The 54,239-nt window shown below is 67.1% G+C and carries 53 protein-coding genes and 1 riboswitch (1 of these 54 running past the window's edge); of the genes, 19 read left to right on the forward strand and 34 right to left on the reverse strand.

Going from position 1 to position 54,239, the window contains the following annotated elements:
- Positions 1-14: 14 nt before the first annotated feature.
- Entirely contained in the window at positions 15-260 is a 246-nt protein-coding gene (locus ACF8ML_RS12660; protein WP_203399410.1) for a helix-turn-helix domain-containing protein, read from the reverse strand.
- A 157-nt stretch (positions 261-417) separates the two neighbouring features.
- Between ACF8ML_RS12660 and ACF8ML_RS12665 the strand changes: the two genes are divergently transcribed.
- Positions 418-795: a hypothetical protein gene (locus ACF8ML_RS12665; RefSeq protein ID WP_392407212.1), complete on the forward strand. Its 378-nt coding sequence runs from the start codon at positions 418-420 to the stop codon at positions 793-795.
- 108 nt (positions 796-903) lie between these two features.
- Here ACF8ML_RS12665 and ACF8ML_RS12670 read toward each other — a convergent pair whose 3' ends face one another.
- From ACF8ML_RS12670 to ACF8ML_RS12710, 9 genes are all read right to left on the reverse strand, one after another.
- A complete protein-coding gene (locus tag ACF8ML_RS12670) occupies positions 904-1,449 on the reverse strand; it encodes a PepSY domain-containing protein (protein WP_180317117.1) in 546 nt (181 codons plus the stop codon).
- Between the two features lie 142 nt (positions 1,450-1,591).
- On the reverse strand, positions 1,592-2,803 hold the full coding sequence (gene trpB, locus ACF8ML_RS12675; RefSeq protein ID WP_047327801.1) for a tryptophan synthase subunit beta: 1,212 nt from the start codon (positions 2,801-2,803) through the stop codon (positions 1,592-1,594).
- Between the two features lie 470 nt (positions 2,804-3,273).
- Positions 3,274-4,170 (reverse strand): 3-hydroxyisobutyrate dehydrogenase, encoded by an 897-nt coding sequence (gene mmsB, locus ACF8ML_RS12680; protein ID WP_047327802.1) that lies wholly within the window; start codon positions 4,168-4,170, stop codon positions 3,274-3,276.
- A gap of 37 nt (positions 4,171-4,207) precedes the next feature.
- Positions 4,208-4,687, reverse strand: coding sequence for a DUF488 domain-containing protein (locus ACF8ML_RS12685; protein WP_392407145.1), 480 nt, complete (start codon positions 4,685-4,687; stop codon positions 4,208-4,210).
- Positions 4,688-4,709: 22 nt separating this feature from the next.
- A complete protein-coding gene (locus ACF8ML_RS12690) occupies positions 4,710-5,174 on the reverse strand; it encodes a TfoX/Sxy family protein (protein WP_034393410.1) in 465 nt (154 codons plus the stop codon).
- Positions 5,175-5,197: 23 nt separating this feature from the next.
- The gene (locus ACF8ML_RS12695; protein WP_016446004.1) at positions 5,198-6,364 is read right to left on the reverse strand and encodes an acyl-CoA dehydrogenase family protein; all 1,167 of its coding nucleotides are present in this window, start codon (positions 6,362-6,364) and stop codon (positions 5,198-5,200) included.
- 82 nt (positions 6,365-6,446) lie between these two features.
- A complete protein-coding gene (locus ACF8ML_RS12700; protein ID WP_392407148.1) occupies positions 6,447-6,848 on the reverse strand; it encodes a lysozyme inhibitor LprI family protein in 402 nt (133 codons plus the stop codon).
- Positions 6,849-6,909: 61 nt separating this feature from the next.
- On the reverse strand, positions 6,910-8,433 hold the full coding sequence (locus tag ACF8ML_RS12705; RefSeq protein ID WP_012205523.1) for a CoA-acylating methylmalonate-semialdehyde dehydrogenase: 1,524 nt from the start codon (positions 8,431-8,433) through the stop codon (positions 6,910-6,912).
- 202 nt (positions 8,434-8,635) lie between these two features.
- Positions 8,636-9,175 carry a MarR family winged helix-turn-helix transcriptional regulator gene (locus tag ACF8ML_RS12710; RefSeq protein WP_223275353.1) on the reverse strand — a complete coding sequence of 180 codons (540 nt, stop codon included), beginning with the start codon at positions 9,173-9,175 and terminating at the stop codon, positions 8,636-8,638.
- A 122-nt stretch (positions 9,176-9,297) separates the two neighbouring features.
- On the opposite strand from ACF8ML_RS12710, the gene ACF8ML_RS12715 reads away from it, so the two are divergent.
- The 3 genes from ACF8ML_RS12715 to ACF8ML_RS12725 all read left to right on the forward strand — a co-directional run bounded on the left by ACF8ML_RS12715 (position 9,298) and on the right by ACF8ML_RS12725 (position 12,963).
- Positions 9,298-10,278 carry a tripartite tricarboxylate transporter substrate binding protein gene (locus ACF8ML_RS12715; RefSeq protein ID WP_016446007.1) on the forward strand — a complete coding sequence of 327 codons (981 nt, stop codon included), beginning with the start codon at positions 9,298-9,300 and terminating at the stop codon, positions 10,276-10,278.
- Between the two features lie 50 nt (positions 10,279-10,328).
- Positions 10,329-11,567, forward strand: a complete 1,239-nt coding sequence (locus tag ACF8ML_RS12720; protein WP_043791955.1) for a flavin-dependent oxidoreductase — start codon at positions 10,329-10,331, stop codon at positions 11,565-11,567.
- A gap of 256 nt (positions 11,568-11,823) precedes the next feature.
- A complete protein-coding gene (locus ACF8ML_RS12725) occupies positions 11,824-12,963 on the forward strand; it encodes an IS481 family transposase (RefSeq protein WP_392407149.1) in 1,140 nt (379 codons plus the stop codon).
- 340 nt (positions 12,964-13,303) lie between these two features.
- Here ACF8ML_RS12725 and ACF8ML_RS12730 read toward each other — a convergent pair whose 3' ends face one another.
- From ACF8ML_RS12730 to ACF8ML_RS12750, 5 genes are all read right to left on the reverse strand, one after another.
- Complete coding sequence (locus tag ACF8ML_RS12730) at positions 13,304-14,341, reverse strand: Bug family tripartite tricarboxylate transporter substrate binding protein (protein ID WP_392407150.1); 1,038 nt, start codon at positions 14,339-14,341, stop codon at positions 13,304-13,306.
- A gap of 116 nt (positions 14,342-14,457) precedes the next feature.
- On the reverse strand, positions 14,458-15,099 hold the full coding sequence (gene maiA / locus ACF8ML_RS12735; RefSeq protein ID WP_392407151.1) for a maleylacetoacetate isomerase: 642 nt from the start codon (positions 15,097-15,099) through the stop codon (positions 14,458-14,460).
- Positions 15,100-15,118: 19 nt separating this feature from the next.
- A complete protein-coding gene (locus ACF8ML_RS12740) occupies positions 15,119-15,826 on the reverse strand; it encodes a fumarylacetoacetate hydrolase family protein (protein WP_034393430.1) in 708 nt (235 codons plus the stop codon).
- A gap of 38 nt (positions 15,827-15,864) precedes the next feature.
- Positions 15,865-16,902 (reverse strand): cupin domain-containing protein, encoded by a 1,038-nt coding sequence (locus tag ACF8ML_RS12745; RefSeq protein ID WP_392407153.1) that lies wholly within the window; start codon positions 16,900-16,902, stop codon positions 15,865-15,867.
- Between the two features lie 16 nt (positions 16,903-16,918).
- A complete protein-coding gene (locus ACF8ML_RS12750) occupies positions 16,919-18,127 on the reverse strand; it encodes a 3-hydroxybenzoate 6-monooxygenase (RefSeq protein ID WP_074922187.1) in 1,209 nt (402 codons plus the stop codon).
- A gap of 204 nt (positions 18,128-18,331) precedes the next feature.
- On the opposite strand from ACF8ML_RS12750, the gene ACF8ML_RS12755 reads away from it, so the two are divergent.
- From ACF8ML_RS12755 to ACF8ML_RS12765, 3 genes are all read left to right on the forward strand, one after another.
- Positions 18,332-18,868: a MarR family winged helix-turn-helix transcriptional regulator gene (locus ACF8ML_RS12755; RefSeq protein WP_034367535.1), complete on the forward strand. Its 537-nt coding sequence runs from the start codon at positions 18,332-18,334 to the stop codon at positions 18,866-18,868.
- A 14-nt stretch (positions 18,869-18,882) separates the two neighbouring features.
- Complete coding sequence (locus tag ACF8ML_RS12760; RefSeq protein WP_016446014.1) at positions 18,883-19,785, forward strand: LysR family transcriptional regulator; 903 nt, start codon at positions 18,883-18,885, stop codon at positions 19,783-19,785.
- Between the two features lie 75 nt (positions 19,786-19,860).
- Positions 19,861-20,907 (forward strand): patatin-like phospholipase family protein, encoded by a 1,047-nt coding sequence (locus tag ACF8ML_RS12765; RefSeq protein WP_392407154.1) that lies wholly within the window; start codon positions 19,861-19,863, stop codon positions 20,905-20,907.
- A 21-nt stretch (positions 20,908-20,928) separates the two neighbouring features.
- Here the strand turns inward: ACF8ML_RS12765 and glyA are convergent, their stop codons facing one another.
- From glyA to ACF8ML_RS12785, 4 genes are all read right to left on the reverse strand, one after another.
- Entirely contained in the window at positions 20,929-22,203 is a 1,275-nt protein-coding gene (glyA, locus tag ACF8ML_RS12770; RefSeq protein WP_046238943.1) for a serine hydroxymethyltransferase, read from the reverse strand.
- A 46-nt stretch (positions 22,204-22,249) separates the two neighbouring features.
- Entirely contained in the window at positions 22,250-23,476 is a 1,227-nt protein-coding gene (locus tag ACF8ML_RS12775) for an aspartate aminotransferase family protein (RefSeq protein WP_046238953.1), read from the reverse strand.
- A gap of 69 nt (positions 23,477-23,545) precedes the next feature.
- Entirely contained in the window at positions 23,546-24,397 is an 852-nt protein-coding gene (locus tag ACF8ML_RS12780; protein ID WP_338495867.1) for a YggS family pyridoxal phosphate-dependent enzyme, read from the reverse strand.
- A gap of 4 nt (positions 24,398-24,401) precedes the next feature.
- On the reverse strand, positions 24,402-25,658 hold the full coding sequence (locus tag ACF8ML_RS12785; RefSeq protein WP_209669346.1) for a benzoate/H(+) symporter BenE family transporter: 1,257 nt from the start codon (positions 25,656-25,658) through the stop codon (positions 24,402-24,404).
- A gap of 191 nt (positions 25,659-25,849) precedes the next feature.
- Between ACF8ML_RS12785 and ACF8ML_RS12790 the strand changes: the two genes are divergently transcribed.
- The gene (locus ACF8ML_RS12790) at positions 25,850-27,400 is read left to right on the forward strand and encodes a PLP-dependent aminotransferase family protein (protein ID WP_392407155.1); all 1,551 of its coding nucleotides are present in this window, start codon (positions 25,850-25,852) and stop codon (positions 27,398-27,400) included.
- A gap of 30 nt (positions 27,401-27,430) precedes the next feature.
- Here the strand turns inward: ACF8ML_RS12790 and ACF8ML_RS12795 are convergent, their stop codons facing one another.
- Complete coding sequence (locus ACF8ML_RS12795) at positions 27,431-28,711, reverse strand: serine hydroxymethyltransferase (protein ID WP_191625561.1); 1,281 nt, start codon at positions 28,709-28,711, stop codon at positions 27,431-27,433.
- A 495-nt stretch (positions 28,712-29,206) separates the two neighbouring features.
- Between ACF8ML_RS12795 and ACF8ML_RS12800 the strand changes: the two genes are divergently transcribed.
- The 4 genes from ACF8ML_RS12800 (at position 29,207) to ACF8ML_RS12815 (ending at position 32,463) form a co-directional block, all read left to right on the forward strand.
- Positions 29,207-30,169, forward strand: coding sequence for a diiron oxygenase (locus ACF8ML_RS12800; protein ID WP_012205541.1), 963 nt, complete (start codon positions 29,207-29,209; stop codon positions 30,167-30,169).
- The gene (locus ACF8ML_RS12805; protein ID WP_392407156.1) at positions 30,166-31,245 is read left to right on the forward strand and encodes a 2Fe-2S iron-sulfur cluster-binding protein; all 1,080 of its coding nucleotides are present in this window, start codon (positions 30,166-30,168) and stop codon (positions 31,243-31,245) included. The genes ACF8ML_RS12800 and ACF8ML_RS12805 overlap by 4 nt, the downstream gene beginning before the upstream one ends.
- Before the next feature lie 51 nt (positions 31,246-31,296).
- Positions 31,297-32,001 (forward strand): glutamine amidotransferase, encoded by a 705-nt coding sequence (locus tag ACF8ML_RS12810; RefSeq protein WP_034367554.1) that lies wholly within the window; start codon positions 31,297-31,299, stop codon positions 31,999-32,001.
- 93 nt (positions 32,002-32,094) lie between these two features.
- Positions 32,095-32,463, forward strand: a complete 369-nt coding sequence (locus tag ACF8ML_RS12815; protein WP_012205544.1) for an antibiotic biosynthesis monooxygenase — start codon at positions 32,095-32,097, stop codon at positions 32,461-32,463.
- Positions 32,464-32,675: 212 nt separating this feature from the next.
- Here the strand turns inward: ACF8ML_RS12815 and ACF8ML_RS12820 are convergent, their stop codons facing one another.
- Positions 32,676-33,017, reverse strand: coding sequence for an H-NS family nucleoid-associated regulatory protein (locus ACF8ML_RS12820; protein WP_016446025.1), 342 nt, complete (start codon positions 33,015-33,017; stop codon positions 32,676-32,678).
- A gap of 241 nt (positions 33,018-33,258) precedes the next feature.
- Complete coding sequence (locus tag ACF8ML_RS12825; RefSeq protein WP_392407157.1) at positions 33,259-33,729, reverse strand: hypothetical protein; 471 nt, start codon at positions 33,727-33,729, stop codon at positions 33,259-33,261.
- Between the two features lie 326 nt (positions 33,730-34,055).
- Here ACF8ML_RS12825 and ACF8ML_RS12830 point away from each other — a divergent pair, with 326 nt between their 5' ends.
- A complete protein-coding gene (locus ACF8ML_RS12830; RefSeq protein ID WP_012205554.1) occupies positions 34,056-34,376 on the forward strand; it encodes a heavy metal-binding domain-containing protein in 321 nt (106 codons plus the stop codon).
- Positions 34,377-34,416: 40 nt separating this feature from the next.
- Here ACF8ML_RS12830 and ACF8ML_RS12835 read toward each other — a convergent pair whose 3' ends face one another.
- Together ACF8ML_RS12835 and ACF8ML_RS12840 are read right to left on the reverse strand one after the other, a co-directional pair.
- The gene (locus ACF8ML_RS12835) at positions 34,417-35,367 is read right to left on the reverse strand and encodes an ABC transporter substrate-binding protein (protein ID WP_392407159.1); all 951 of its coding nucleotides are present in this window, start codon (positions 35,365-35,367) and stop codon (positions 34,417-34,419) included.
- Between the two features lie 5 nt (positions 35,368-35,372).
- Positions 35,373-37,286 (reverse strand): TonB-dependent receptor domain-containing protein, encoded by a 1,914-nt coding sequence (locus ACF8ML_RS12840; RefSeq protein WP_392407160.1) that lies wholly within the window; start codon positions 37,284-37,286, stop codon positions 35,373-35,375.
- A 69-nt stretch (positions 37,287-37,355) separates the two neighbouring features.
- Positions 37,356-37,583, reverse strand: a riboswitch (cobalamin riboswitch).
- A gap of 95 nt (positions 37,584-37,678) precedes the next feature.
- On the opposite strand from ACF8ML_RS12840, the gene ACF8ML_RS12845 reads away from it, so the two are divergent.
- Together ACF8ML_RS12845 and ACF8ML_RS12850 are read left to right on the forward strand one after the other, a co-directional pair.
- Positions 37,679-38,068: a hypothetical protein gene (locus ACF8ML_RS12845; protein ID WP_012205557.1), complete on the forward strand. Its 390-nt coding sequence runs from the start codon at positions 37,679-37,681 to the stop codon at positions 38,066-38,068.
- A gap of 25 nt (positions 38,069-38,093) precedes the next feature.
- Positions 38,094-38,285 carry a helix-turn-helix transcriptional regulator gene (locus tag ACF8ML_RS12850; protein ID WP_013802457.1) on the forward strand — a complete coding sequence of 64 codons (192 nt, stop codon included), beginning with the start codon at positions 38,094-38,096 and terminating at the stop codon, positions 38,283-38,285.
- A 9-nt stretch (positions 38,286-38,294) separates the two neighbouring features.
- Here the strand turns inward: ACF8ML_RS12850 and ACF8ML_RS12855 are convergent, their stop codons facing one another.
- Positions 38,295-39,101: a sulfite exporter TauE/SafE family protein gene (locus tag ACF8ML_RS12855; protein ID WP_034367565.1), complete on the reverse strand. Its 807-nt coding sequence runs from the start codon at positions 39,099-39,101 to the stop codon at positions 38,295-38,297.
- 127 nt (positions 39,102-39,228) lie between these two features.
- Between ACF8ML_RS12855 and ACF8ML_RS12860 the strand changes: the two genes are divergently transcribed.
- Both ACF8ML_RS12860 and ACF8ML_RS12865 read left to right on the forward strand, forming a co-directional pair.
- Positions 39,229-40,008: an AraC family transcriptional regulator gene (locus ACF8ML_RS12860; RefSeq protein ID WP_392407161.1), complete on the forward strand. Its 780-nt coding sequence runs from the start codon at positions 39,229-39,231 to the stop codon at positions 40,006-40,008.
- A gap of 80 nt (positions 40,009-40,088) precedes the next feature.
- Positions 40,089-41,162, forward strand: coding sequence for a hypothetical protein (locus ACF8ML_RS12865; protein WP_392407162.1), 1,074 nt, complete (start codon positions 40,089-40,091; stop codon positions 41,160-41,162).
- A gap of 21 nt (positions 41,163-41,183) precedes the next feature.
- Here the strand turns inward: ACF8ML_RS12865 and ACF8ML_RS12870 are convergent, their stop codons facing one another.
- The gene (locus ACF8ML_RS12870) at positions 41,184-42,407 is read right to left on the reverse strand and encodes an MFS transporter (RefSeq protein WP_392407163.1); all 1,224 of its coding nucleotides are present in this window, start codon (positions 42,405-42,407) and stop codon (positions 41,184-41,186) included.
- A 76-nt stretch (positions 42,408-42,483) separates the two neighbouring features.
- Between ACF8ML_RS12870 and ACF8ML_RS12875 the strand changes: the two genes are divergently transcribed.
- Together ACF8ML_RS12875 and ACF8ML_RS12880 are read left to right on the forward strand one after the other, a co-directional pair.
- On the forward strand, positions 42,484-42,933 hold the full coding sequence (locus ACF8ML_RS12875; RefSeq protein ID WP_392407164.1) for a winged helix-turn-helix transcriptional regulator: 450 nt from the start codon (positions 42,484-42,486) through the stop codon (positions 42,931-42,933).
- 3 nt (positions 42,934-42,936) lie between these two features.
- Positions 42,937-43,428, forward strand: a complete 492-nt coding sequence (locus ACF8ML_RS12880) for a rod shape-determining protein (RefSeq protein WP_237426769.1) — start codon at positions 42,937-42,939, stop codon at positions 43,426-43,428.
- A gap of 81 nt (positions 43,429-43,509) precedes the next feature.
- Here ACF8ML_RS12880 and ACF8ML_RS12885 read toward each other — a convergent pair whose 3' ends face one another.
- The 8 genes from ACF8ML_RS12885 to ACF8ML_RS12920 all read right to left on the reverse strand — a co-directional run.
- Positions 43,510-45,504, reverse strand: a complete 1,995-nt coding sequence (locus tag ACF8ML_RS12885; RefSeq protein ID WP_392407165.1) for a TonB-dependent receptor domain-containing protein — start codon at positions 45,502-45,504, stop codon at positions 43,510-43,512.
- Positions 45,505-45,815: 311 nt separating this feature from the next.
- Positions 45,816-47,276, reverse strand: a complete 1,461-nt coding sequence (gene cycA / locus ACF8ML_RS12890) for a D-serine/D-alanine/glycine transporter (RefSeq protein WP_047218651.1) — start codon at positions 47,274-47,276, stop codon at positions 45,816-45,818.
- 215 nt (positions 47,277-47,491) lie between these two features.
- Entirely contained in the window at positions 47,492-47,902 is a 411-nt protein-coding gene (locus tag ACF8ML_RS12895) for a polyhydroxyalkanoate granule-associated phasin (protein ID WP_016453442.1), read from the reverse strand.
- A gap of 123 nt (positions 47,903-48,025) precedes the next feature.
- Positions 48,026-49,117 (reverse strand): MBL fold metallo-hydrolase, encoded by a 1,092-nt coding sequence (locus ACF8ML_RS12900; RefSeq protein ID WP_016446038.1) that lies wholly within the window; start codon positions 49,115-49,117, stop codon positions 48,026-48,028.
- A 169-nt stretch (positions 49,118-49,286) separates the two neighbouring features.
- Positions 49,287-50,897 carry a DHA2 family efflux MFS transporter permease subunit gene (locus tag ACF8ML_RS12905; RefSeq protein ID WP_016453441.1) on the reverse strand — a complete coding sequence of 537 codons (1,611 nt, stop codon included), beginning with the start codon at positions 50,895-50,897 and terminating at the stop codon, positions 49,287-49,289.
- Positions 50,898-50,942: 45 nt separating this feature from the next.
- On the reverse strand, positions 50,943-52,304 hold the full coding sequence (locus tag ACF8ML_RS12910) for an efflux RND transporter periplasmic adaptor subunit (RefSeq protein WP_392407166.1): 1,362 nt from the start codon (positions 52,302-52,304) through the stop codon (positions 50,943-50,945).
- 132 nt (positions 52,305-52,436) lie between these two features.
- Positions 52,437-53,912: an efflux transporter outer membrane subunit gene (locus ACF8ML_RS12915; RefSeq protein WP_392407167.1), complete on the reverse strand. Its 1,476-nt coding sequence runs from the start codon at positions 53,910-53,912 to the stop codon at positions 52,437-52,439.
- A gap of 70 nt (positions 53,913-53,982) precedes the next feature.
- Positions 53,983-54,239 carry the 3' portion of a MarR family winged helix-turn-helix transcriptional regulator gene (locus ACF8ML_RS12920; protein ID WP_070080409.1) on the reverse strand. The gene runs 280 nt beyond the window's last position, so the window shows 257 of its 537 coding nt (coding positions 281-537); its start codon lies beyond the right edge, outside the window — the gene reads right to left on this strand; its stop codon occupies positions 53,983-53,985.

The raw sequence follows: 54,239 nt of genomic DNA on the forward strand, positions 1-54,239 counted from the left end.
GCAACAGTCCTTCACTAGATACCGCTTTCACTTCTTTCTACTCGTCTACCAACCTCACCCACCACATCCCCCGGCGCAACCCCCAACACCTTGCATAGCTTGAAAACAGACCGAAGGCTCGGACATTTGCTACCAAGCTCCAACTGGCTGATGTAGTTGCGCGCCAGCCCGGCTTCCGCGGCAAGGGCTTCCTGGGACAGTGCACGCTCATTGCGTAGCTCACGCAACAAGCTTCCAAAGGCTTTATCAAGTTCTGTCATATCTGCTCACTAAAGTGAGCAAAGCTTCCGGGTTTGCGTGCAGACAGTCTTCCACCTATAGTTGGAGTTTTGTAAAGCAGCGATGGCGCTTCCAGCAGATGGGCGTCGCATTTGCCCAGTGATCTTGGGCGCTGAGCAACTCTCGACAGGAGCGCAGATGGAGCAGCAAGCCTTAGCCACCACACCCCCACCCAAACTCGAAGACCTCGCCATAGACGCCGTCCTGCACATGGGCGCCGCGCTGGATGTGCTGGACCTGCACGCTCGCCACAACATCACGGCCATCAATTGCGTGTGCCGCGATCTGCTGCGCATCTACTACGTGAAGGCCGACCAGGCGCAGTCGCTGGAGCCGGAGGACAGGGAACTGGTGGGCCTGCTGCACGACACGGCGGTGAACCTGGGCTATGCCATTGAGGTGGTGGAGCATCTCAATGGCGATGAGGCCGACGACCCCATTCTTTATGCCGTGAGCTATCTGCTCAGGGCGGCGAAGCGGTTTGCGGATGAGGGGGTGTCGGTGGCGTTGGCCTGAAGAGTGCTGCAGGCGCGGATGGCCTGCGGACATGGCGGGAGCGAGGCAAAAAATGGGCGAAAAAAGCGCGCCTCATGTTGAAGCGCGCTGCCGGGTTGGGGCGGTGTGTCAGTCCTTCTTGGCCCGGATGACTTCGCCGCCCACGGCGTCGATCTTGACTTCCATGAGCGTGCCGTTGGCCTGCAGCACTTCGACCTGGTAGCTGGTCTGGCCCCAGTGGGAGTCCAGTTCCGCGCTGACGGGCGTGCCCGGAGTGTGGCGGGTGGCGGCCTGTATGGCCTGCTCTATGGTGGATTTGGCCTTTTCCAGGCGCTGGCGGTCCTTGCGCTTGGCGGTGCCGTCGTTCTTGTGCTGGGCGGCCTGGCCGGTGATGGCGTTGACCCAGACTTCCACGCTGTCGCCGGCCGGGGTGATGACTTCGATTTCGTAGCGCGGGCCCATGCCGTCGCCGTCGTCCAGCTGGGCTTCGATGGCCTTGCCGGGCACGGCCTGGGTGGCGCGGGTGATGGCCTGTTCCAGCGGGATCTTGGCCTGGCTGGTGATGGTCTGCCATTCGGCCACCGATTTGGCTGCGGCGGGCAAGGCGGCGGTGGCGCAGGTCAGGGCCAGGGCGATGGAGAGGGCGGCGGTGCGTGCGAACGGGGCAGGCTTCATGGGTGTGGCTCCTTCCGGGAATGGGGTTGGACAAGGCTATGGTCGGGGCCATTGTCTCTACCGTCCCGGAGAGCGGTTGTCGGAGAGGGCGCCCTTTGCCCCCTCCGGTGTGCTGCGGTTTGATCCAGCGCAAGCTCTGCGTTCAGAGGCCCAGCACCTTGGCCACGTAGTCGGCGTCCTTGTCGCCACGGCCCGAGAGGTTGATGAGGATGTGCTGGTCCTTGGGCAGGCCGGGCGCCACGCGCATGGCCCAGGCCACGGCGTGGGCGCTTTCCAGCGCGGGGATGATGCCTTCCACGCGCGACAGCTGCATGAAGGCGTCCAGGCATTCCTTGTCGGTGACGGATTCGTACTGCACGCGGCCCAGGTCCTTGAGGTAGCTGTGCTGCGGGCCCACGCCCGGATAGTCCAGGCCCGAGGCAATGCTGTGCACGGCAGCCGGCGTGCCGTCTGCGTTTTCCAGCACGTAGCACTTCATGCCGTGGATTTCGCCGGGCTTGCCCATGCTGAGGGTGGCTGCGTGGCGGCCGGGCTTGTCCGTGCCTTCGCCCGAGGGCTCCACGCCGACGAGCTTGACCGAGGCATCGCCCAGGAAGGCCGTGAAGATGCCCATGGCGTTGGAGCCGCCGCCCACGCAGGCGGCCACATGGTCGGGCAGCTTGCCGTGTTTGGCCTGGAATTGCTCGCGCGCCTCGCGGCCGATGATGCTCTGGAAGTCGCGCACCATCATCGGGAACGGGTGGGGGCCGACCACGGAGCCGATGGCGTAGATGTAGTCGGTGGGGTTGGTGAGGTATTCCTCGAAGGCGCTGTCCACGGCCTCCTTGAGCGTGGCCGCGCCGCGCGTGACGGGCACGAGCTTGCAGCCCAGGATGCGCATCTTGGTGACGTTGGGGTGTTCCTTCTCGATGTCCACCTGGCCCATGTGGATCTCGCAGGGAATGCCCACCAGCGCGCAGGCCGTGGCCAGGGCCACGCCGTGCTGGCCGGCGCCGGTTTCTGCGATGACCTTCTTCTTGCCCATGAACTTGGCCAGCAGGGCCTCGCCCAGGCAGTGGTTGATCTTGTGGGCGCCGGTGTGGTTGAGGTCTTCGCGCTTGAGGTGGATCTGTGCGCCGCCGAGCTGCTCCGACAGGCGCCGCGCGTGGAAGATGGGGCTGGGGCGGCCCACGTAGTCGGCGAAGAGCTGGGCCAGTTCCTGCTGGAAGTCTTGGCGTTTGGTGATTTCGGCGTAGGCGGTGTTGATGTCGTCCATGGCCTGCTTGAGGTGGGGCGGGACCAACTGGCCGCCGTAGGGGCCGAAGTAGCCTTCTGCTGTGGGCATGGGGGAGAAGGTGGGGGGTGTAGTGGTCATGGTTGCTTGTGTTCGTTGTGATGGATGACGCGCTGACGATTCAGGGTAGCCGTGGCAGCTTACGCAGGGCTGTTGGGGTAGCCGAGAGAGAAAACCCCGGTTGGATTGACCGGGGTTTCTTGCTTTTTGACCCTGCCGGGTGGTTGTTTTTCGAGGCCGGGTCTCGGCCCGGCGGCCGACCTACCTTTCTTTGATTCGTCACCGGTACGCCGGCCGAAGAAACGTAGGCCAAAGAAAGACGACCCGAATGCCCGCGACCCCTTCGCTGCGCTGCGGGGCAACCTGCGTCGGGCCGCCTGCGGGGTTCGCCGCAGAACTCACTGCGCGCTGCGCGCTCCGTTCAGACAACTGCGGCGAGTCAGTTGACGAGGCAGTCCTGTCCTGCGGCAGGACTGCAACCCCGCAGGCGGCCCGACGCAGGCGCGGGCATACGGGATTGGGGGCGGGGAGATGGGGCGGGGCCGGGGGCGTCAGCCGTTCTTTTGCAGGGAGCGGATGACGCTGGAGAAGTCCAGGGCGCCGTTGCCGGCGATGGAGTGCATGGCGTACATGGCGCGCGCCATGCCGCCCAGGGGCGTGGAGGCCTTGACGGCCATGGCGTTTTCCTGGGCCAGGCCCAGGTCCTTGAGCATGAGGTCGGTGCCGAAGCCGCCTGCGTAGTTCTTGGAGGCGGGGGCGTTTTCGTGGACGCCGGGGAAGGGGTTGTATTTTTCCAGGGCCCAGTTGCCGCCCGAGCTGCGGCGCATGATTTCGCTGAGGACCTTGGGGTCCAGGCCGTTGGCCACGCCCAGGGCGATGGCTTCGCTGGTGCCGATCATGAGGATGCCCAGCAGCATGTTGTTGCAGATCTTGGCGGTCTGGCCCGCGCCCACGGCGCCGGCGTGGAAGATGTTGGCGCCCATTTTTTCGAGCAGGGGGCGGGCGCGCTCCAGGTCGGCGTCGCTGCCGCCCACCATGAAGGTGAGGGTGCCTGCAATGGCGCCGCCCGTGCCGCCGGAGACGGGGGCGTCGATGAAGGCAATGCCTGCGGCCTGTGCGGCCTTGGCGACCTTTTGGCTGGTGGCGGCGGCGATGGTGGAGCTGTCGATGATGAGCGCGCCCTTGGCAATGCGCTGCAGCAGGCTGGCTGCGCCGTCACGGCCGAGGAAGAGGCCTTCCACATGCTGGCTGGCGGGCAGCATGGAGACCACGGCTTCGGCGCCCTGCACGGCGTCCTCGGCGCTGGCGGCAATGCTCACGCCCTCTGCAGCGACCTTGGCGCAGGCGTCTTTGGAGAGGTCGAAGGCCTTGACCGTGTGGCCGGCCTTGTGCAGGTTGATGGCCATGGGGCCGCCCATGTTGCCGAGTCCGATGAATGCGATCTGCATGTGCTTGTCTCCTGTGTTGTGAAGCTTGTGGTGTGTCTCAGTGGACCGTGTCGTCGGTGTACTTTTCGCCGGTGTCCATGTCGCCGGTGTCCTTGTCACCGTTCGCAATGTCGGCGCCGCGTTCCTTGAGCAGGGAGCGCAGGATGCCGCGGTGGCAGCGTGCCTCCTGCTCGCAGTAGCAGCCGATGGCGAAGGCGCTGTGCTGCGAGAGGGCGGCCAGCAGGTCCAGGGTGCGGCTGGCGGCGGGCTCGGCCATTTCCTTGCGGAATTTGCGCACGAATTGCTGCCAGAGCTTGTCGGCCTCGGCCTGCTGGCCGTGGTCCTGCAGGCGGTGCGATTCGAGCGCGGTGTGCATGGTGTCGGGCTGGGGCGAGAGTTCGGGGTACCAGACGTCGTAGTAGTCGCGGCTGGCGAATTCGGCCTTGGGCACGCCGCGCGGCGGGCGGCGCACGGTGCCTATGCGCAGGCCTTCATCGGCGTGGCGGGGGCTGCCTAGCTGGACGATGCGGATGGGCATGGGGCTCTCCTGCAAAGGGGGCTTATTCGTCGCCGAAGATGGGGTGCTTGCGTGTGCGGCGCCCGGCCGGGGCGGGGGGCGCCGGCGGTGTCTTTGCGTCGGCGGGCGCGGGTTCGCTGGCCTGGGCCTTGCGCTTTTTCGGGGGCGTGGCCTTGGCGTGGGGGTTGAAGGCCAGGGCCTGGGCAATCCAGTGCTGCCACTGCTGGCGCGTGGCGTAGGCGGCGGGGCCGATGAAGAAGTAGCCGTCCATCTGGCCCTTGGACGAGAGCGGGCGCAGGCCCGGCGTCTCTGCCACGGCCGCGTGCTGCGAAGGCGGCAGGCGCACCAGCAGTTCGTCGTCTTCCACGCCCAGGCACAGCTTGCCGTTGACCATGAAGACATGGCAGCCGAACATGCGCTTTTCCTGCACGTCGTCGCAGCCGGCCAAGGCTTCGCGCACGGCGTCTATGAGGTGCAGCGTGGTGTCGGAGAGCGGGCGGGCGGGCATGGCGCGGGCTGGATGTGGATGAGTCAGCGGATCATGTCCGGCGCATCGCCTTCCAGCATGCGCCGCGCGATGATGACGCGCATGATTTCGTTCGTGCCTTCGAGGATCTGGTGCACACGGGCATCGCGCATGAGGCGCTCCAGCGGATATTCGCGGATGTAGCCGTAGCCGCCGTGCAGTTGCAGGGCTTCGTTGCAGACCATGAAGCCGGCATCGGTGGCAAAGCGCTTGGCCATGGCGCAGTAGGTGGAAGCGTCGCGCGCGCCGGCATCGAGCTTGGAGGCGGCCAGGCGCACCATCTGGCGCGCGGCCACGAGTTCGGTGGCCATGTCGGCCAGCTTGAACTGCAGGGCCTGGAAGCTGGCAATGGGCTTGCCGAACTGCTTGCGCTCGTGCATGTACTGCTGGGCCTGGGTCAGCGCGCCCTGGGCGGCGCCCACGGAGCAGGTGGCGATGTTGATGCGCCCGCCGTCCAGACCCTTCATGGCGATCTTGAAGCCTTCGCCCTCGCGGCCCAGCAGGTTCTGGGCAGGAATGCGCACGTTGTCGAAGCTGATGACGCGCGTGGGCTGGCTGTTCCAGCCCATTTTTTCTTCCTTCTTGCCGTAGCTGATGCCGGGCAGGTCGGCGGGCACGGCAAAGGCGGAGATGCCGCTGGCGCCCGAGCCTGCGTCGCCCGTTCTGGCCATCAGCACCAGCATGTCGGTGCTGCCCGCGCCGCTGATGAAGGCCTTGGCGCCGTTGATGATGTATTCATGGCCCGCCAGTTCGGCCCGGGTCTTGAGCGAGCCGGCGTCCGAGCCCGCGCCGGGCTCGGTCAGGCAGTAGCTGGCCAGCTTGCGGCCGCTGGTCAGGGCCTCGCCCCATTCGGCGCGCACGGCGTCGGTGGCCCAGGTGCCCAGCATCCAGGTGGCCATGTTGTGGATGGTGATGAAGGCGGTGGTGGAGGGATCGACGGCAGCCAGCTCCTCGAAGACCATGGTGGCATCCAGGCGCGGCAGTTGCAGGCCGCCGGCGTTCTCGGGCGCGTACAGGCCGCAGAAACCCAGTTCGCCCGCCTTGGCGATGGCCTCGCGCGGGAAGATGGATTCACGGTCCCAGTGCGCGGCATGGGGCGCGAGTTCGGCCTGGGCAAAGGCGCGGGCCGATTCGGCAAAGGCGCGCTGGTCGTCGTTGAGTTCGAAGTCCATGGCTGGCTTGTCTCCTGCGTTGGGCTCTGGGGCCCTTGTTGTTCTGGGGGGGCTGTCGGTGGCTGTGGGGGGCGTGCGGCGGTCAGTGCTGCAGCCAACGCTCCAGCGCCTGCATGCGCTCCTGTGTCGCGGCCGTGAGGCATTCGTGGTACAGGCGCGGGCCTTCAGGCTGGGTTTCGCTGTCGCGCGTGGCGGCCTTGCAGCGTGCCGTGCGGCCCTTGATCCAGCCGTTCTGGTCGTGGCGCAGGCCCGTGCGCTTGCCCTGGGGCAGTTGCTGCATGACGTCCAGGTAGCGGATGTTGAGCGTGGTGTCGGCCTCCTGGAAGGCCTGGACCGCGCAGGCATTGCGGCTGGCGGCGGCGGTGGAGGCCGGGTCGCAGGCTGCACCGGCCTGCGCGTGAAGGGTCAGGGGCAGGGTGGCCAGGGCGGTCAGCAAGGCGGCACCCAGGCCCCGGGAGAGGGAGGCGGTCATTGGAAAACGCATGCCGCCATCATCCCAGAGCCAGGGCCTGCCCCGGATCAATCCAGGCCCGCCCACCCATGCATCAGCGCAGGCTGATGGTGGTGTTCACGCCCTGGCTGGTGGTGCTGTCGTCGAACCAGCGCGCCGTGACGGTCTTGGTCTGCGTGTAGAACAGCACGACCTGCTTGCCGTAGGGGCCCAGGTCGCCCAGCTTGGAGGCGCGGCTGCCCGTGAAGGAGAACAGCGGAACCGGCACGGGAATCGGCACGTTGATGCCGACCTGACCCACGTCGATGTCTTCCTGGAACTTGCGCGCCGCAGCGCCCGACTGCGTGAAGATGGCCGTGCCGTTGCCGTTGGGGTTGGCGTTGATGAACTCGATGGCCTCGTCCAGGCTGTCGGCAGCCGCCAGGCACAGCACGGGGCCGAAGATTTCCTGGTCATATACGCTCATGCCGGGCTTGACGCCGCTGAACACGGTGGGGCCGACGAAGTTGCCCTTGTCGTAGCCGGCCACCTGGGGCTTGCGGCCGTCCAGCTCCAGCTTGGCGCCGTCGGCCAGGCCGCGTTCGATCAGGCTTTCCACGCGCGACAGCGCCGCGCAGGACACCAGCGGGCCCACGTCGGTGCCGGGCTCGGTGCCGCCGCTGACCTTGAGGGTCTTGGACTTTTCCACCAGCTCGGGAATCCACTTCTGCGCATCGCCCACCAGCACGGCCACCGACAGCGCCATGCAGCGCTGGCCTGCCGCACCGAAGGCTGCGCCCAGCAGGGCGTTGAGCGTTTGCTCCTTGTTGGCGTCGGGCATGACGATGGCGTGGTTCTTGGCGCCCATCATGCATTGCACGCGCTTGCCGGCCAGGCTGGCGCGGTTGTAGACATGGGTGCCGACCTTGGTGGAGCCCACGAAGCTGATGGCCTTGATGTCGGGGTGGTCGCAGATGGCGTTGACCACGTCCTCGCCGCCGTGCACCACGTTGAGCACGCCGGGCGGAATGCCGGCTTCCAGGGCCAGTTCGCACAGGCGCATGGTGACCATGGGGTCCTGCTCGGAGGGCTTGAGCACGAAGGTGTTGCCCGTGGCAATGGCCATGGGGAACATCCACAGCGGAATCATGGCCGGGAAGTTGAAGGGGGTGATGCCCGCGCACACGCCCAGGGGCTGCAGCACGGAATAGGTGTCCACGCCGTTGGCCACGTTGTTGGCCAGCTCGCCCAGCTGCAGCGAGCCGATGTTGGCCGCATGCTCCACCACTTCCAGGCCGCGGAAGACATCGCCCTCCGCGTCAGGCAGGGTCTTGCCCTGTTCGGCGGTCAGCAGCGCGGCCAGCTCCTTCATGTTCTCGCGGATCAGCTGCTGCAGCTTCAGGAAGATGCGGGCGCGCTGGCCAATGGGCGTCTTGCGCCAGGTCTTGAAGGCTTCCTTGGCGTTGGCGACGGCGGCGTTGACCTCGTCGGGCGTGGCAAAGGGCACGCGGGCCAGTACTTCCTGCGTGGCCGGGTTGACCACATCGCGCCATTGGGTGCTTTGGGATTCGACCAGCTTGCCGTTGATCAGCAGCTTGACCGTGGGCGCCAAAACCTTGGCGGACGTGGATGCATTCATGGCTTGTCTCCTGTTGCGGTGGTGTCGGCCCGGCATGCCGTGCGCCGGGCGTTCATCGCATGGTAGCTGTGCGGTTTTTCGCAAGCAATGGAGATGTTTGCAGTATGCATGTGCGTTTTTGCACATCGGCATGCCAACTCGGCCACGCCAAAAAGCATGGCCTGCGGTGTTCGCAGGCCATGCGGGTTCAGGGCTTGAAGGCTCAGTCCGTACCGGTGGCCGGCAGGCGGTCGTCTGCAGCGGGGCTGGAGTGGTGTACGGCGCGGGCGGCGGGCTTGTGCAGCGGCTCCAGCTTCACGCGGGCGCTGGCGCCCAGGCCGGACTCCAGCTTGGTCAGCAGGCGCAAAAGCTCCTGCAGTTCCTCGTCTTCCAGCGGAGAGACCAGGCGGTGATAGGCCTGGTCCACCAGCGGCACGCTGGCGGCCAGCAGGGCCCGGCCCTTTTCGGTGAGCGTGAGCTGGTGCTGGCGGCGGTCACGCGTGCTCAGCGCGCGGTGCACGTACTCGCGCTCTTCCAGCCCGCGCACCAGGCGCAGCGTGGTCACCTTGTCGAAGCCCATGGCGCGCGCCAGGGAGCTTTGGTCGGAGCCGGGGGAGGCGTCGATCAGGACCAGGGCGCCGTACTGTGGCGGCGTCAGTCCCAGGGGGCGGCATTGCTCTTCAAAAATGCCGACCGAAATCTGGTGGGCGCGCCGCAGCAAAAAGCCAGGGCGCTGATATAGCGGCAGTGGTGCAGGCGTCATCGTGTCCATATGCGTCTAGTATTCTTGCAGAGATGTCCAGTATTCATTCGATTTCCACCAATTGTGCCCATTCTGGTGCATGATTACCATGCGTTTGCATGCTAACTACAAAAGAGGTCTACATGCGAAATTTTGTTGGCAGACGGCAATTTTTGAAGACAAGCGGATTGGGAGTATTGGGTTTACCCGTAGCAGGCGCCATCGCCAGCACCGAGAGTGTGCCTCTGAAATTGATTGTGCCTTTCACTCCGGGGACTGGAATCGACACGATTGCGCGAACGATCGGGCCTTTGCTGGCCAAGCGCCAGGGCCGGCCCGTGGTGGTGGAGAACAAGCCGGGCGCCTCTGGAAATATCGGAACCGAGGCCGTTGTGCGCTCGCCCGCCAATGGCCAGACGCTTTTGGTGACAGTGAATACCCTGGTGATGAACGCATCGCTGTATCCCAAATTGCCATTCAATCCGCTGACGGACCTCGAGCCTGTAACGTTGACCAGCTGGGGACAGCTGATTTTGGTGACGCCCACGGCCTCCGCCTATCAGACGGCGGCCGATCTGGTGAAGGCCGCCAAGGCCTCGCCGGGTCGCATCAATTACGCATCGCCGGGAGTGGGCACTCCGCACCATATGGCGATGGAGCTTTTCAAGAGCACGGCGGGCGTATCGATCACGCACATCCCTTATCGCGGAACAGGGCCGGCGCTGACGGACCTGCTGGGCGGCCAGGTGGAATGCATGTTCCTGCCCATTCATGTGGCATTGACGCATGTGAAGGCCGGCAAGCTGCGCGCGCTGGGCATTGGCAGCCAGCGGCGCCACCCGCTGCTGCCCGATGTGCCCACGCTCAAGGAGGCCAAGGCGGGCGATGTGAACGTGGATATGTGGTACGGCGTGTTTGCGCCGGCCGGCATGCCGGCGGACCAGGTCGATGCCCTCAATCGCGAGATCCGCGCGATTTTGGCGTCGGAGGAAGTCCGGCATGCCTTCGCGCCCCAGGGCATGGATCCGGCCGGCAGCACGCCGGCCGAGTTCAAGGCCCTGGTGCAAAAGGACGCCCGGCGCTGGGCCGATCTGGTCAAGGCGCGGGGGATTACCGCCGAGTAGGCGGGGCGGGCGCCAACAGCGCCCCTGGAGAAAGCATGGAGAGTCAGCGGATGAAAGTAGCGATCGTGGGGGGCGGCATCGGAGGCCTGTGCCTGGCATTGGCCCTGCATCAAAGAGGCATTGCCTGCGAAGTCTTCGAGGCCGTGCCCGAGGTCCGCGAGATCGGCGCGGGCATTACCCTGCTGCCGCATGCCATGCGCGAACTCAGCGACCTGGGCCTGCAGCCGCAGCTGGAGGCCCTGGCGATCGAGAACCTGGAGAGCGTGTTCTTCAACCGCTACGGCCAGTTCGTCTACCGCGAGCCGCGCGGCCGCCATGCGGGCTACGAGCTGCCCGAGCTGGGCATACACCGGGGCCGCCTGCACCGCGTTCTCTTCGAGGCCGCCGTGCAGCGCCTGGGCCCGGGCGCAGTGCACACGGGCCACCGCTGCGTGCGTGTGGACCAGTCGGCCCATGGCGCCACCGTGCATTTCGCGCCGGATGCCCAGGGCCATGTGCCGCCGTCGGCCACGGCCGACATCGTCGTGGCCTGCGATGGCGTCAACTCCGCCGTGCGGCGCCAGTTCTATCCGCAGGAGGAGCTGGCCTTCGGCGGCATCAACACCTGGCGCGGCGTCTCGCGCTTCAAGCCCATCCTCACGGGCAAGAGCTATCTGCGCATCGGCTCGGTCGATACCGGCAAGATGGTGATCTATCCCATCGAGGACAACGTCGATGGCCAGGGCATGCAGCGCATCAACTGGGTGGCCGAGATCCGCGACCCGCAGATGCGCATGAACGACTGGAATCGCGCCGGGCGCATGGAGGATGTGCTGGAGATTTTCGGCGGCTGGACCTTCGACTGGCTGGATGTGCCGGCCCTGATCCGCTCGGCCGAGACCATCTTCGAGTACCCCATGGTGGACAAGGACCCCGTGGACCAGTGGAGCTTCGGCCGCGTGACCCTGCTGGGCGATGCCGCCCACCCCATGTATCCGCGCGGCTCCAACGGCTCTGCCCAGGCCATGCGCGATGCGCGCGTGCTGGCCGACCTGCTGGCCGCCGACCCGCAAGGCGACCCGCTGGCGCTGCTGGCCGCCTATGAGGCCAGCCGCCTGCCCGCCACCAGCCAGGTGGTGCTGACCAACCGCTCCACGCCGCCCGACTTCATCATCATGAAGGCCGACGAGCTCAGCGGCGGCCAGCCCTTCGGCCATATCGACGAGCTGATCAGCCAGGACGAGCTGCGTGCCATTGCCCGCCATTACGAGCAGGTGGCGGGATTTGCGAATCCGCAGTCGCAAGGGTGAAGTGATTGGGCAATGAGCTGGCTTGGCAGGTATTCAGTATTGCATCCCGACTTTTTTTGGGTCCCTGCCGGGCGGTTGTTTTTCGAGGCCGGGTTTCGGCCCGGCGGCCGACCTCCTTTCTTGTCGCGCGACAAGAAAGGAGGCAAAGAAACGCGCCGGTACGACTCACACTCATAGGTGACACATCAGTACAAGGACATGGGTAACAGATCCAAGCTTGGCAGCTGGAGCCAACAGCAGCCAAGGAGCGATCACCATGCCCTGGAAGGAGTGCGCACCCATGGACGAGAAACTGCTCTTCATAGCCGACCACCTGCGCGGTGGTGCGCCGCTGAGCGAGCTGTGCAGGCGCTACGGCATCAGCCGCAAGACGGCCTACAAGTGGGTTGAGCGTTACCGCCAACTGGGCATGGATGGATTGCAAGAACGCAGTCGCAGGCCCCACGGGAACAATCAGGCGATCAGCTATGCACAGCGCCGGGCCATCATTGAGCTGCGCACGCAGCAAAGGTCACAGATGGGGCCCAAGAAGCTGCACGCTTTGCTCCTGCAGCGTTGGGGCCCACAGGAGACACCCAGCAAAACCACCATCTACAACGTGCTGAAGGCAGAGGGGCTTGTTTGCAGCAGGCGTGTACGCAGACGCTCGGTGCCTACGGCCCAGCCCTTGCGAACGAGCAAGCAGCCCAATGGGGTGTGGAGTGCAGACTACAAAGGCCAGTTCAAGACAGCCGATGGTCACTGGTGCTATCCATTGACCATCATGGACCACGCCAGCCGTTATTTGCTGGCCGTGCATGTCTACGACAGCCCCAACTACGAGGATGCCAAACGCAGCTTCGAACAGGTGTTTCGGCAATACGGACTGCCCGAGCGCATACGCAGTGACAACGGTCCGCCGTTCGCGACTACTGGCGTGGCGGGCCTGTCACGCCTGGCGATATGGTGGATAAGGCTGGGCATCAGGCCAGAGCGCATCGAGAGGGGCAAGCCACAGCAAAACGGTCGCCACGAGCGGATGCACCGCACGCTCAAGCATGCCCTGGGCAAAGAGCCTGCGGCGGACAAAGCGGCATTGCAGATGCAGCTCGATGCCTTTGTGGAGCACTACAACCAGCAGCGCCCGCATGAGGCCTTGCAGCAAAGCATGCCGGCCCAGCATTACAGCGACTCGGCCAGGCCATACCCCTCAAAGCTACCGGAGCTGCAGTACCCGAAGCATTGGGAACGAGTTCGAGTCAGCCACAACGGCCTGATTTACTGGCGAGCGCTGCGGGTCTACATCGGCTACCTGCTGGCGGGGCAGTGGATCGGGATGCAGGAGGTGGCCGCTGGCCAGTGGGATGTGTATCTGGGGCCGGTGCGACTGGGCTGCTTCAACGAAGAGGATGTGTGAGGACCCCAGAAGGACTATGTGAGCTTGAAGTGTTACCCATGTCTGTGAGCTGAGTTGTTACCCATGTCCTTGACACGTACAGCCCAAATGCCCGCGTCCCCTTCGCTTCGCTACGGGGCAACCTGCGTCGTGGCGGTCGCGGGGTTCGCCGTGAAACTCACTTCGCGCTGCGCGCTACGTTCAGACAATCACGGCGAGTCAGTTGACGAAGCAGTCCTGTCCTTCGGCAGGACTGCAACCCCGCAACCGCCACGACGCAGGCACGGGCATATGGGGAGGAGGGGCCGGGGTACGGGGGCGACAGGGCGCTACGCCCCGTTGCCTTGTCTATTCGGTGCTCTCAATCCAGGCTGATATTCGCCTTCTGGATCAGCAGCTTGTACTGGTCCGCCTTGGTCCTGGCGAATTTCTCCATCTCCGGCACTTCCCAGGTGATGGGCTGGAAGGCGAAGGTGGCGAATTTCTCGCGCACCTGCGGGTCCTGCAGCACGGCGACCACGTCGGCATGGATCCTGTCGCGCAGAGCGGTGTCCACGCCCTTGGGCGCCAGCAGGGAGACGAAGGAGTTCACGATCAGTTCGGCGGGGCCGCCCGATTCGGCCACGGTGGGCACGTCGGGCATCTGGGCGATGCGCTGGGGCGCGGCCACGGCCAGGTAGCGGATCTTGCCGGATTTGTAGATGCCCTGGCTGGAAGGAAGGCTGGCAAAGCTCCAGGCCGGATCGCCATTGGCCACCGAGGTGTAGAGCTGGCTGACCTCGCGGTAGGGCACATGGGTCATCTTGCTGCCGGTCAGGAAGTCCAGCCATTCGCCGCCCAGGTGGCCGGGGCTGCCCACGCCCCAGGAGCCGTAGCTGACCTTGCCGGGCTCGGACTTGGCCGCCTTGATCAGGTCGCCCATGCTCTTCCACGGCGAGTTCGTGGGCACGGCCACGAAGAAGGGCGTGAGGAACAGCGGCGCCACCGGGTCGAAGTGCTGCAGCGGATGGAAGTTGCGCTGCTTGTAGAGGTAGGGCAGGGCGGAGACATGTTCGCTGTCGAGCTGCAGCAGGGTGTAGCCGTCGGGCTTGGCGCGGCGTGCGGCTTCGATGGCGACAAAGCCGCCGCCGCCTGGGCGGTTGTCCACGGTCACGCCCTGCTTCCAGCGCGCGGCCAGTTTTTCGCCCACGATGCGCAGCACGGCGTCAGGGCCGCTGCCCACGGCAAAGGCCGTGATCACGGTGACGGGGCGCGTGGGAAAGCTGGCGGCGCTGCTGGAGCCTGCCTGCGCCCAGGCGCAATGCAGCGGGGCGATGGAGGCCAGCAGCAGGGCTGCGCCTGCAAGGGCCTTGCGGCGGGAGGGGGTTGTGCCGAGGCGGCTGGATGGGGATGCTTTCACAGTCTGTCTCCTGTTGGATCTGCTTTTTTCACTGCTTGCAATGCCCCGGTCCTTCTGGCGAGGACTCGGGGCGGGGTAGGGCTGCCGGCAAAGGTGCGGCGGGGTTCCGGCGAGGTTCAGCCGGCGTCAGGCTGGGCCAGGGGCGCGGCCTGCGCAAAGGCGGGCAGGGCCGCGCAGGCCCTGTCCACTGCGCTGATCAGCGGCCAGCGGTTCAGGTCCACGCCAAAGCGGCGTGCGCTTTCGATCTGGGGCACCAGGTAGACATCGGCCAGCGTGGGTGCGTGGCCGAAGCAGAAGTCGCCGCGCCGCGTGTCCTGCGCCAGCAGGGCCTCGATGGCGTCGAAGCCGTCGGCAATCCAGGTGGCGCACCAGGCATTGATGGCGGCTTCGTCTGCACCGAACTGGCGGCGCAGGGTCTGCAGGATGCGGCGGTTGTTGATGGGATGCACGTCGCAGCCCACGATGGCGGCCAGCGCGCGCACCTGGGCGCGGTCCTCGGGGTCGGCGGGCAGCAGCGGCGGCTCGGGGTGGCGCTCCTCCAGCCATTCGATGATGGCCGGCGACTGGATCAGCGTGCGGCCATCGTCCAGCGTCAGCGCCGGCACCAGGCCCTGCGGGTTGACCTGCTTGAACGGCGCCTGGGCCTGCTCGTCCACGCGCAGGTCCACGGGGAAATAGTCAGGGCGTAGGCCTTTGAGGTTGAGCGCGATGCGCAGGCGGTGCGAGGTGCCGCTGCGGAAAAAGCTGTAGAGCTTCATGGTGATGGTCTCCCCGGTCTTATTCAGGCTGGCCCACGGTGAGCGCGATCTCGCCCACGCCCTGCACATGGCCGGTGATGCGGTCGCCCGGCAGCACGGCGCCCACGCCCTCGGGCGTGCCCGTGTAGATGAGGTCGCCGGGCTGCAGGTGATAGAACAGCGAGAGGTCGGCAATGATTTCGCGGATGTTCCAGATCAGCTTGTCCACGTCGGACTGCTGCCTGGTCTCGCCATTGACGGCCAGTGCAATGGCGCCGGATTCGATCACCTGGCCCGGCATGGGCACGATCTCGCTGGCCACCGAGGACTGCTCCACATCCTTGCCCAGGTCCCAGGGCCGGCCCTTGTCGCGCGCCACCAGCTGCAGGTCGCGGCGCGTCATGTCCAGGCCACAGGCGTAGCCGTAGATATGTTCATGCGCCTGGTCCGCCGCAATGCGAAAGCCCGCCTTGCCGATGGCCACCACCAGTTCCATCTCGAAGTGGTAGTTGTTCGTCTCGGGCGGGTAGGCCACGGTGGCACCTGATTCGGTCAGGGTGGAGGGGGCCTTGGTGAAGTAGAAGGGGCGCTCCACGCTCTTGTCCACCGGGCGGCCCATCTCGACGGCATGGGCGTGGTAGTTGCGGCCCACGAAGAACAGGCGGTTCACGGGCAGGCGCTGCGTGCTGCCGCGCACGGGCAGGGATTGGACGGGGGGCGGGGTCCAGAGGTATTGGGGGGCGGTCATGGTGTTGGCGATGGGGGAGTAAAGAGACATCGGAGGATTCAAGGCCGGACTTCGTAGAGGCCCAGCTTTCGGTGCAAAGGCGCCTCGTCGGCCAGGAAGAGGAAGGCGGGCTCGCTGGCGCTGGCATTGGCCAGCGTGGCGGGCGCCCAGCCGGGCACGCAGCAGGTGTCGGCCGGGGCCAGGTCGAAATGGCGGTCCACGGCGGCCACGCTGGCGCCGCCCTCGATGACATGGAACACGCAGGCCGGCGAGCGCGCGGGCAACTGCAGCGTCTGGCCCGGGCGCAGCATCAGCGCGTAGAAGCCCAGGATGTTTTCGCAGTCGGCCCCGGTTTCGGGGTTGGTGTAGGCCAGCTGCACGCAGTCCAGGTCCGGCCGGTCGGCGCCCAGTTCCAGCAGGGCGGCGCGCGCGTCCTTCCACGGGTAGCGCAGCATGGGGTAGGCCTTGGCGCTGCGGGCGAACACCTGCGTGGGTGCCAGGCCGCCGCGCGCATACGCCCGGTCGCCACGGCCGGGCAGGGCGGCCTGGCGCGGGCCGTCCACGTGGTAGGTGACTTCCAGGTAGTAGGCCAGGGGCAGGTCCAGCACATCGAGCCAGACCACGGGCTCGTCGCCGTCATGGCCATGCTCGTGCCACAGGCCCGTGGGCGTGAGGATGAGGTCGCCGCGCTCCATGGGGCATTTCTCGCCGTCGACCAGGCTCCATGCGCCCTGGCCTTCCACCACCATGCGCACGGCATTGGGCGTGTGGCGGTGCGAGGGAGCCCACTCGCCGGGCAGCAGCAGCTGCATGCCCAGGTAGATGGAGGAGCTGGCCTGCATCTTCTCCAGCCCATGGCCGGGGTTGGCCAGCACCAGCACGCGGCGCTCGGCCTTTTCGATGGGCGTCAGCTCGCCGGCCTGCATCAGCAGCGGGCGGATGGCCTGGTAGGGCCAGGCAATGGGCTGGGTGCGCGGGCGCGGCGTGTGCGGCGGCATCACGTTGCGCAGGCTGGGCCACAGCGGCACCAGGTTGTTGCGCGTGAGTTCGTCGCGGTAGTCCTGGGGCAGGTCTTCCAGGCGGCCAAGTTCTTGCATGGCGGTCTCCTTGTGTTCAGTCTTCGGCGAGGCAGGTTTCGGCCTTCCAGCCGTACAGCCATTCCATGGCGTCGTAGAAACGCTGGGGCGTGCGGCCCTTCCAGAGGTCGTTGCGCACCAGGCGCTCCACGCCGCTGGCGTGGAAGATGCGGCCCATCTCGCGCGCGGACAGCACCACGCGCGCCGTGCGGGCGATGCGCGAGCGCTCGTACAGCCGCAGCGCCTGCGGCCAGTCGTTGCCGCAGCGCTTCAGCGCCTGGCCCAGCGTCACCGCGTCTTCCAGCGCCATGCAGGCGCCCTGGGCGATGTATTGCAGCGTGGGGTGTGCGGCATCGCCCAGCAGCGTGGCGCGGCCGAAGCTCCACTGGCCAATGGGCTCGCGGTCGGCCGTGGCCCAGCGCTTCCAGCTTTTGGGCAGGTCTATGAGCTGGCGGGCGCGCGGGCAGCAGTCGCTGTAGTAGCTTTGCACCTCTTGGCGGCTGCCTTCGCGCACGCCCCATTCCTCCTGCTCGCGGCTGTGGAAGGTGACGACCACGTTGTACTGCTCGCCGCCACGCAGCGGGTAGTGCACCAGGTGGTAGTTGGGGCCGACCCAGATGCTGGCCGCGTTCCAGCGCAGGTCTTCGGGGAAGTCGTTCTTCTCCACCACGGCGCGGTACACCACGTGGCCGGAGACACGCGCCGCATCGCCCACGTACTGCTGGCGCACCACGGACTTCACGCCATCGGCGCCGATCAGGGCCTGGCCCACATGGACCTGGCCGTGCTGGTCGCGCACGGTGACGGTGTCACCCTCCTGCTGCACGGCTTCGATGCGCGTGCCCGTCAGCGTCTCGATTTGACCGTGGGTGCGCGCGCCTTCGAGCAGCGAGGTGTGGATGTCGGCGCGGTGGATCACCGCATACGGGTTGCCGAAGCGGGCGCGAAACGCCTCGCCCGTGGGAATGCGGCCGACCAGCCGCTCATCGAGCGCGTCGTGCATCACCATCTCGTCGGTATAGACCGCGCGGCCACGGGCCAGCTCGCCAATGCCCAGCGCGTCGAAGGCCGCGAATGCGTTGGGCCCCAGTTGTATGCCGGCGCCGATCTCGCCCAGCTGCGGCGCCTGCTCCAGCACCTTGACGGCGAATCCCTGGCGTGCCAGGGCCAGCGCGGCCGCCACGCCGCCAATGCCGCCGCCTGCCACAAGAACGGGCAGCGCCCGGGAAGAAATGCTGGTGCTCATGGATGTCCTGTGCTTCGTGGTGCGTGTCGCTCGCCTGGGGGTCAGATGCGTCGCGACTAATTAAACAGTATGCTGACGATGAGTGTAGTGTTGATTTGCATCAGGCCAGCCTGGGGTTTCCCTGGATGCAGGCCAAACGGTGGTGGACAGCATGTCCGGGTGAATCACCTGTCCGCCAGCCAACGCCAACGGAGGGCGCGGTTCATGCGAACATCTGCGCTTGCCCGCAGGGACCCGGAAAAGAGCGCAATGGCCATGGACTACCAACCCGCAGAACTAGAAAACTACCCCGGCTACCACATCCGCCGCCTGCAGCAGATCGCGGTAGCCGTCTTCATGGAAGAGACCCAGGAATTCGGCGTGACCCCCGTGCAGTACGCGGCGCTGTCTGCCGTGCTGCGCCAGCCCGGCGTGGACCAGCGCACGCTGGCGCGGATGATCGGTTTCGACACCTCCACCATTGGCAGCGTCATCGACCGGCTGGAGGCGCGCGGCCTCATGGTGCGCAACACCAGCCCGGCCGACCGGCGCGTGCGCCTGCTGTCGGTCACCGCGGAAGGCGCTGCGCTGCTGGCCGCTGCCGAGCCCTCGGTGCTGCGGGCCCAGCAGCGCATGCTGGAGCCGCTGCCGCAGGAGCAGCGGGGCCTGTTCATGGAAATGATGGCCGTCCTGGTGCGGCAAAACGACGAGCTGGCGCGTGCGCCCAGCACGCTGGCCGCGCGCCGCGCCGCAGCCGACTGAGGCGACCTCGACCCATGGACTGGGACCATCTGAGATTCTTTGGCGAGCTGGCACGCAGCGGCAGCATGGCCGCCGCCGCGCGCCAACTGGGCGTGGAGCACACCACGGTGTCGCGCCGCATCCAGGCCCTGGAAAAGCAGCTGGGGGCCGTGCTCTTCGAGCGCGAAGCGGGCCAATGGCGGCCCACGGAGGCCGGCCGACAGCTGCTGGGCGTGGCAGACGCCATGCAGCGCGCCGCAGCCGGGCTGGAGCGCATGCCGCTGGCGGCCGAATCCACCAGCCAGGGACCGTCCGGCCTGGTGCGCGTGGGCGCCACCGAGGGCTTCGGCACCCAGCTGCTGGCTCCGCAGCTGGCCGCGCTGACGCAGCGCCATCCGCTGCTGAGCATCGACCTGCTGGCCCTGCCGCGCCTGCTGCACCTGTCGCGGCGCGAGGCGGACATCGTCATCTCGCTGGAGCGCCCCACGCGCGGCTCGGCCGTGGTCACCAAGCTCACGGACTACCGGCTGTTCCTCTACGGCCAGCGCGAATACCTTGCGCGCCGCCCGCTGGTGGCGCGCACGGAGGACCTGCGCCACCACAGCTTCATCCACTATGTGGACGACCTGCTGTTCACGCGTGAGCTGCAGCTGCTGTCCACCCTGTTCCAGCCCGAGCGCTTTGCCTTTCGCAGCACCAGCATCACCGCCCAGTACGAGGCCGTGCGCGCCGGTGCCGGCCTGGCCGTGCTGCCCGCCTTCATCGCCGACCGCGACCCCGTGCTCAGCCGCGTGCTGCCCGCCGAGGCCTGCTTCACCCGCACCTTCTGGATGAGCATGCCCTCGGATGCCCGGCAGGTTCAGCGCATCGAGGCGGTCTGGGGGTTTTTGCGGGAGGCTGTGCAGGGCATGGGCGGCTTGCTGAAGCCCAGAGCCTGAGGGCCTGCGGCGGTCAGGCCCCTGCCGCTATACTGCCCGCCCCGAATCTCGTCATCCGACAGCAGGATCCCTGGCATGCGCCTGAAAGCCCTTTTGCGTCCACTGGTGTACCTGAGCCTGGCGGGGCTGGCCGCTTGCGGCAGCAACCCGCCCAGCCCCTCGGCGGCCACGCCCGAGTCCACGCCCACCGCGCCAGGCACGCCCGTGGCGCCCATCAGGATCGGTCTGGCCCTGGGCGGCGGGGCCGTGAAGGGCTTTGCCCACATCGGCGTCATCAAGATGCTGGAAGCCAATGGCCTTGCGCCCGCTGTGGTGTCCGGCACCAGCGCGGGCAGCGTGGTGGGTGCGCTGTATGCGGGCGGCATGAACGCCTTCGAGCTGCAGGAAAAGGCCGTGGCGCTGGATGAGACCAGGATCCGCGACCTGCAGCTGTCCTCGGGCGGCCTGCTGGTGGGCCAGAAGCTGGAAGACTATGTGAACGAACAGGTGGGCCGCAAGCCGCTGGAGCAGCTGGCCAAGCCCTTCGTGGCCGTGTCCACGCGGCTGGAGGACGGCGAGCGCACCGTGTTCGCGCGCGGCAATACGGGGCAGGCGGTGCGTGCCTCCAGCAGCATTCCGGGTGTGTTCCAGCCCGTGGCCATCGGCAAGTTCCACTTCGTCGATGGCGGCATCACCAGCCCCGTGCCCGTGGACGCCGCGCGCCAACTGGGCGCAGATCTGGTGATCGCCGTGGACATCTCCAACAAGGCCCGTGGCAAGGCGCCCGAGAACATGCTGGGCGCCCTGGGCCAGTCCATTGCCATCATGGGCCAGAAGCTGGGCCAGGCCGAGCTGGCCCGCGCCGACATCACCATCCGCCCCAAGGTGCTGGACATCGGCCCGGCCGACTTCACCCAGCGCGCCAGCGCCATTCTTGAAGGCGAAAAGGCCGCCGTGGCCGCCATGCCCCAGATCCGCGAGCGCATCGCCCAGCTGCAGGCCGAGCGCGCCAAGGCCGCGAAGCTGGCGCAGCAAAAGGCGGCCGAAGCCCAGCACCAGGCCTGCCTGGAGCAGCGCTCGCGCATGCAGAAGCTGGCGGAGATGGCTGGGATGGACGGCGCCTGCGCCAACCCCAACCCCTGATCCACCACGGCTGCGCGCGGGCTATCCGTACACCGGATAGCGGCTGCACAGCTCCGTCACCTGATCGCGCACCTGCGCCGCCACCTTGGCAAAGCGGGCGCCTTCCTGCGCGTCCAGCGCATCGAGCACATCGCACAGCCAGCCGGCCAACTGTTCGCACTGCGCCTGGCCGAAGCCGCGCGTGGTGACGGCGGGCGTGCCTATGCGCAGGCCCGAGGTCACGAAGGGCGAGCGCGGGTCGTTGGGCACGGTGTTCTTGTTGGTGGTGATGTGCGCCTCGCTGAGCGCGGCGTCGGCGTCCTTGCCGGTGTAGCTGCGGTCGGACAGGTCGATCAGCATCAGGTGGTTGTCCGTGCCGCCCGAGACGATGCGGTAGCCGCGCTGCTGGATCACGGCGGCCATGGCGCGGGCGTTGGCCAGCACCTGGCGCTGATAGGCCTTGAACCCGGGCTGCAGCGCCTCCTTGAAGGCGACGGCCTTGGCGGCGATCACATGCATCAGCGGCCCACCCTGCACGCCGGGGAACACGGCCGAGCTCAGGCGGCGGTTGAAGGTTTCGTCCTGTCCCTTGGACAGGATCAGGCCGCCGCGCGGGCCGCGCAGCGTCTTGTGCGTGGTGCTGGTGACCACATGCGCGTGGGGCAGTGGGCTGGGGTATTCGCCCGCAGCCACCAGGCCTGCGACATGGGCCATGTCCACCCAGAACACGGCACCCACCTTGTCGGCAATGGCGCGCATGCGGGCCCAGTCCTTGTGGCGCGAGTAGGCAGAGAAGCCGCCGATGAGCATGCGGGGCCGGTGCTCCAGGGCGATGCGCTCCATCTCGTCGTAGTCGATCAGGCCCGTGGCGGGGTCCAGGCCGTAGGGGACGATGCGGTAGTGGCGGCCCGAGAAGTTGGACGGGTTGCCATGCGTCAGGTGGCCGCCCTGGGCCAGGTTCATGCCCATGACGGTGTCGCCGGGCTGGGCCAGCGCCAGGAACACGGCGGCATTGGCCTGGGCGCCGGCATGGGGCTGCACGTTGGCGTAGTCGCAGTCGAACAGCGCCATGGCGCGTTCCACGGCCAGGCGCTCGGCCACGTCCACGTTCTCGCAGCCGCTGTAGTAGCGCTTGCCGGGGTAGCCCTCGGCGTACTTGTTGGTGAAGACCGAGTTCTGCACCGCCATCACCAGCGGGCTGGCGTAGTTTTCGGAGGCGATGAGTTCCACATGGTCTTCCTGGCGGCGTTTTTCGCTCTGGATGGCCTTGGCCAGCTGCAGGTCGAAGTCGGCCAGGGTCAGGGATGCGTCGTACATGGGTGAATGGTTCCTGTATTGGGGCAAGGGCTGTAGGGAGCGATGGTCATGCAGCCGCCAGCTGGCCTGCGGCGGGTGCGCCTGCCTGCGCGGCGCTGGCCGACTCCAGCAGGCAGGCCAGGCGGGCGACGATGTCGTCGATCTGGCGCTCGTCGCAGATCAGCGGCGGCAGCAGGCGGATGGTGGATTCGCGCGTCACCGTGATCAGCAGGCGCTGCTGGGCCAGCGCGCGGCCCACCAGGTCCTGGCAGTTGCGGTTCAGCTCGATGCCCACCATCAGGCCCTGGCCGCGCACGGCCAGCACGTCGGGGTGGCCGTGCAGCGCCTGCTGCAGGCCGTTGAGCAGGCGCCGGCCCAGTTGCCTGGCGCGGCCGGGGATGTCCTCGGTCTCCATGATGTCCAGCACCGTGCAGCCCACGCGGCAGGCCAGCGGGTTGCCGCCAAAGGTGGAGCCATGCTGGCCGGGCGAGATCAGGTCGGCCGCAGGCCCGCGTGCCAGGCAGGCGCCGATCGGAATGCCGTTGCCCAGGGCCTTGGCCAGGGTCATCACATCGGGGGCGATGCCCGCATGCTGGTGGCCGAACCAGGCGCCGGTGCGTCCCAGGCCGGTCTGGATCTCGTCGAGCATCAGCAGCCAGCCATGCCGGTCGCACAGGCTGCGCAGCTGGCGCAGGTAGTCGGGGCTTGCCAGGCGGATGCCGCCTTCGCCCTGCACGGGCTCGATCAGCACGGCCACGATGTCGCCATGCTGGGCGGCGGCGTGGTGCACGGCCGCGATGTCGTCATAGGGCACGCGCACGAAGCCCGGCATCAGCGGCTCGAAGCCGCGCTGCTTGGCCGGGTTGCCCGTGGCCGACAGCGTGGCCAGCGTGCGGCCGTGAAAGCCGTTGTCCATCACCAGGATCTGCGGCCGCGCCACCTGCCTGCGGTGGCCGTGCAGGCGCGCCAGCTTGAGCGCGGCCTCGTTGGCCTCGGCGCCGGAGTTGCAGAAAAAGGCCGTCTCCATGCCGGCCAGGGCGCACAGGCGCTGGCCCAGGCGTTCCTGCCAGTCGATGCGGAACACGTTGGAGGTGTGCAGCAGCAGGCCGGCCTGCTCGGCGATCACGGCGGCGATCTCCGGGTGCGCGTGGCCCAGGGCGGTCACGGCCACGCCCGCAATGGCGTCCAGGTATTCGGTGCCGTGCTCGTCCCAGAGCCGGGCCCCACGGCCACGGACGAAGGAGACGGGCTGGCGGGCATAGGCCTTCATCAGGCGGGAATCAAGGGGTTGCATGGCTTTTTGCATGTCAAGGTCCTCAAGCGGGGTCAGGGTTGAATCGAAAAGGGTGGCGAGGGGGCGCGTTCAGGGCAGCGCCAGGGCGGCGGGATCAGGGCCGCCGGCGGGCCAGTAGAAGCTGTCCGGCTGGGCGCGGGCGCCGAAGATGGCCTGGCCCACGCGCACCACGGTGGCGCCTTCCTCGATGGCGATCTCGAAGTCGCCGGACATGCCCATGGACAGTTCATCCAGCGAGATGCCCGCCGGCGCGCCCTGGCGCAGCTGGTCGCGCAGGCTGCGCAGCAGCACGAAGCACTGGCGCACGCGCTCGGCCTCGCTGGAGAACAGGGCCAGCGTCATCAGGCCGCGCACGCGCAACGCACTGAAGGCGGGCAGGGCCTGGACAAATCCCTGCACCTCGTCGGGCGGCAGGCCGTACTTGCTGGCCTCGCCCGAGGTGTTGACCTGCACGAACACGTCCAGCGCCCGGCCTTCGGCCTGCAGACGGCGGTCCAGCGCCTCGGCCACGCGCAGGTTGTCCAGCGCCTGGAACTCGCTGGCAAAGCGTGCCACGAGCTTTGCCTTGTTGGTCTGCAGGTGGCCGATGACGGACCACTGCAGATCGGCCAGGTCCTGCATGGCCTCCCATTTGCCGAAGGCTTCCTGCACCTTGTTCTCGCCCAGCATGCGGCAGCCCGCCGCGTGGGCCAGGCGCAGGCTGGATTCGGGCTTGGTCTTGCTCACGGGCAGCAGGCGCACGCTGGCCGGGTCGCGCCCTGCGCGGCGGCACGCAGCGGCCATGCGCGCCTGCACGGTGGCCAGGTTGTGCCGGAAATCGTCCACCGTCTCGGCCTGGGGGTAGCGGCCGTGCTGGTCGTGGCGCGTCAGGGTGTCGGCGGCTCGGGCGGTGCCGCCGGTGGTGTCTTGTGTCGCAAGCATGGTTTCAGCTCCTTTTGATGGCGGCATCGGCGGCGGGCACGTTGCCGGTGCCCGCCTCGCTGCGGGCGGTCCGGCGCGGCCACTGGCCGTTGAGCACGGCATGGGCGACCAGACCGATGACCAGGCCCCAGAAGGCGCCGCCTATGCCCAGCATGGAAATGTTGGCGGCGGCGGCCAGGAAGGTGATCAGCGAGGCCTCGCGGGTTTTGGCGTCGGCCAGCGCATTTGCCAGGCTGCCGCCGATGGTGCCCAGCAGCGCCAGGCCCGCCAGCGTGGTGATGAAGGTGGCCGGGAACGCCATGAACACGGCCGCCAGCGTGACGCCGAACACGCCCACCAGGATGTAGAACACGCCCGCAGCGATGCCCGCGATCCAGCGCCTGGACGGCTCTTCATGCGCCTCCTTGCCCGTGCAGATGGCGGCCGTGATGGCGGCGATGTTGAAGGCGTGCGAGCCGAACGGCGCCATCAGCAGCGAGCCCAGGCCCGTCAGCGTGACGATGGGGTTGGCGCTGGTCTTGAAGCCGTCGTTGCGCAGCACCAGCATGCCGGGCATGTACTGGCCGGTCAGCGTGATCAGGAACAGCGGCAGGGCCACGCTCAGCAGGGCGTTGAGCGTGAACTCGGGCCGCGTGAACACGGGCGCGGCAAAGCGCAGCTGCAGCCCGGACAGGTCCACACGGTCCTGCGCCAGCAGGAACGCCAGGCCCAGCGCCAGGATGCCGACCACCGCATAGCGCGCCGTGAGCCGCTTGAGCAGAACGTAGGCCACGATCAGCAGGCCGGCCAGCACCGGGTCCACGCTCATGCCGCCAAAGGCCTTGATGCCGAACTGCAGCAGGATGCCCGCCAGCAGGCCCGAGGCCACGCCGGGCGGAATCAGCCGGATCACGCGCTCGAACCAGCCCGACAGTCCCAGCACCACGAAGGCCGCGGCCGACACCACATAGGCGCCCACGGCCTCGGCATACGGCGTGGTGGCCAGGGCCGTCACCAGGAAGGCGGCGGCCGGCGTGGACCAGGCCGTGATGATGGGCTCGCGCGAGAGCCAGCTGAGCACCAGCCCGGTGACGCCCACGCCAATCGAAATAGACCACACCCACGAAGCCGTGAGTTCCGGGCTCAGGCCGGCCACCTTGGCGGCCTGGAACACCAGGATGAAGGTGCCGCCGTAGTTGACGATGACCGAGATCAGCCCGGCCACCACGGGGTGGATGAGGTCGCTGAAGCGAAGGGGTGAGTGTGTGTCTGATGAAGGCATGGTCTTCTCGTTTTCCTTGGGGGTTGGATTCCTGGCTGTCTGGTGAAAGGGGTATTTGAGCGCTGAAGTGGACTGAATGATCCATACACTTCGCTCTCTTGTTGCAGACCACTTTGCAATGGGTGCGCAGCATTTGCGTCAGTACAATGGCCTGCCAAAGAGGTGCAATGAGATGAAAGGCGGCAGACCGCATGAGCAAGACCTTCGAGCTTGAGACCCTGAAGATCCGCATGGGAGATGCCGACCTGCGCCAGCTGGACCTGCACCAGCGGGTGCAGCGCGCCATGCGTGCGCTGATCCTGGATGGGGCGCTGCTGCCGGGCCTGAAGCTGCCGGCCACGCGCTCGCTGGCCGACTCGCTGGGCATTGCCCGCGACACGGTGGAGAACGCCTACACCCAGCTGCACCGCGACGGCTTCATCGTGCGGCGCCAGGGATCGGGCAGCTATGTCTCCGAGACCATCGGCACCGAGCTGCGGGGCCGGGCGGCGCGGCGCGGCCGCTTGCCCGAGCACGAGCGCAGCGCCCATGCGGCCCATGCGGCCCATGCTGCCGGTGCTGCCGGTGCTGCCGGTGCCATAAGGGCCGGTGCCGGCCTGAGCCGGCGCGGCCAGGCCATCGTCGATGGCGGCGGCATCGCCGACCAGCAGACCATTCGGGCCTTTGCCACCGGCCTGCCCGAGACGCGCACTTTTCCCACCGATGTCTGGGAGCGGCTGCAGCGGCAGGCGCTCAAGGACTACCGTGCCAGCGTCCTGCTGCACGGCGACCCGCAGGGCGCCGAGCCGCTGCGCAAAGCCATTGCCACCTACCTCAACCTGGAGCGCGGCGCCAAGGTGGAGGCCGGGCAGATCTTGGTGCTCAGCAGCACGCGGCAGGCGCTGTTCCTGTGCGCGCAGCTGCTGGTGGATGCGGGCCGGCCCATCCTGCTGGAGAACCCGGGCTACTTCGGCGCCCGCAAGGCCTTTGAGTCGGCCGAGGCCAAGGTCCTGCCCATCGACGTGGACGCGCAAGGCATTCGCACCGACCTGCTGCACGCCGACCGCAGCGGCGCCACCTGCGTGTATGTCACGCCATCGCACCAGTACCCCACGGGCGTCACCATGCAGCTGGAGCGGCGGCTGGACCTGATCCGCTGGGCATTCGAGCGCGGGCGCTGGATCATCGAGGACGACTACGACAGCGAATTCCACTACGACGGCATGCCCACCGCCTGCGTGCAAGGCCTGGACAAGCACGCGCGCACCATCTACATCGGCACCTTCGGCAAGACCCTGTACCCGGGCCTGCGCATGGGCTACATGGCCTTGCCGCAGGAGCTGGTGCGCGCCTTTGTCCAGGCGCGCAGCATCATGGACGGGCACACGCCCCAGATCCAGCAGCTGACGCTGGCGCGCTTCATGGAAGACGGCCACTACAACTCCCACGTGCGGGCCATGCGCAAGCTGTACGCGGGGCGGCGCGAGGTCATCCTCGAATCCATAGGCAGGCACCTGGCCGGCATCGTCACCGCGCCACGGCCCCAGGGCGGCATGCAGGTGCCCTGCCTGCTGGAGCCCGGCTGGTCCGAGGAAGACACCATCCGCCGCGCCGCCGCGGCGGGCGTGCTGCTGCAGGGGCTCAGCCGCCTGTACGCGGGCGAGCAGCGGCAGCCGGGCTGGCTGCTGGGCTATGCCTCGCTCACGGCCTACGAGATCGAGGCCGCCGTGCTGCGCCTGGCCAACGCGCTGCGAAAACCCTGACAGGTTGGGAGAAGCCGGACGCTGCATGCCTCAGTAGGGCAGGGGAAAGCGCGCGGTCAGGTCGGACACGCCTTCGTGGATGGACTTGAGCGTGCGCGCGTTCATGGTGCCGCTGCGTATGCCGCCCAGCGTGGCAAGAATCATGTCGCCGATCTCGCGGAACTCGTCGGCGCCCATGCCGCGCGTGGTGCAGGCCGCGCTGCCCACGCGGATACCCGAGGTCACCAGCGGCCGCGCGCCATCGCCGGGCACGGCGTTCTTGTTGACCGTGATGCCGATCTGCTCCAGCGCCGTCTCGGCGGCCTTGCCCGTCAGCTCCCAGGGGCGCAGGTCGATCACGCCCAGATGGCAGTCCGTGCCTGCGGACACCACGGACAGCCCGCCCTGCGACAGCCGGTCGCACAGCACGCGGGCGTTGTCCACCACGGCCCGCGCATAGGTACGGAAGGCGGGCTTGAGCGCCTCGCCCAGCGCCACCGCCTTGGCCGCCACCACATGCATCAGCGGCCCGGACTGCAGGCCCGGAAACACGGCGGCGTCTATGCGCCTGGCGATCTCGGCGTCGGCCGAGAGGATCATGCCGCCGCGCGGCCCGCGCAGCGTCTTGTGCGTGGTGGTCGTGGTCACATGGGCGTGCTCCACGGGCGAGGGGAACACGCCCGCGGCCACCAGCCCCGCCACGTGCGCGATGTCGGCCATGAAGATGGCGCCCACCCGGTCGGCAATGCGCCGGAACTCGGCCCAGTCCATCTGCCGTGAATAGGCCGAGCCTCCGGCAATGATGAGTCTGGGCCGCTCCTTCAGCGCAATGCGCCGCACCTGGTCCATGTCGATGAGTTGGGAACGGGCGTCCACCTCGTAGCTGATGGACTGGAACCACTTGCCCGACACGCTCACGCTGGAGCCATGCGTCAGGTGCCCGCCCGAGCGCAGGTCCAGCCCCATGATCTTGTCGCCGGGCTCCAGGAACGCCAGGTACACGCCCTGGTTGGCCTGGCTGCCCGAGTGCGGCTGCACGTTGGCGTGCGCGCAGCCGAACAGCGCCTTGGCACGCGCAATGGCCAGGTTCTCCACGGCATCGGCATTGGCGCAGCCGCCGTAGTAGCGCACGCCGGGATAGCCCTCGGCGTATTTGTTGGTCAGCACCGAGCCCTGCGCCTCCATCACCGCGCGGCTCACGAAGTTTTCAGAGGCAATCAATTCAATCGAACGCGCCTGCCGTGTCCGCTCGGCCGCTATGGCGTCCCAGGCCTCGCTGTCCGCGTGTTGGAGTTCCAGGGAATTGATTCTGGGGAGCGATAAATCGTCCATGTCGCATTGGCTGTCTTGGAGGCGCTGAAGCACGGGAATCGGCAGCGCCCGGGTTATGGAAGGATTTGGAAACCAGGGCGCATCGGTAATGGGCAGTCTACAAAGTGCAGCGGCCTTGATTCCGACCATGTTTCAGCGGGTGAGCAGACCAATTAAGGTGGCATGCCAATGTAAGCCGTTGAAAAAAGCGGTCTGGTTCATTGGCGAAAATAGGTCTGTTTGAATCCGCGCTCTCTCCATAGAATTCGCCGCCAGACGTTGAAAGTCATGAGATCCAATATCGCCAGGAATCATCCGCAATCTGCAGTCGGGGAGATTGATTCAAGGTGGAATATGACAGAGTGAAGAAATCCATGACAACGTATCTGCCATCTGCAGCGTCAATTGCAGTGCCATTTGCGGTGCCATTGGTGATTGCGGCGGATGGAGAAAGCGGGGGGAGGGAATAGGCGATTTGACTCAGATCAATCAAGTTCAATCACACGGAGTTGAAAAATGAATCTCGATATCTCTCGGACAGATGACGCCGTGCGCGATGCGCTCAAAAAGCTGTCCCTGCTCTGGAAGTCAAGAGCGGCCGTGAATCAGGACCTGCCTGATTACTGCGGCTTGGCGTTCGACCCCGCCCGGCAGGACTTCACCGCCTCGCTGCTGCCGTTTCGCGATCACCAGGCATGGGTGGAGGCGCCACAGCACCTGCGCGACCAATGCCTGTCCTACGCCTGGGGCATCTACAACCTCAAGACCATCTACATCGAGTGCAACGTGGTCACGCCGGCCTGCGAGGACATCATCAAGACCCCGCCGCCCAGCGCCAACCGTGCGCTGCTGCAGGACGTCATGTCCCAGGCCCTGCTGGACGAGGCCCTGCACACCCGCATGTCCATCATGGCCTGCAACTACATCTACGAGATGCGCGGCCTGGCGCCGCTGGACTACGCGGACTTCAACCTCGTCGGCTGGCGCAACGGCGTGCTGGCGCAGTGCGGCGCGGAATGGGAGCGCCGCCTGGCGCGCTTCGCCATTGCCTGCGCCAGCGAGACCCTGATCACCGACTACCTCAAGACCATGGCCGAGGACCGCAGCATCCAGCCCATCTGCCACGAGGTCACGCGCACCCACGCCGTGGACGAATGGAGCCACTCCAGCGTTTTCAGCTCGGTGGCCACCGACATCGTCCAGGGCCTGAGCAACCGCGAGCGCAGCTACCTGCGCTCCATCATCCTCAAGACCGTGCAGATGTTCGCCAACAACGAACTGGGCGCCTGGTCCACCGTCTTCACCATGGTCGGCATGCCGCATGCGCGCGACATCCTGCACGATGTGGGCGACAGCAACGAGATCGGCGTCTACACCGACTCGGTGCAAAGCCTGATCGACCGCATCGGCCTGGCGGGCCGCAACCTGGGCGGCAGCGTGGCGCTGGTGTCGTCGGTCCTCGAGGAGATGCAGGCATGAGCGCCGCCCTCCAGGCAGGCAGCATGCTCGCGCGCTGCGCCGCTGCACGGGCAGAGGCGGGCGGCGTCATGGTCTACACCCTGCGCGTGCAGGGCGCCTCGGCGCAATTCCTCGGCGGCCTGCAGCCCGGCCGGCATGTGGCCATCGAGCATGCCGACGCCAGTGGCACCATGCAGCAGCGGCTGTACTCCATCACCCGCTACGAGCCCTGCAGCGAGCACGACGGTGCCGGCCAGTTCGACATTGCCGTCAAAAGCTCGGGCCGGGGCAGCGTCTCCGACCACATGCATGCGGTGCTGCGCGCAGGCTCCACGCTGCCGCTGGGCGGCGTGGCCGGCGACATCACGGCCGACCTGGTGCTGGGCCTGGACTCCCTGGTCATGCTGGCCGGCGGCATCGGCCTGACCCTGCCGCTGGCGCTGCTGCGCGAACTGGACCGGCTGCGCCAGCAGGGCCGGCGCGTGCCCCGCACCACGCTGCTGCTGTGCTTTGCGCGCATGGCCGACATTCCGTTCCTGCAGGAGCTGCAGCAGCTGTGCGAAACGGCCCCCTGGTTCGACCTGCGTATCCACATCACGCGTGAAGACATTGCCGCCCACGGGCCCTTCGTGCCGGGCCGCCCCTCGCAGCAGTCCCTGCTGGCGCTGGGCCAGCCCCAGGCCGTCGTCATCTGTGGCGGCCACGCCTTTGCGCAGACCTTTCGCGAGCATGCGCGGGCCTGCTTTCCCGGTGCCATACAGCATATCGAGGCCTTCACGCCGCCTGCCGCATCCACCGCCCAGCCAGGCGAGACCGCGCAGGCATGCCAGCTGCAGATCGCGCACAGCGGGCAGGTTGTCGAAGCCGCGTCCGGCAAAAGCCTGCTGGAGATCCTGGAAGGCGTGGGCATTGCCATCCGCAGCCAGTGCCGGGCCGGCATCTGCGGCAGCTGCCGCATCCGCATCACGGGAGGCAGTTCACGGCTGGAGGCGGACTTTTGCCTCAGCGACAGGGAAAAGGAAGCCGGCTATGCCTTGGCCTGCTGCACCTTCCCCTCGGCAGGCCATATCCACGTCGATCTCAAGCCCGGCGCCTGACGGGCTCCGCACGTTCCAAGCCACCCTCCTGTATCCACCTGAGTTCCTCCCATGAAAAAAGCCATCGCGCTGCGCCACATCCACTTCGAAGACCTGGGCACCCTGCATGCCGAGTTCGCTAGCCGCGGCTACGAAGTGCAGTACGTCGATCCCAGCATCGGCGAGCTTGACACCCTGGACCTGGGCCGTGCCGACCTTCTCGTCGTGCTGGGCGGCCCCATAGGTGCCTATGACGAGGCGCTTTATCCCTTCGTTGCCCAGGAGCTGGCGGCCGTGCGCCGCTGGCTGGACAGCGGCAAGCCGCTGCTGGGCATCTGCCTGGGCGCCCAGCTCATTGCGCGCGCGCTGGGCGCCAGGGTCTATCCGCTGGGCGTCAAGGAAATCGGCTTTTCGCCGCTCACGCTTACCGACGCCGGCCTTGCCTCGCCCCTCGCCAAACTGGACGGCGTGCCCGTGCTCCATTGGCATGGCGACCAGTTCGACATTCCCGAAGGCGCCGTGCACCTGGCCGGCACCGCCATCGGCGCCAACCAGGCCTTCGCAGTCGGCTCGCAGGTGCTGGGCCTGCAATTCCATCTGGAGGCCGACGCGGCCCGGCTGGAGCGCTGGCTGGTCGGCCATGCCTGTGAGCTCGGCATGGCCAAGGTGGACCCGCGCACGCTGCGTGCCGATGCCCAGAAATACGGCGGCCTGCTGGCGCTGGCCGCGCGCGATGTGCTGGCCGCCTGGCTGACCCACCTGGAGCGCAGCCGCTGAACCTGCGGCGCCGCCCATTCACCCATTTCCCCCACGCCGGAGCCGCGCTGCGCGGCGCCGGAATCTCTGTTCCCGAAAAAAGGAGAGTTGAAGATGGTTGTCGTACTGTTCGAACTGCAGGCCTTGCCCGGCCAGAACCAGACCTATGTGGACCTGGTCAACAAGCTCACCCCCATGCTCAAGCCCATGGAGGGGTTCATCTCCGTGGAATGCTTCCAGAGCACGCTCAACCCCGAGAAAGTCATGTCCGTCACCACCTGGCGCGACGAGGAAGCCGTTGTCCAGTGGCGCAACGTGGAAGCCCACCTCAGCGCCCAGCGCGCCGGCCGCGACAAGATCTTCAAGGACTACCGCGTGCGCGTCACCCAGGTGCTGCGCGACTATGGCCTGAATGACCGCGCGCAGGCGCCCGCGGACAGCATCATGGGCAAGGCAGGCAGCTGCCCCGTCAGCCACGCCTGAGCGCTGGAGGTGCCGCAAAGGCCCGGCTGGTCCCCCTGCCGGAGCGCGATGCACGCCATCGAAAGATGCCGGCAGTGACTACGCTGCCGACGCCAGGCCGGAAAAAAAGCCCGCTGAATGCTCAGAGGGCTTTTTTTCGGAAGGCACAGATCCTTCGCATCGGAACTACACCGCACCGCACGGCATCCTGCGTGCCGCCTTGTGCAGCGCTTTCAGTTGCGAGCTGCTGCTGCCGCCATTTCGGCGAGGAACGGGCCTTGGGCCGCCTCGGGTTTGCGTTCGATGAGGAAGTCGTCGCGATCCTGGTCCTTGATCCAGTTCGGAGGCTTGCCGCGACCTGTCCACGTTGCTCCTGTAGACGGATCGCGATACTTCGCCGGTGCGCTGGTTTTTGCTGGGATGTAGGGGAACACTTGCTGCTGGGTGAACCCGAAATCGGTCACCAGCTTCTGGACCTTGGACAGGGCAGCGTCGGCCGCCGAGGTGCGGGCCTTGGCAATTTCCATGTCCAGCGCGGCCTTGGCCGCAAGGAGTTCTTTGAGGGACTGTGTCATAGGGGTGCGAAATTTTTGAAGCCAGATTATGGGGCTGTTCGGGCAGCCGCGTGGTGTCCGGATCATGCAGGCCGATGAAAGGAAGGCCGCCCGCCTGAACCTGCTGCCGAGCCGGGTGACCGCAGGCCCGGGCAGGAAAGCCGGTCTTGCCCTCATCTGTGGTCGCGCGTACTACCCCGCACGGCCGCAGCGATCACGCCAGATGGAATATCCCGCGTTGTACCGGCCCGGCAAGGCAGCCCTAAGCTTCCAAGCTGCGAACGAATTCGCTCCCCACCTCGACTCCTAGAAGAGAGTCCACGGCCGCCACCCGCTTCAGCGCTTCGTCGGCGCTGAAGCCATTTCCCGCCAGCACGGCCAATGCGTCGTTGTGCAGGGCATAGGCCAGGTGCGCTGCGATCCGTACGCTTTGATCTGCGTCCACGTTGCTTCCCAGATACCCACTCAGGAGAAGACGGATCTCGCACACGGCTTTCGCCAGGACTTTCTCCTCAGTCAGCTGTTTCATCACGCCCCTTTGCCTTATCGCCCCCACAACTGCCTCCATCGCCTCAATCTGCGCATTGATAAAGGCAAGCAGCTCATTGGAATCGACAACCTCCATGGGATTGCTGGGGTAAGCGCCAATCAACAAGCTGGAGATGAGTCCCCATTGTTCTCGCACACGGTTCAGTTGGTTGAACTCATCTTCCGACATCTGAAAGTACAACATGGCGACTCCTTAGCGAAATGGCTTGGAGCCGGGCGCGGAGAAAGGGTAAGAAGCGATGTACAGATCAGAGAGCTGTGGCGCAGTGGAAATTGAGATGGGGAAGGGCTTTGAAACGCCCGCAAAGAAAATAGCCATAAGGCCTCCAAGCATTTTTCCAACACTGCTTTCGGGAGCGGCTTACCGGCTAGCAAGAAGTGTGTTCAGCACTTTGCGCGAGATGATACCCCAGGCCTATGGCAGACTGCCCTGGTTCAGTTCTTCCTTGAACCGATCGCCGGCCGGCTTGGCGCTCAAGGCTTATCTCCGTCACTCACCGAGGATTTCTCATGATCATCACCACCACCCCCCAGATCGAAGGCCGCCGCATCACCCGCTACTGCGGCGTGGTCGCCGGCGAGGCGATTTTGGGCGCCAATGTGTTCAAGGACTTGTTTGCCGGGCTGCGCGACATCGTGGGCGGGCGGTCAGCCACCTATGAGCGCGAGCTGCAGCGGGCGCGCGAGATTGCGCTCAAGGAGCTGGAGGAACGCGCCCAGGAACTGGGCGCGAATGCCGTGGTGGGGGTGGACCTGGATTACGAAGTGCTGGGCCAGGGCAACGGCATGTTGATGGTGTCTGCCAGCGGCACGGCCGTGGTGCTGGAGTAGGCAGGGCCTTCGGCCAAGCGGGCCAAGCAGGCCAGCGAAGTCAACGAGGCGCCGTGCCCCGCATCTCCAGGCAGCGGGCCAGCGCCCGCGCCGCCTCGCCCAGGCGCGGGCCGGGGCGGGAGACCACGTCCGTCTCGACCAGGTCCAGCGCGCAGATGCGGCCCGAGCGCACGGCGGGCATGCGGCTCCAGCCGGGGCGGGCGGCAAAGCTGGCCGATGGCGTCTGCGGCGTGTGGATGATGAGTTCGGGCTGCTGGCGCAGCACGTATTCGGGCGTGATTCGCGGAAAAGGGCCCAGGTTGGGCGGCAGCACATTGCGCGCGCCCAGGCGCTGCAGGAGCTGGCCTATGAAGGAGTCCGGCCCCGCCGCGTAAGGCGTGGCGTCCACCTCGAAATACACCTTCTGCCCGGCGGGCGCTTGCGCAGCCAGCGCCTTGGCCTGCTGGTCCACCTCGGCCTGCATGCGCGCCAGCAGGGCGTTGGCGCGCTGCACCTGCAGCAGCTGGTCGAGCTTGTGCAGTACCTGCTCCAGCTGCGCCATGTCGTTGGCGTCCAGCGCCAGCACGGGAATGCCGAAGCGCTCCAGCTGCGCGATGACGGGTGCGGAATACGCCATCAGCACCACGTCGGGCCTGAGCCGCACGGTGGCCTCGACCAGCGGGGCAAAAGTGTGGCCCAGCTTGGGCAGGGCGGCCACGCGGGCCGGGTGGTTGGAGAACTCGTCCACGCCCACGATGCGCTCACAGGCCTCCAGCGCGCACAGCGATTCGGTCAGCGAGGGCAGCAGCGAGACGATGCGCTGCGGCACCCGCTCCAGGCGCACCTGCCGCCCGCGCATGTCTGTGACGGCGTAGGCGGTGGTTGCCCCGCCCGTTCCCGCATCCGCCGCCTTTTGCGCAAAGGCGTTGCCCGTGCCGCCCGCGCAGGCCAGGACGGCGGTCAGCAGCAGGATGCGGGGCAGGCGCGAAAGCAGGCGCACAAGCAGGTGCATGGCGGTCAGGGCAGGGGAGTCCAGCGCACGCTGACGAACACGGTACGGCCTGCGTTCGCATAGCCGCGCGTGGGGGCGTAGTCGCGGTCGGCGATGTTGTTGACGCGGGCCAGCAGCGTCCATTGCCTTGTCAGCTGGCGCTGGGCGTAGAGGTTGACCACGCCGTAGCCGCCCAGCTTGAAGGTGTTGGCCTCGTCGGCATAGCGGCCGCTGTACAGCTGCGCTTCGCCGCCCAGCGTCCAGCCGGCCGCCTGGGTGTCGGCGTTGAGCTTGAGCATGCGCTTGGAGCGGTAGGGCAGCAGCTTGCCGGTCTCCAGGTTCTCGGGGTTCATGAAGTCCAGCGAGGCGCCCAGATTGGCGCTGCCCAGGCGCGTGCTGCCCGACAGCGTCAGGCCGGTGATTTCCACGCTCTGCCAGTTGCGGTAGCAGTTGCAGGGAACGGCGCTGTTCCAGTCGTAGGTGATCAGGTTCTTGAACCTGTTGCGGTAGACCACGGCCGAGAGGCGGTTGGCACCGGCCGCATAGTGCAGGCCCGTTTCCACGTTGGTGCTGCTTTCGGGCTTGAGGTCGGCCGCTGCCTGGCCCGTGAAGCGTTCGTACAGCGTGGGAGTTCTGAAGGCCGTGCCGGCCGATGCCACCCAGCGCCAGCGCTCGTCGATCTGCAGGCCGTAGCCCAGACCGCCCGTGGTCTTGTTCTGCTGGTCGCGCACCTGGTCGTGGCGCAGGTTGGCGTCGAACTGGTGGCGGCCCTCGGTCAGGCGCCAGCCGGCCGACAGGGAGTTCTGCACGCGCCGGCTGTCGGTGTTCTGCGTCCAGGCGTATTGGGTGTCCAGCTTGTCCTCGCGGCGCTCCAGGTCGATGTTGAAACGGTGCTGGCCCAGCGTGAACAGGTTCTGCAGCAGGTAGTTGGTGGAGCTGCCGTCGGCGCGTTCGGGCGACTGGGTGTGGCGGTCGCTTTGGCTGTCGGTATGGGAGATCTGGACCACGCTTTTGTACATAGCGTTCCAGCCGGCCTGCCAGCGCAGGCTGCCGGTGGTGTTCTTGACCACGTCGTAGTCGTCGAACGGCGGCGGGCTCTGGTCGTAGTGGGTGCGCAGGCGGCTGTGCAGCAGGCTGGCGTCGATCTGGTGGATGCCCGTTTTGTAGCCCGCGTTCAGGCCCAGCGAGGTGTTGCTGTAGCCATCCTTGTCCGGGTTGGGCGAGAAGGTGTTGCCGGGGTAGACGTCGAAGCCGTCGCTGCGCTCGTCCGCCAGGTTCAGGCCATAGGTGAAGCCGTTGGCTCCGCCCTGAAATCCCGTGGCGAGTTTGCTGGTGCCCTGGTTGCCTATGCCGGCCTCGGCATAGGCGCGGGTCTGGCCGTCCGCCCGCTTGGTGAAGATCTGGATCACGCCGCCCATGGCGTCTGAGCCATAGATGGCGGCGGCCGGGCCGCGCAGGACTTCGATGCGCTCGATCTGCGCCAGCGGCAGGGTGGACCAGACCGCGCCGCCCTGCAGCTCCTGCGAGCTGTAGCGCACGCCGTCGATGAACACGGCAGTGTGCTGGTTGCTGGTGCCACGCAGGTAGACCGAAGTGACCTGGCCCGGCCCGCCGTTGCGGTTGATCTGCACGCCCGGCACCTGCACCAGCAGGTCGGCCACGCCCGTGGCGCCGCTGTGGGCAATGGTCTCGGCGTCGATCACGGTCATGTCGGCCGTGACGGTGCGCAGGGGCTGCTCGCTGCGCGAGGCGGTGACGACCACCGTATCGAGCTGGGAGGTCTGTGCCCGCTGCGCCTGTTGCGCCTGTTGTGCCTGTGCTTGGGCCTGGCAGGCCAGCAGCGAGGCCGCAGCCAGGGCAGACAACGTGCGCAGTACGGGGAACGCCGAGGGCGAGCGAAGAGCGGCGCCAGGGGCGCGCGCGAGGGCGAGGGTGTGCATGGATGCGAGCCAGTTGCGCGCCAGCGACCCCGCCGGCACGGAAACCACAAAGACCGGCTGCGCTGCATGCGCGGCCGGCCGCCTGTTGGCCGGTATCCAGACTGGTGACGCACTCGCCAAGGCCTTCCCGGGCTGTACGCCCAGTGGCACGGGTTTGGCGGGGGCCGGTGCCATGCACGCGGCGTTTCACTCACTGTTGCGGGGGCAGTACATGCGGGCGGCTTTATCTGGCCGCCCCATGTTTCCCGTTTAACCGCAGCCCCTGGGGCTGCTGGCACCAACGGCGGCGATTGTACGGCGGGGCGTTCAGTGCCGATGTAAAGCTTGCTTGACATGCCCGCGGGTGGCATCGCACAATGTCAAGCATCCTTTACACATTGCGAGAGACTTCCATGAATCAAACAACGGTCACCAACCGCCGCTACCAGAAGGAGCTGGGATTTGCGCTGCTGCTCTACATGGCGCTGTTGGTGGGAGCGCTTTTGCTCAGCGCCGACATGCAGGCCGGGGCCCTGCGCACGGCCCTGCTGCTCAGCCCCATGCTGGCGTTTGCGCTGGCCGTGCGGGCCATCGTGCGCCTGGTGCGGGATACCGACGAGTTCCTGCGCAAGTCCATGCTGGAGCAACTGGCGATTGCGGCGGCGGGCACGGCCGGCATCACCTTCACCTACGGATTCCTGGAAATGGCAGGTTTTCCCAAGCTCAGCATGTTCATGGTGTGGCCCTTGATGGGTGCGCTCTGGGTGGCTGCCTCGGTGGCCCACTGGCTGCGCAGCCGATGAGCCGCGCTGCAGAGGCGGCCCGGCGATGAAAAACACCATCCGTGAACTGCGCGCCGAGCGCGGCTGGAGCCAGGCTGCGCTGGCGGACCTGCTGGGCGTGTCGCGCCAGACCGTCAATGCCATAGAGACGGGCCGCTACGACCCCAGCCTGCCGCTGGCATTCGCCATTGCCCGGGTGTTCGAGACCCGGATCGAGGCGATCTTCCAGGAGGGTTGAGCGCAGCGCTCAGGCCACGATCATGACCAGCAGCACCAGGCCCAGCAGGGCCAGGTAGGCCTTGGCATGCAGGGCATCGGGAATGCGGCCGATCAGCGGCGCCGCCAGCCTGATGCCGGTCCACGATCCGGCCGTCAGCAGCGCAAAGGCCTGCAGGTCCACATAACCCACATGCCAGGGGCCCAGCCCCGCGCCCCGCGATGCCAGCATGTAGGCAGCGGTGCCCGCCACGGCCATGGGCAGGGACAGCGGGCTGGCCATGGCCGTGGCGGCCGCCATGCTGGCGCCGCGCCGGCGCATCAGCGGCACGGTCATCACGCTGCCGCCCACACCCAGGAAGGCCGCGATCGCACCAATGGCCAGGCCCGCCGTGGCCGCTGCCCGCCGGCCCATGGGCTGCATGCCGGCGGTGGTGCCGTGCACGAAGCCTGGGCGCAGCAGCGCGTCGGCGATGGTCAGGGCCAGGTAGGCGATGAAGGCCCAGCGCACCCATTCCCCGCTGATCCAGGTGGCGGCCGCCGCGCCCGCCACGGCGCCGGCCGCGATGAAGCCAGCCAGTGGCCGTACCTGATCCCAGGGCAGGGCGCCCGCGCGGTGCTGGCGCAGCGTGGCCATGGAGGCGCCAAAAATCATCACGCAGGTGGAGGTGGCCACGGCAATGTGCATGGCAGCCTGGCCAACGGCGGAGTCCGCGCCGTGGATGGAGGTCAGCAGCGCATAAAGCAGCGGAACGGCCACGAAGCCGCCGCCAAAGCCGAAGAGCACGGTGGTCACGCCGGCAAGCACACCGAAAGCCAGCAGCAGGAGAGGGAACACAGACAGTCCTTTGGAAAAACGAGCAAGGACTGAACCTTAGGATGCCGCGGTTTGGCCTGCTTTCGCGGATAGGTCAATAATCCTCGAATTCCTGCCAAAGCCTGTTGGCTGTTTTCCGGACATCCCCATGCTCAACATCCCGCTGCATTCCGTGGACGCCGTGGCGCGCGATGTGCTGGCCATCGGCACCGATTACACGCCTGGCACGCTGCTGCCCACGCACAGCCACCGGCGTGCGCAGTTTCTCTACGGGATGAGCGGGCTGATGGAGGTGGAAACCGACGACGGTGCCTGGACCATCCCGCCCTACAGCGGCGTGTGGATTCCGGCCAGCAAGCCGCACAGCGTGCGCATGCAGGGCGTGAGCACGCGCAGCCTGTACATCGAACCGGCTGCTGCGCCCCGCCCGGGTGTGCATTGCGAGGCCCTGGTCGTCACCCCGCTGCTGCACCAGTTGCTGCTGTCCTGCGCCGACCTGCCGGCGCTGTACGACGAAGCGGGCCGCGACGGCGCCCTGGTCACGCTGGTGCTGCACGAGCTGGCCTCGGCCCGCAGCCTGCCGCTGTTCGCGCCCATTCCCCGCGACGAAAAGCTGGCCGCCCTGTGCAAGCAGTTCCTGGCCCAGCCCAGCATCCGCGCCACGCCCCAGGTTTGGGCACAGGCGCTGAACAAGAGCCTGCGCACCTTCAGCCGGTTTTTCCAGCAGCACACGGGCATGGCCTTTGGCGCGTGGCGCCAGCAGGCCTGCCTGCTGGCGGCCGTGTCACGGCTTTCCGCAGGCGCATCGGTCACGCAGGTGGCGCTGGACTTGGGCTATGACAGCCCCAGCGCGTTTTCCACCATGTTCCGCAAGGCCTTGGGGCGGGTGCCTTCGGAGTTGGGAAGCAAAGGCATGGCATTGCCATAGAAACGCGACGTGGCGTTCAGCGGAGACAGGAGTTCCGGGTTTGGCGGCAGAATGCAGGCCTATTTGCCTGGACGCTCCCAATGCTTGAATTCATTCGATCCGTTTTTTCGGGGTTCTCTGGTTCTACCTTCGATCCGCAGTCTGGCACTCATCGAGAACATGTGCCGCCACCGGCAGAAGTCCTCGTGCAAGGGAAAGATGCCTTTGTCTTTTCAGCACATTGGACGATTGAAAACGAATTTCCCATTCTGGATTGGGAGGCTGCCCAGGAATGGCTTGACGCCATTGCCGACGAGGCCCAGCGAAGCGCTGCCTGCACCCGGCTGCGCAAAGGCTGGCTGGAGCATATGCGCCAGGCCCTGGGGCCGCACTACGCACTGCATGAAACCGACCACGCGATGCTGGTCAGCAGCCAGGAAGACCATGTGGCCAAGGCCACCCTGGGATTTGTGCGCAGAGCGCAGCAGCGTATCGAAAGCGTGCTCGACGGGATCGCCCTGTTTCCGGAAGGCTTCAGCGAGGCGCTCATCGTTTTTGATGACAAGCCCGAGTACTACGGCTATCTGTCGCACTGCTACGACGGGGAAGAGATAAGAAATACCGACAGCGTCCTCGTCACGGCAGGCGAAGGTCATCTGGTGATGCTGAAAGCAGACCTGGGTACGTTGGAGCCCTTGATTGCGCGCCATCTCACGCATGCTTGCCTGCTGCGTCTGCCTCTTCCTGTATGGCTTAATGCCGGGATTGCGTCCCATATGGAGCAAAGCCTCTATGGCCACATGAAATCGCTGACCTCACCCATGCAGATGCATGCTCGGCATCAGGCATTCTGGAATGCGCAGGCGATACAGAGCTTTTGGAATGGTGAATCCTTCAGGCAGTCCGCAGATGCCAATGAGTTGTCCTACGATCTGGCGCGCATTCTGGTGTCGCAGCTGAGCAGGGATTGGCCGGCATTTCGGGATTTTGTGCTGCAGGCGGATTGGAATGATGGCGGCGCTGCTGCCGCAATCACCCATTTGCAGCGCAATCTGGGCGGCATCGTGGCGGCCATTCTGGAGCGCACTTCGTCCTGCGGTCTGGAGCCTGATCCGTCGCAGTGGGAGTCCGAACTGGAGGACGAGGCCGCCGTGGCTACGGTAGCTGCGTCCTGACTCGCTCCATGCATCTGTGGCTCAGTGTGTTGCCTGGGCAGGTTTGCACGCAGTCGATGCCGTCTCCCGCGTCATGGTCCAGAACACCAGGGCCGCCAGGCTGAACGCCGCCCCCGCCACGCAGACGCCGTGCCAGCCAAACCGCGCGTAGGCGTTGGTGGAAATCAGCGCGCCCAGCCCGCTGCCCACGGCATAGAACAGCATGTACAGGCCCACCAGCCGGCTGTGCGCCTGCGGGTTGCTGCGAAAGATCAGGCTCTGGTTGGTCACATGCAGGGCCTGGCCGCCCAGGTCCAGCAGCACGATACCGGCGACCAACGCGCACAGCGACTGCTCCAGCAGCGCAATCGGCACCCAGGCCAGCAGCAGGATCACCAGCGCGCCCAGGCTGGTGCGCTGCGCGAAACCCTGGTCTGCCCAGTGCCCGGCACGGGCTGCTGCCAGTGCGCCCACCACGCCGGCCAGGCCAAAGGCGCCGATGGCCGTGAGCGACAGGCTGTAGGGCGGCGCGCTCAGCGGCAGGACCAGGGCGCTCCAGAAGATGTTGAAGGTGGCAAACATCAGCAGGGCCAGCATGCCCCGCGTGCGCAGCATGCGGTCCTGGCGCAGCAGCTGGAGCATGGATGACAGCAATTGCGTGTACCCGGGCACGGGGGAGGGCACCGCCAGCCGGGGCAGTTGCCGCCACAGGGGCCAGGCCAGGGCCAGCATCAGCAGGGCCGAGCAGGCATAGACGCCACGCCAGCCAGCCAGGTCACCCACGGCTCCGGCAAACACGCGCGCCAAAAGCAGGCCGATGAAAACCCCGCCCTGGGCCGCGCCCACCACGCGCCCGCGCTCATGCGCCTGGCTGGCGCTGGCCGCATAGGCGATCAGCCCCTGCGTCATGGCCGTGCCCAGCAGGCCCACGGCCAGCATGCCCGCCAGCAGCAGAACGGCCGAACGCGCGGTGCTGACTGCCGCCAGGGCCAGCACCAGGCCCAGCAACTGCAAAAGCATGAGCCGCCGCCGCTCCAGCCGGTCGCCCAGCGGCACCAGCAGCAGCAGTGCCAGTGCGCAGCCGGCCTGCGTGGCGGTGACCACGCCGCCCACGGCCGCATGGCTGATGCCGAAGTCGGCCGCCAGCGCCTCCAGCAGCGGCTGGGCGTAGTAGACATTGGCCACGCTCAGGCCGCTGGCAGCGGCGAACAGCAGCACCAGGCTGCGCGGCATGCGGACCGTGTCCGGGGCAGGGAAGGCGTTCATGGGTTGAATCCAGTTGCAAAACAAAACTGGTTGGATGCTAGTTGAACCAGTTTTGAAATGCAACCAAAATAGCGCCATGAAAGAAGACATCCGTCCTGACACACCACAGCCCTGTCCGGTGGCCCGCTCCCTGGATGTGATCGGCGACCGCTGGTCGCTGCTCATCGTGCGCGATGCCTTCGATGGCATCAGCCGCTTTGGCGATTTCCAGCGCAGCCTGGGCGCGGCCCGCAATATCCTGGCCGACCGGCTGCGCCGGCTGGTGGAGGCCGGCATCCTCGAAACCCGCCCGGCCGCAGAAGGCTCGGCCTACATGGAATATGTGCTGACGGCACGGGGGCTGGACCTGTTCCCCGTCATCGTGGCCTTGCGGCAATGGGGCGAAGGCCATTTGTTTGCGCCCGGCGAGGCACATTCGCTGCTGCTGGACCGCCAGAGCGGCCTGCCTGTCGAGCCCATGCTGCCGCGCGACGGGGATGGCCGGGCCTTGCTGCCGGGCCAGACCGTGGTTCAGAAAATCGATTGATGGATGTCCATGCTCTCTGCCTTCCTGCCACTCATCTACGTACAGATTTCTCCCGAGCGCCTGACGCTGACAAATCCGAAAACGGGCCAGACCCTGTCGGAGGTTCCCGAGCTGGCCCTGAGTCCGCCGCCCCGGCGCCGGATTCTGGCGGCCGGCCCGCAGGCCAGGCTCGCGGCTGCATCGGAGCCTGCGGAAGTCGTCAATCCGTTCGCGCATCCGCGCTCGCTGATATCGGACTTCGTGCTGGCCGAGCACCTGCTCAAGTACCAGCTCAGGCGCATGCAAGCCGGGGGCTGGCTGGCGGCCTCCCCGCACATCGTCATCCATCCGCTGGGTGACCCCGAGGGCGGATTCACCCAGGTGGAACTGAGGGCCTTGCGCGAGCTGGGCAGCGCGGCCGGGGCCTCGAAGGTGAATGTCTGGACAGGCCGGCCCTTGACAGACGAGGAATTGCTGACGCGCAAGCCCCCTGCGCAGGGCGGTGTCTGGGAGTGAGGCTTTGCTCTTCGCCATGAAAAAAGCGCCCGTCACAACGGGCGCTTTGTCTGGGTCAGCGCAAGGGCTGGTGACAGGCCATCAGAACCTGGCCGTCATCCCCACGAAGTAGGTACGGCCGCCGTTGTCGTAGTTGGCGCCGATGGTGCGGGTTTCCTTGTCGGTCAGGTTGATGATGCCGGCGCGCAGGGTCATCGAGTCGGTGACGTTGTAGTTCATGGACACGTCGAACGTCGTGTAGGCCTTGGCGAAGGTGGTGGCCGTGCCCGTGGTCACGACTTCCTTGCCCACGTGGCGGGCGCTGAACATGGCGGACCAGCCCTGGCGGATCTGCCACTGCAGCGACGAGTAGATGGACAGCTCGGGCACGGCCAGCAGCGAGGCGCCGGTGCTCAGGTTCTTGGACTCGAACATCTTGGTGATGTTGGTGTTCCAGGTCAGGCCCTTGGCCAGGGGAACGTTCACAAAGCCTTCCAGGCCGCGCGTGCGGGCACGCTGGGCGTTGGCCATGCGGGTCCACCAGAAGCCGTTGTACAAGCCCAGCGGCTGGTAGTCGATCTTGTTCTTGAAGTTGGTGTGGAAGTAGGTGGCACCCAGCGCCCAGCCATTGCGGTCCCAGCTGGTGCCCAGCTCGAAGTTGGTGCTGGTCTCGGGCTGCAGGTCGGGGTTGCCGGCCATGTAGCAGCCGCGCGTGCCGTCGGCGTTGACGCTGGTGTTGGTCCAGCCCATGCCGGCCAGGCTGCGGCAGCCGTTGCCCCCGGATTGCGTGGCGGCGCTGGCCGAGTTTTCCTTCAGGTTGGGCGCACGGAAGCCGCGCGAGACGCCGCCGCGCACTGTCCACTCCGAGGCCGGGTGGTAGACCAGGTAGGCGCGCGGGCTCCAGTTGTTGCCGTATTTCTGGTGGTGGTCCATGCGCAGGCCCAGCGTCAGCGCCAGGTTGTCGCGCAGGAAGATCTGGTCCTCGCCGAACAGCGCCCAGGTGGTGGCGCTCAGGCCCGAGCCCGAGACCGGGCGTCCCGCGTAGTCGATGGGCGCCAGGCCGATGGTGTCGCGGTTGTCCAGCGACTCGCGGCGCCACTGCATGCCCAGCGTCATGGCCTGGTCCAGGCCCCACAGCTTCAGGGGCTTGTCGATGCGGCCGTCCAGCGTGGTTTCCTTGGAGTTGTTGCCGATGGTGTCGCCCTTGTCCTCGTACTTGTTGTGCACGAGGTTGAGCTTGGAGGTCATGTCGCCCCAGCGGCCATCGTGGCTGAGGCCGAACTTGGTCTGCTCCAGCTTGCTCAGGCCCCACTGCGATACCACGGGGCGTCCATTCACCAACCGATCGGAGCCCGTGGCGCGCTGGATGCCTTGCGCGGCCTCGATGCCGATCACCTGGTCGGGCGTGAGCTGCCAGTTGAGCAGGGCGTTGAGGTTTTGCTTGCGCGAGCCGGCCGTGGACTGGTAGGTGCCCGGGAAGCCGCCCGTGCCCTCGTCGGCAGCGCGGTCCGTGTAGTTGCCGCCCAGGCGCAGGCCGAACTTGTCGGACAGCGGGCCGCTGATGTTGAAGCCCAGCTGGCGCGTGTCGCCGCGGTCGCCGTCGGAGGGCTTGCTGTAGTTCAGCGTGGTCGAGCCGCTCCAGCGCTTGCCGATCTTGCGCGTGATGATGTTGATCACGCCGCCCATGGCGTCCGAGCCGTACAGCGAGGACATGGGGCCGCGCACCACCTCGATGCGCTCGATCATCTCGGGCGAGATCCAGTCCAGGTCCTGCGAGCCCAGGTCGTCACGGTAGTTGATGCCGGCCGAGTTGCCCTGGCGCTTGCCGTCCACCAGGATCAGCGTGTACTTCTCGGGCAGGCCGCGCAGCTTGATCTTGGACTGGGCGCCCGTGCCCGACAGACCGCCTGTCACGCCGGGAATGGTGGACAGCAGCTCGCCGATGCTGGTGACGGGCTTGCGCTCGATGTCTTCCCGCGTGATCACGCTGATGCTGGCCGGCGCCTCCTTGATGTCCACGGCCGTGCCCGAGGCGGTCACCACCACCGTGGACAAGGACGTGTCGGCCTTGCTGTCGGCTGACTGGGCATGGGCCATGGCTGTGCATGCCAGGGCAGCGCAAAGTGGAAGAGGGCGGAGCACCGAGATTCTGACCATCTTTGTAAAGTTCCGTATGGGTTAAAAATCAAGGTGCGAATGATAACGATTTGTATCTACATCTTTCCCTTCACGTAAAGACAGTTGTTTTTTGTTCACGCGTTATCTAATCGCTGGACACGCCTGAGGCGTTGTGCACAAGTCTGGTGCACAAAAATGAAGGGGGTCGGCAGGGCGCTGAGAGGGAGCACGGGGTGCAGCGCCTCCGTGCAAAGGCCGCCCCGGAGCGCAGGGGGCGGCCAGAAACCAGTTCAGCGCGGCTTGGCCACGGCGCCCGGCAGGGCGCTGGAAGGCTCAGCGCAGCTGCCCGAGGGTTGGCTCGATGCCCGGCGGCGCACGAACTGGTAGGCAATGGCCAGCAGGGCAAACCAGGCCGGCGTCACCACCAGCGCCTGGCGCGTGTCGGCCTGCAGGGTGAGCAGGCCCAGGATGGCCGCAAAGAACGCCAGGCAGGCCCAGCACATGGCCACGCCGCCCGGCATCTTGTAGCGCGAAGCCTCATGCAGGGCCGCGCGCTGGCGCCGGTAGGCGATATAGGACAGCAGGATCAGCGACCACACGAACATGAACAGGATGGCCGATACCGTGGTCACCAGCGTGAAGGCCTCCACCAGATCGGGCACCACCCACATCAGGAAGGCGCCGGCCAGCAGGCAGGTGCAGGAAAACAGCAGCCCGCGCGAGGGCACGCTGCTGCGCGACAGCCGGTGGAAGGACTTGGGCGCATCGCCCTTGAGCGCCAGGCCGTAGAGCATGCGGCTGGTGGAGAACACGCCGCTGTTGGCCGACGAGGCGGCCGAGGTCAGCACCACGAAATTGATCACGCCCGCAGCGGCCGGCAGGCCTGCGAGCACGAACAGCTCCACGAACGGGCTCTTGCCCGGCACCACGTCGCGCCAGGGGGTGACGGCCATGATGGCGATCAGGGCCAGCACGTAGAACACGATGATGCGCACGGGAATCGAATTGATGGCGCGCGGCAGCGTGCGCTCGGGGTCCTTGGCCTCGGCCGCCGTGGTGCCCACCAGCTCGATGCCCACGAAGGCGAACACCGCGATCTGGAAGCCCGCGAAAAAGCCCATCATCCCGTTGGGGAACATGCCGCCGTCGTTCCAGAGGTTGGACAGGCTGGCCGCACGCCCCGCAGGCGAGACGAAGGCGGCACCCACCATGTACAGCCCCGTTGCCACCAGGGCCACGATGGCCACGATCTTGATCATGGCGAACCAGAACTCGATCTCGCCGAACAGCTTCACCGTCAGCAGGTTCAGGCCCAGCAGCAGGCCCACGCAGGCAATGGCCGGGGCCCACTGGGGCAGGCCGGGGAACCAGAACTGCGAGTAGGCCGAGATGGCGATCACGTCGGCAATGCCCGTGACGATCCAGCAGAACCAGTACGTCCAGCCCGTGAAGAAGCCCGCCCAGGGCCCCAGCAGATCGGCCGAGAAATCGATGAAGGATCGGTACTGCAGGTTGGACAGCAGCAGCTCGCCCATGGCCCGCATCACGAAGAACAGCATCACGCCGATGATGGCGTAGACGAAGACGATGGACGGACCCGCCAGGCTGATGGTCTTGCCCGAGCCCATGAACAGGCCCGTGCCGATGGCACCGCCGATGGCGATGAGCTGTATGTGGCGGTTGGTGAGATTGCGCTGCAGGTCGTCTTGACCGTGCAGGCCCTGGCCGGCAGGCGGGGCCTTGTGTGTCATCAGAGAACTCCGGGGAAGACTGGCAAAGCGATGGCAGAAAGGGGGAAATCCGCCTGCCGCGGCCGTGTTTTCAGTCTCTGCATGGAGTCCATGCCTGGAAATGCGGCAGCGCAGCAAAACGGAACGAAGGCCGCGAGGATACCTGAACCTCGCCCCGCATCAGCCCTGCCGCGCCGTGCCGCTCCAGTCAATGAAGCGGGTTTGATATGGGTGGATCAGCCGCGCGCCAGGCGCCGGGCGTTGGCCACTGCGGTGCGGTGCACGGGGGCCATGCCCTTGCCCACCACGCCCCACATGGCGTTGCTCCATTGCGAGGCCTGCGATGCCAGTGCGCCCCCATTCCAGGTGGAGGCGCTCCAGGGCATCCACCACATGCGCATCCAGGCCTGCATCAGGGCCTGGCTGGCGACCATGGACTGCAGGCCCATGGCGGCCCAGGATTGGTGGAAGGCTGTCTGTTTCTCGGACACCATGCGCGTGAATTCGCGCCGGTCCCGTGCGGAGGGATTGGCCCCGGCCAGCGCCATGCGGGTGAGCCTGTGCGCCACCACCTGCGGCGCGGCAATGGCCAGATCGGTGGCCTGACGGGCCACCGAAGCGGCCTTGGAAGATTTGCGGTTTGCCATGTGCGCTCCTGAAGCTCTGGATCCATTTGCCGGATCTACCTGCCAGATCCACTTGCCGGTTCCACTTTAGCCAGATGCATGCCGGTCCGCGTAGGCCGATGACGCAATGCAGCAAAAACGCGTTTATCGCGGCTGGGGTCGGGGTGCCGGCGCGGCTCCGTCCTGCGTGACCTCAGATACCAGGGCGCGCCACCAGCGCTCGCCTGCATGGGGGGCGGCCAGGTCCACGCGCTCGCCCATCATGGGCGTGGCCACGGCAATGCCGTGCTCGGCGCCCAGGGCCAGCACGCGCTCGAAGGGGTCCCACCAGGCATGCATGGCCAGGCTGAAGGTGCCGTTGTGAATGGGCAGCAGCCAGCGTCCGCCCAGGTCGCGGTGGGCCTGTACGGTCTGGGCCGGGTGCATGTGGACATAGGGCCAGTGCGGGTCGTAGGCGCCGGTCTCCATCAGCGTGAGGTCGAAGGGGCCGAAGCGCCGGCCGATTTCCGCAAAGCCGTCGAAATAGCCGCCGTCGCCGCTGAAGAAGACACGCAGCGTGTCGGCGCTTGCCAGGTCCTCGATGACCCAGGACGCCCACAGCGTGCGGTTGCCGTCGCGCAGGCCCCGGCCCGAGAAATGCTGGGCCGGAGTGGCCGTGAAGCGCAGGCCGTCCACCTGCACGTCCTGCCACCAGTCGAACTGGCGCACCTTCTCGGGGGCCACGCCCCAGGCCATGAGCCGGTCGCCCACGCCCAGCGTGCACAGGAAGAAGTCGACCCGGGGCGCCAGGGCGCGAATGGTGGCACGGTCCAGATGGTCGTAGTGGTCGTGCGAGAGCACCACGCCGCGCAGCGCGGGCAGTTCATGCAGGGCGATGGGCGGCGCATGAAAGCGCTTGGGGCCGATGAAGGAAAAGGGCGAGGCGCGCTCGGCAAACACCGGGTCGGTGATCCACCAGCCGCCGCGCAGTTTCATCAGCAGCGTGGAGTGGCCCAGGCGGTACAGGCTGCGCTCGGGCGCGGCGGCCAGGTCGGCCGGGGTGAGCCGCTGCACGGGCAGGGGCGCCGCAGGCTCGGTGTCCTTGGGCTTGTTGAAGAAGAAGTCCCACATCACCTTGGCGTCGGGCTGGGGGGCATTGGCCGGGCGGGGATGGATGTTGCGAAAGCGCCCGGCCGACGATTGGGGCGATTGGGAGTAGTCGGCAATCGGGGCGCGGAAGATGCGGGTTGTTTTCACGGTGCTCCGTCGGTGTTCAGGCCGCCGCCATCATGGAACCGATGGCGCAGCCCTGTCGAGATGGTGGTCTTGGCGGCCCCGTTCAAGGCGCCTTGCGTGTCGTCATGTAAACAAAAAAGGAGCTGCCCCTGCAGGCAGCTCCTTGTGGTGATGGCCCGGAGGCTGGTCATCAATGGGCGCCGGCCGCCTCGGCACCGCCGGCATGGCCCGCAGGGCGCCTGGTCATCCAGATCAGCACGATCAGCACCAGGAACAGCACGGACGACGCCAGGAAGATGTCGTCGGCGGCGCGCGTGTAGGCCTGCTGGTCCACCAGCCGGTTGATCTGGGCCAGCGCCTGCGCCTGGCTCAGGCCTGCGGCCTGCAGCCCCTGCAGGGTGACGCCGAACACGCCCTGGCCCTGGACCAGCCCTTCTGTCAGATGGGCGTGGTGCAGCGCGGCGCGGTTTTCCCATAGCGTGGTGGCGATGGAGGTGCCCATGGCGCCCGCCGTGATCCGCACGAAGTTGCTCAGGCCGGCGGCGGCCGGGATACGGTCCGGCGAGATGCCCGACAGCGTGATCGTGGTCAGCGGAATGAAGAAGAAGGCCATGGCCGCGCCCTGGATCAGCGTGGGCACCAGGATGTGCATGAAGTCCGTCTCCACCGTGAAGCGCGAGCGCATCCACAGCACCAGGGCGAACACGATGAAGGCGCCCGTGGCCATCCTGCGCGGGTCCCACTGCGTGACCTTGCGGCCCACCAGCGGTGTCAGGATGATGGCGAAGATGCCCACCGGCGCCAGTGCCATGCCGGCCGTGGTGGAGGTGTAGCCCATCCATTGCTGCAGCCACAGGGGCAGCAGCACCACGTTGCCGAAGAACAGGCCGTAGGCAATCGACAGCGCCACCGTGCCGGCCGCGAAATTGCGGCGCATGAACAGGCGCAGGTCCACCACGGGGTGGGCATCGGTCAGCTCCCAGACCAGGAAGACCACGAAGCTCACGATGGCCAGCACGCACAGCGTGATGATCTCGCCCGAGGCGAACCAGTCCAGCTCCTTGCCCTTGTCCAGCATCAGCTGCAGCGCGCCCACCCACAGCACCAGCAGGGCCAGGCCCACGGAGTCGATGGGCAGCTTGCGCGTGGGGGTCTCGCGGCTGCGGTAGATGCTCCAGGTCATCAGGGCCGACAGCAGGCCCACCGGCACGTTGATATAGAAGATCCAGGGCCAGGAGATGTTGTCCGTGATCCAGCCGCCCAGCAGCGGGCCGACCACGGGGGCCACCAGGGTGGTCATCCCCCACAGCGCCAGGGCCACCCCGGCCTTGGCCGGGGGATAACTGGACAGCAGCAGCGTCTGCGACAGCGGGATCATGGGGCCGGCAACCAGGCCCTGGAGCACGCGGAACAGCACCAGCGTCTCCAGCGACGAGGCAAAGCCGCACAGCCAGGACGTCAGCACGAACAGCAGCACGCTCATGGTGAACAGGCGCACGGCGCCGAAGCGCTGGGTGAGCCAGCCCGTGAGCGGCACCGAGATGGCGTTGGCTACGCCAAAGCTGGTGATCACCCAGGTGCCCTGGCTGGGGCTGACGCCCACGTCGCCGGAAATCGCCGGAATGGCGACGTTGGCGATGGACGAGTCCAGCACGTTCATGAAGGTGGCCAGCGACAGGGCCAGCGTACCCAGGGCCAGCTGGGCGCCCTTGAGCGGGACCGGCCGTGCAGGCATGGCCGGCGGCGCCGAGGGGGCGACCGGCGGCGCCGGCTCCGGCACGGCGGTGGTAGAGGAAGTCATAGGCAGTCCGCGTAGGTTCTGGGAAGGCGGGGGAGCGATGCCTGCTTACCTGGACTGCATGGCCTGCGCGTCAACCGGCGCGGAGGCCACGGCGGCTGGCGCCTTGCCCTGGGCCCTGTCCTGCACCTCGGCCATGGCCACGGGCGGCAGCTCGGGCAACTGCTTGAGCGGTGCCACGTTCTGGCCCGCCACGATGTGGGCAATGCGCTCCTCGGCCTGCGGCAGCGCCATGTCGTATACGGAGGTCTGGGCCACGGGTGCGTTGCGCGTGGTCGTTGCCAGCACCTCGCCCTGCTGGTCTCGCACGTCCACCTTGACTTCCATGGACAGGCCCACGCGCAGCGGGTGCTGTGCCAGGTCTTCCGGCGCCAGCGCAATGCGCACGGGCACGCGCTGCACCACCTTGATCCAGTTGCCGGTGGCGTTCTGCGCGGGCAGCAGCGAGAAGGCCGCGCCCGTGCCGGCACCCATGCCCACCACGGTGCCGTGGTAGCTGATCTTGTCGCCGTAGACATCGGCCGTCAGCTCGGTCTTCTGGCCTATGCGCAGCTGGGCCAGCTGGCTTTCCTTGAAGTTGGCATCCACCCAGAGGTTGTGCAGGCCCACCACCGTCATCAGCGGCGCGCCCGAGGCCACGCGCTGGCCCAGCTGCACGCCGCGCTTGGCCACATAGCCTTCCACGGGCGAGACCAGGCGCGTGCGCTGCAGCGCCAGATAGGCTTCGCGCACCTTGGCGGAGGCGGCGATCACGCTGGGGTGCTCTTCGGCGCTGCTGCCCTTGGTCTGGGCTTCGGCAGCCGTCAGCTGCGCCTTGGCGGCGCGCACGGCGGCTTCGGCTGCCGAGGCGGCATTGCCGGCCGTGCGGGCCAGGGACTGGGCGTGGTCGAACTCCTCCTTGCCCACGGCGCCCGTGGCCAGCAGCGGGCGGCGGCGCTCCACATCCTCGCGGGCGCGGGCGGCATCGGCCTGCAGGCGGGCCAGATCGGCCTCGCGCTGGGCCACCTGGGCGACCAGGGGGGCATTGTTGGCGTACAGCGTGCGCACCTGGCGCACGGTCTGGGCCAGCTGCGACTCGGCCTGGGACAGGGCGACCAGGGCATCGGCCGAGTCCAGCTGCACCAGCAGCTGGCCGGGCTTGACGTAGTCGGTGTCGTCGGCGCCGATGCTGATCACCGTGCCGCCGATCTGCGGCGTGATCTGCACCACGTTGCCCGCCACATAGGCGTTGTCCGTGGTCTGGTAGTTGCGGGCCACCATCCAGTGCCAGCCGCCCCAGGCGACGGCGACCACCGCGACGGCGGCGGCGACGAGGGTCAGGCCCTTGCGGCGGCCCTGCGGATTGGCCACGGGCGAGGCTGCGGCCGGTGCGGCGGCAGGGCTGGGTGCTTGCTTGTTGGTGTCGGTCATGGTGTACGGCGCTTTGTTATCTGTGAATGTGGTTGTGCGGCCGGGGCAGGGAGCTGGCGGTCGGTCACGCTGGCTGGCGGTCTGCCCGGTGGAGGGTCAAGAGTGCGGTGGATTCCTGTGCGGGTTGCGATCTCAGTGCTGGCTGACCTGCACGGCATCCGTGCCATCGGTCCAGCCGCCGCCCAGGGCCTTCATCAGCGACACGCGCGTGTCCAGCGCGCGGGCACGCAGGTCCACGTCCAGGCGGCGCTGGGTGATCACCTGGGTCTCGGTGTTGAGCACCGTCACCTGGCTGGCCAGGCCGGCCTTGTAGCGCTGCACGGCAAAGTCGTAGGCGCGTTCGGCCTTCTCCAGCGACTCGGCCTGCAGCTGCTGTTGGCGCACCAGCGATTGCACGGAAGTGATGGCGTCGCCCGCTTCCTTGACCGCATCGAGCACCACGCCGTTGTACTGGGCAATGGCGGTGTCCAGATCGGCCTGCGTGCCGCGCAATTGGGCGCGCAGGCGCTTGCCGTCGAACAGGGGCAGGCGCAGCGCGGGCGTCACGCCCATCTGGCGCGAGCTGCCCTTGAACAGGTTGTCCAGCCCGACGGCATTGAGGCCGATAAAGGCCGTCAGGTTGATATCGGGATAGAAATCCGCCCGCGCGCTCTCTATGCCCTGCGTTGCCGACTCCACGCGCCAGCGTGCGGCCACCACGTCGGGGCGGCGGCCCAGCAGGTCTGCGCCCAACTGGCCGGGCATGGCCTGGATCTGCAGCGCGGCCAGACGGGGCGCCAGCTGCAGCTGCGCCTCGGGCGCCTGGCCGCAGAGCACGGCGATGGTGCGGCGCGCCAGCGTGATCTGCTCGTCCAGCATCTCGATCTGCGTGCCGACATCGGGCAAGCTGGCCTGGGCCTGGGTCAGCTCCACCTGGCTGTCCAGCCCGGCGCGCGTGCGCTGCTGGCTCAGCTCCAGCAGAGACTGGCGCTGGGTCAGCGTGCGGCCGGCCACCTCCTTCTGGGCAATCAGCCGGGCCAGCGCCACATAGCTGCGCGCCACCTGGGCGGCGAGCTGGTTGGCGGCGGCGGCGCTGTCGGCCTGGGCGGCACGGGCCTGGCCCAGGGCGGCCTGCAGGTCGGCGGCATGGCGGCCAAAGAAATCCGGTGTCCAGCTCAGGCCGGCCTGCAGGTTGCCGGTGTTGTAGGTATGGCCGGCAATGGGTGCGGGCACCAGGCCGTTGGCGCTGTAGTGCTGGCGCGTGGCGTCGACGCCGAGCGTGCCGCGGACATCGGTGGCCGTGCTGGTGGCCGTGGCCAGGGCGGCCGCCTTGTCGAAGCGGGCGCGGCTCATGGCCAGGCTGGGGCTGCCCTGCAGCGCCTGGGCGATCAGCGAATCCAGCTGGGCATCGCCCAGGGACTTCCACCAATCGGTGGCGGGCAGGCTGGTATTGGCGCCTGTCTCGGACTGGGCCGTCAGACCCAGGTCGGCGGCGCCCAGCCGGGCCAGCGGCTCATGGGCCGGGCCCTGGGAAGCACAACCGGCCAGGGCCAGCGCGGCGCACAGGGTGGCCGCTGCGGCGGCCACGCGGCGGGGCGCGGCGGACACGGAAACAAAGGAATTGGGCATGGTGGTCTGCCTGTTGGGGGTCAAGAATCAGGAAATCGGAAACCGGGGCGGAAAAAGGGGGCTGGCGCTGTCAGCCGACGGGCCTGGCAGGCGCAGGGGCCGGCGGCGCGGCTTCCGGCGCGCGCATCGCATCGCCATTGGCCAGCAGGCGGCGCAGCATGTCCAGCAGCTGGCGCGACTCGTCATGGCTGAAGCCGGCCATATGGGCATTCATCACGCTGGACAGCACCTGCGGCACCTTGGCCGCCATGGCGCGGCCTTCATCGGTCAGCACCAGCTTGACCACGCGCCGGTCCACCGTGGAGCGCTCGCGCCGCAGCATGCCCT

Origin of the sequence: Delftia sp. WSY_10 (assembly GCF_043104705.1) — a bacterium.
In the GTDB taxonomy this organism is placed as follows: Bacteria; Pseudomonadota; Gammaproteobacteria; order Burkholderiales; family Burkholderiaceae_C; genus Comamonas; species Comamonas tsuruhatensis.

Excerpts from the sequence above, each read along its gene's own strand:
- ACF8ML_RS12835 (WP_392407159.1), bottom strand. The coding sequence starts at position 35,367 with ATGCACCTGCTTGTGCGCCTGCTTTCGCGCCTGCCCCGCATCCTGCTG.
- ACF8ML_RS12860 (WP_392407161.1), top strand. The coding sequence starts at position 39,229 with ATGCTCAACATCCCGCTGCATTCCGTGGACGCCGTGGCGCGCGATGTG.
- ACF8ML_RS12685 (WP_392407145.1), bottom strand. The coding sequence starts at position 4,687 with ATGCCCATCCGCATCGTCCAGCTAGGCAGCCCCCGCCACGCCGATGAA.
- ACF8ML_RS12880 (WP_237426769.1), top strand. The coding sequence starts at position 42,937 with ATGTCCATGCTCTCTGCCTTCCTGCCACTCATCTACGTACAGATTTCT.
- ACF8ML_RS12915 (WP_392407167.1), bottom strand. The coding sequence starts at position 53,912 with ATGCCCAATTCCTTTGTTTCCGTGTCCGCCGCGCCCCGCCGCGTGGCC.
- ACF8ML_RS12845 (WP_012205557.1), top strand. The coding sequence starts at position 37,679 with ATGAATCAAACAACGGTCACCAACCGCCGCTACCAGAAGGAGCTGGGA.
- ACF8ML_RS12670 (WP_180317117.1), bottom strand. The coding sequence starts at position 1,449 with ATGAAGCCTGCCCCGTTCGCACGCACCGCCGCCCTCTCCATCGCCCTG.
- ACF8ML_RS12695 (WP_016446004.1), bottom strand. The coding sequence starts at position 6,364 with ATGGACTTCGAACTCAACGACGACCAGCGCGCCTTTGCCGAATCGGCC.
- ACF8ML_RS12725 (WP_392407149.1), top strand. The coding sequence starts at position 11,824 with ATGCCCTGGAAGGAGTGCGCACCCATGGACGAGAAACTGCTCTTCATA.
- ACF8ML_RS12825 (WP_392407157.1), bottom strand. The coding sequence starts at position 33,729 with ATGTTGTACTTTCAGATGTCGGAAGATGAGTTCAACCAACTGAACCGT.
- ACF8ML_RS12870 (WP_392407163.1), bottom strand. The coding sequence starts at position 42,407 with ATGAACGCCTTCCCTGCCCCGGACACGGTCCGCATGCCGCGCAGCCTG.
- cycA (WP_047218651.1), bottom strand. The coding sequence starts at position 47,276 with ATGACACACAAGGCCCCGCCTGCCGGCCAGGGCCTGCACGGTCAAGAC.
- ACF8ML_RS12660 (WP_203399410.1), bottom strand. The coding sequence starts at position 260 with ATGACAGAACTTGATAAAGCCTTTGGAAGCTTGTTGCGTGAGCTACGC.
- ACF8ML_RS12760 (WP_016446014.1), top strand. The coding sequence starts at position 18,883 with ATGGACTGGGACCATCTGAGATTCTTTGGCGAGCTGGCACGCAGCGGC.
- ACF8ML_RS12850 (WP_013802457.1), top strand. The coding sequence starts at position 38,094 with ATGAAAAACACCATCCGTGAACTGCGCGCCGAGCGCGGCTGGAGCCAG.
- ACF8ML_RS12910 (WP_392407166.1), bottom strand. The coding sequence starts at position 52,304 with ATGACCGACACCAACAAGCAAGCACCCAGCCCTGCCGCCGCACCGGCC.
- ACF8ML_RS12885 (WP_392407165.1), bottom strand. The coding sequence starts at position 45,504 with ATGGCCCATGCCCAGTCAGCCGACAGCAAGGCCGACACGTCCTTGTCC.
- ACF8ML_RS12865 (WP_392407162.1), top strand. The coding sequence starts at position 40,089 with ATGCTTGAATTCATTCGATCCGTTTTTTCGGGGTTCTCTGGTTCTACC.
- ACF8ML_RS12875 (WP_392407164.1), top strand. The coding sequence starts at position 42,484 with ATGAAAGAAGACATCCGTCCTGACACACCACAGCCCTGTCCGGTGGCC.
- ACF8ML_RS12755 (WP_034367535.1), top strand. The coding sequence starts at position 18,332 with ATGCGAACATCTGCGCTTGCCCGCAGGGACCCGGAAAAGAGCGCAATG.
- ACF8ML_RS12780 (WP_338495867.1), bottom strand. The coding sequence starts at position 24,397 with ATGCTTGCGACACAAGACACCACCGGCGGCACCGCCCGAGCCGCCGAC.
- mmsB (WP_047327802.1), bottom strand. The coding sequence starts at position 4,170 with ATGCAGATCGCATTCATCGGACTCGGCAACATGGGCGGCCCCATGGCC.
- ACF8ML_RS12775 (WP_046238953.1), bottom strand. The coding sequence starts at position 23,476 with ATGCAACCCCTTGATTCCCGCCTGATGAAGGCCTATGCCCGCCAGCCC.
- ACF8ML_RS12800 (WP_012205541.1), top strand. The coding sequence starts at position 29,207 with ATGAATCTCGATATCTCTCGGACAGATGACGCCGTGCGCGATGCGCTC.
- ACF8ML_RS12765 (WP_392407154.1), top strand. The coding sequence starts at position 19,861 with ATGCGCCTGAAAGCCCTTTTGCGTCCACTGGTGTACCTGAGCCTGGCG.
- maiA (WP_392407151.1), bottom strand. The coding sequence starts at position 15,099 with ATGAAGCTCTACAGCTTTTTCCGCAGCGGCACCTCGCACCGCCTGCGC.
- ACF8ML_RS12905 (WP_016453441.1), bottom strand. The coding sequence starts at position 50,897 with ATGACTTCCTCTACCACCGCCGTGCCGGAGCCGGCGCCGCCGGTCGCC.
- ACF8ML_RS12785 (WP_209669346.1), bottom strand. The coding sequence starts at position 25,658 with ATGCCTTCATCAGACACACACTCACCCCTTCGCTTCAGCGACCTCATC.
- trpB (WP_047327801.1), bottom strand. The coding sequence starts at position 2,803 with ATGACCACTACACCCCCCACCTTCTCCCCCATGCCCACAGCAGAAGGC.
- ACF8ML_RS12690 (WP_034393410.1), bottom strand. The coding sequence starts at position 5,174 with ATGCCCGCCCGCCCGCTCTCCGACACCACGCTGCACCTCATAGACGCC.
- ACF8ML_RS12715 (WP_016446007.1), top strand. The coding sequence starts at position 9,298 with ATGCGAAATTTTGTTGGCAGACGGCAATTTTTGAAGACAAGCGGATTG.
- ACF8ML_RS12805 (WP_392407156.1), top strand. The coding sequence starts at position 30,166 with ATGAGCGCCGCCCTCCAGGCAGGCAGCATGCTCGCGCGCTGCGCCGCT.
- ACF8ML_RS12750 (WP_074922187.1), bottom strand. The coding sequence starts at position 18,127 with ATGAGCACCAGCATTTCTTCCCGGGCGCTGCCCGTTCTTGTGGCAGGC.
- ACF8ML_RS12705 (WP_012205523.1), bottom strand. The coding sequence starts at position 8,433 with ATGAATGCATCCACGTCCGCCAAGGTTTTGGCGCCCACGGTCAAGCTG.
- ACF8ML_RS12840 (WP_392407160.1), bottom strand. The coding sequence starts at position 37,286 with ATGCACACCCTCGCCCTCGCGCGCGCCCCTGGCGCCGCTCTTCGCTCG.
- ACF8ML_RS12700 (WP_392407148.1), bottom strand. The coding sequence starts at position 6,848 with ATGCGTTTTCCAATGACCGCCTCCCTCTCCCGGGGCCTGGGTGCCGCC.
- glyA (WP_046238943.1), bottom strand. The coding sequence starts at position 22,203 with ATGTACGACGCATCCCTGACCCTGGCCGACTTCGACCTGCAGCTGGCC.
- ACF8ML_RS12810 (WP_034367554.1), top strand. The coding sequence starts at position 31,297 with ATGAAAAAAGCCATCGCGCTGCGCCACATCCACTTCGAAGACCTGGGC.
- ACF8ML_RS12710 (WP_223275353.1), bottom strand. The coding sequence starts at position 9,175 with ATGACGCCTGCACCACTGCCGCTATATCAGCGCCCTGGCTTTTTGCTG.
- ACF8ML_RS12790 (WP_392407155.1), top strand. The coding sequence starts at position 25,850 with ATGAGCAAGACCTTCGAGCTTGAGACCCTGAAGATCCGCATGGGAGAT.
- ACF8ML_RS12895 (WP_016453442.1), bottom strand. The coding sequence starts at position 47,902 with ATGGCAAACCGCAAATCTTCCAAGGCCGCTTCGGTGGCCCGTCAGGCC.
- ACF8ML_RS12830 (WP_012205554.1), top strand. The coding sequence starts at position 34,056 with ATGATCATCACCACCACCCCCCAGATCGAAGGCCGCCGCATCACCCGC.
- ACF8ML_RS12795 (WP_191625561.1), bottom strand. The coding sequence starts at position 28,711 with ATGGACGATTTATCGCTCCCCAGAATCAATTCCCTGGAACTCCAACAC.
- ACF8ML_RS12820 (WP_016446025.1), bottom strand. The coding sequence starts at position 33,017 with ATGACACAGTCCCTCAAAGAACTCCTTGCGGCCAAGGCCGCGCTGGAC.
- ACF8ML_RS12745 (WP_392407153.1), bottom strand. The coding sequence starts at position 16,902 with ATGCAAGAACTTGGCCGCCTGGAAGACCTGCCCCAGGACTACCGCGAC.
- ACF8ML_RS12740 (WP_034393430.1), bottom strand. The coding sequence starts at position 15,826 with ATGACCGCCCCCCAATACCTCTGGACCCCGCCCCCCGTCCAATCCCTG.
- ACF8ML_RS12720 (WP_043791955.1), top strand. The coding sequence starts at position 10,329 with ATGAAAGTAGCGATCGTGGGGGGCGGCATCGGAGGCCTGTGCCTGGCA.
- ACF8ML_RS12665 (WP_392407212.1), top strand. The coding sequence starts at position 418 with ATGGAGCAGCAAGCCTTAGCCACCACACCCCCACCCAAACTCGAAGAC.
- ACF8ML_RS12815 (WP_012205544.1), top strand. The coding sequence starts at position 32,095 with ATGGTTGTCGTACTGTTCGAACTGCAGGCCTTGCCCGGCCAGAACCAG.